The sequence below is a fragment of the Methylobacillus sp. MM3 genome (assembly GCF_001645185.1).
Taxonomy (GTDB): domain Bacteria; phylum Pseudomonadota; class Gammaproteobacteria; order Burkholderiales; family Methylophilaceae; genus MM2.
In genome coordinates, this window is the sequence record NZ_LXTQ01000001.1 from 516,457 (window position 1) to 574,127 (window position 57,671).

Genomic DNA, 57,671 nt, shown 5'->3' on the forward strand with positions numbered 1-57,671 from the left:
CGAGAAAACTGCATTTCAAAGCCTCGCCGGTTGAGCGCGCCGGTCAAGGGGTCGGTCAGCGCCTCGATGCGCGCATGCTCCAGCTCCCGCTTCAGGGTTTCGATTTCCTGCCGACTATGCGTCAGATTGCCTTGCAGATCGACCATTGCCGTGCGCATCTTTTGCGTATCCGCCTGCAAATTGGTCACGACACTGCGCAAAGCGTCGGCGCCGGAGGTATCGAGCAGCAGCACCGACTGCTCAAGATTATCGCCGTACTCGTGCGCACGGTGATCGGCTTCTTCGGTATGACGCAGAATGTCATTCAGTATGCGCTGTGCATTTTCGCCTATCAGACGCTGCGCATCGCCGCGCAATTCGGAAACATACTCTTCGAACAGGCGCTCGATCGCCGCATCGTCGAATGGCAGCAATTTCACCACCATTTCGTCCATTGCGAGCTTCAGTCGAAGGTTGATGCCTGCCAGGTATTCGTACCAGACGGCGTAGCAGCATGGCGTAAACGCTGCCGGGTGAGCGCTCATCCGCTGCAAGACCAGCCGGAATAGCTCAGCACTTGCATTACGGTCTTGATCGTACTTCACCTCTGCAGCCTCTCGGAATACCCATTATGAATAATCGAATTATAGCTGATCGAGCAACTCCCCAGCTACGGCCCAGTTCTCTTCCTTGACCTCATCAAAAGTAATGTAGGTATACGATTTTGGCTTGTGCGCGATACGTTCGAGGGTATCGGTGATTTCCTCGGCGATTTTTTGTTTCTGTTCGCGGGTCAGGCTGCCGGCAAGGCGGACATTGACGTAAGGCATGAGAGTGCTCCTTTCAGAGTCAGAAGAGATCAACATTCCGGACGACGCGGGCGCGTCAAGCTTGTTTGCGGACATTGTAGCGACTGCGCGGAACGATGCCTATGGGTGAACGTTCGCTGCCTGCCGGGTCAAAAGCTTCATCACCCTGCTGCATATTTGCGGATAACATTAGAGCCTATTTTCAGTCGGCTCTTATATCAAAAACCCTTCAAATCAGGAGATCATCATGAAACGCACCCTACTTTCCCTGGCGATTCTCAGCCTGGCTGCGACCTCCGCTTTCGCAGCAGAAGAAATAACCGTCGAAGTTCATGCCGTCAGTGAAAGCGGTGTTGGCGACGTCCTCGGTACCGTCGTGCTCAGCGATAGCGAAAACGGTCTGATGATCATGCCCAGCCTAAAGAAACTTGCGCCCGGCGCGCACGGCTTCCACATCCACCAGAATCCGAGTTGTGGAACGCAGGAAAAAGACGGCAAGAAAGTAGCCGGCGGCGCGGCTGGCGGCCACTACGACCCTGCCGCATCCAGCAAGCACGAAGGTCCTGAAGGCCACGGCCATCATGGCGACCTGCCGGTGCTGCTGGTCAATGACGCCGGCGTCGCCAGCCAACCCATGGTGGCCCCCCGTCTCAAACTGGCTGACGTCAAGGGCCGCGCATTGATGATCCACGAAGGGGGCGACAATTACAGCGACCAACCCAAACCGCTCGGCGGCGGCGGTGCGCGTATTGCTTGCGGCGTGATCGAATAACAATTTCGCACTCCATCCGGTTGGGTTTCAGGGTGTTGCTCAACCGGGTACGTTGGTTTATTCTGGGCGAAGTATACAGAACGGTATATATCCGTCGCCCTTGCCAACGCATTGAGGAGAAGCCAGATGAACACCCCTGTCGACAACATCACCACCTTCCATGGCGGCTGTCCGCAAGACTGCCCCGACACCTGTGCGATGACTTACACCGTCAAGGAAGGCAAGCTCATCGATGTGCAAGGCAAGCCTGAGCATCCGATGACGCGCGGCGGTCTGTGCGTCAAGCTCAAGGATTTCGCCAACCATCATCATCATCCCGACCGCGTGCTTTATCCGCTGAAACGCCGTGGCCCGAAGGGTAGCCGCCAGTTCGTGCGCATCAGCTGGGATGAGGCGCTCAATGAAATCAAGGCGCGCTGGACGGACATCATCCAGAAACACGGTGCGCAGTCGATCATGCCCTACAGCTATCTCGGCAACCAGGGCATCGTGCAAGGTCTCAACGTCGGCGATCCTTTTTTCAATAAACTGGGCGCGACTGTCTGCGAACGCACATTCTGCGGCTCGGGCTCTTCGACTGCATGGCTGATGACCATGGGACCGACCGGCGGGCTGGATCCGGAAAGCTTCGCCTACAGCAAATACATGGTGATCTGGGGCTGCAACTCGGTCAGCACCAACCTGCACCACTGGCACATCATCCACGAAGCGCAGAAAAAAGGCGTCAAGCTGGTCGTCATCGACACCTACAAATCATTGACCGCCAAGCAGGCCGACTGGCACATCATGCCCAGGCCGGGCACCGATGGCGCGCTGGCGATGGCGCTGATCAACACGCTGATCGAGCAAAATCTGCTGGACCATGACTACATTGCCAATTACACGTTGGGATTCGATGAACTGAAAGAGCGCGCCGCAAACTGCACGCCGGAATGGGCGGAGGGCATCACCGGCGTTCCGGCGGCCGATATCCGCAAGCTGGCAAAAGAATTCTTCGACGCCAAGGCTTCCGCGATCCGCATGGGAGTGGCGCTGGAGCGCCATCATGGCGGAGGTCAGACGATACGCGCGGTATGCTGCATTCCGGCGCTCACCGGGGCATGGCGTCATGTCGGCGGCGGCCTGATGCAAATGCCGCTGTGGGAATTCCCGCTCAAGTTCGACGTGATCTGCCGTCCGGATTACATCCCGCAAGGCACGCGCGTCATCAATAACCTGCGCCTCGGCCAGGCGTTGAATGGCGAGATGAAACTTGATCCGCCGCTGAAATCGCTGATGGTCTGGAACGCCAATCCGGTCAGCCAGACGCCGGAATCCAACAAGATTGTCGAAGGCCTGAAGCGCGAAGACCTGTTCACTGTGGTCGCCGAGCACTTCATCACCGACACCGCCGCGTATGCAGACATCATCCTGCCGGCGACGATGGCTGCCGAAATGGACGACATGATCCTTTCCTGGGGCCATTTCTACCTGACCTACAACCAGAAGTGCGTCGAACCGCCGGGTGAAACCGCGTCAAATGCCGAGATTTTCCGCCGTCTCGCAAAAACCTTCGGTTTCGACGAGCCGCAGTTCCAGCGCTCGGATGCCGAAATGGTGGAAGACACGCTGGACTGGACCTCGCCCGCGCTGGCCGGGGTGACAATGGAAGATTTCAAGCGCGACGGCTACGTGCATCTCAAGGTCGGCACGCCAAGTGATCGTTGCCCGCACAAGGAGGGCAATTTCCCGACCCCCTCCGGCAAGGTGGAATTCAAGAGCAGCGCAGCCGCCGGCGGCAACTTTGTGGCGACGCCATTCCGCCAGCTTTACGACGCCTTCCAGGGCGCCGAGCCGGTCGATCCGTTGCCGAGCTACGTGCCTTCACGCGAACGCCCGGAGACCAATCCCGCGCTGGCGCAGAAATACCCGCTGAATATCGTCACGCCCAAGAGCCACGGTTTCCTCAACTCGCAGTATGCGAATGAAGACCACAAGATACGCGGGCAGGGCGAGCAGTACGTGCTTATCCACCCTGCGGACGCCACCTCCCGCGGTATCAGCAACGGCGATTTCATCCGCGTATTCAACGACCGAGGCGAATTCCACGGCGACGCGCGGGTAACCGACGACACCCAGCCGGGCGTGGTGGTGGCGACGCTAGGCTACTGGCGCAGCCGCAACAAGGGCGGCGGTGCGGTCAATGTCATCAGCTCGGATCAGTTCGTCAACATGGGGCACGCGCCCAGCCTGTCGGACAATCTGGTGCAGGTGGAAGTTACACGCTAGGCGGCTGCCTGCCGTCCGGATCCGGATGGCAGGCTTTTCTATTTCCGAGAAGGTTCGTTGTTGCGAACGCCGCGAATATTCAGCAGCAACAGCCCTACCTGCAAGCCTATCAGGGCATAGGCATGAGCATGCCAGCCCCAGTACGCCCACAGGAAATTGCCGGCGGTAAACAACCAGAATCCCCAGTTGCGCTTGCGTTTGGTTTTTGAGGAAACCAGCCACGACGCCAGTAGCGTCACCGCCATCGCCAGCCATTGCGAGTAATCGACCCAGTCATCCATAGCTGAATGACAACGAGCAGCGGCTCAGGTTGCCGCCCGCAAGGGATTTTATCAAGAACCGTAAACCGTGCTCAGTGCGGCGATCATATAGCCATGATCCAGTGTGCCGGCGCTTTCGCGCAGGCTGTGCATCGCCCACATCGGCGACCCCACGTCGATGCTGCTCATCCCCAGGCGCGAAGAAACGATAGGGCCGATGGTGCTGCCGCAGCCGAGATCGGTGCGATGCGCGTATTGCTGCACCGGCACGTTCGCCTTTTCGCACAGCGCCATGAAGCGGGCGGCAGATTCGGCGCCGGTGCTATAGCGCTGGTTGGCGTTGCTTTTGATCACCGGCCCGGCATTGACCGCCACGCGATGATGCGGCTCGTATGCAGCCGGAAAGTTTGGATGCCACGCATGCGCCATGTCGGCGCTGACGAAAAAACTGCGGGCCTGGGCGCAACGGCGCCCTTCTTCGTCCAGTCCGGCGTGTGCTGCGATGCGGTCCAGCACGTCCGCGATGAAGCTACCGCCGGCGCCTACGGCGCTCTCGCTGCCGACTTCTTCATGATCGAACAAGGCCATCACGCTGGTCGCTTCGGGGCTCTGATTGGCCAGCAACGCCGTCAAGGCCGCGTGGCAGGACGCCAGATTATCCAGCTGGCTATCCGCGATGAATTCCTGTTCCATTCCCCAGAACGCGCCCTTCTGCGTGTCATAGACGTTGAATTCCGAGGTGAGAATATCCGCCGCGTCGACCTTGAGCGCGTCGGCGACCTGCCGCAGGAATCCTTGCTGCGGATCGGTTCCCTCCGCCATACCGAGAATCAGTGGCAGCTCATTCTGTTTGTGCAGCTTGAGTCCCTGCTCGTTCACTTCGCGGTTCATGTGGATCGCCAAGTTGGGCAGCCGAACCAGCGGTGCATCGAAACGCAGGAGATGTGTTTCGAATCCATCGCCGGAACGCACATTCACCCGCCCTGCCAGGCTCAGATCGCGGTCGGCGAAAGTCGCGAGTATCGGCCCGCCGTAGACCTCGACACCAAGGCGGACAATGCCCTCGCTCGCATGCGCCGCCTTGGGCTTGAGGCGCAAGCCCGGCGAATCGGTGTGCGCGCCGACGATACGGAAACCGGTATCCGCAAGCAATTGCTGCCCTGGCACAAAGGCAATCATCGAGGATCCGCCGCGCACGACGAAATACCGCCGTCCAGCCTGCAACTGCCAGCGCTCCGTTTCCAGAAGCCGCGTATAGCCTTGCGCCAGCAACTGCTGCTCGGTTGTTCGAACGGCATGCCAAGGGCTGGGGCTGGCGTCGATGAAGTCGAGGAGCGCCTGCGCATGGGCGCGGGTTTCGGGAGAGATGGTCATGCGTGTATCCGGGATGCGTCGATGAAGTATTGAAGGATACTAAAACGGCTGCCGCGCAGCCAGCACGTATATCGCACCGCCAGGGGTATTCAATGGCATGCGCCGCCGAGGGATTGCAAAGCAGCGATACGACGGACATATGGAGCTCCGTCAGCAAGCGCCACATGAAGGGCATGCATCAAGTCTCGACAACCACTTTGACGGCCCCCTCCTTATTGAGGACGTCGATCCCGACGCTATTGGGATAGCGTTGCAGCCGCAGGCCGACGCATCCTCCCTTTGTCCATAATCCATTGATTTCCAAGGATTCCATGAATTTTGGCAATTTGGGATGGCGGAATTGAATCTCCGAGCAATCAGGGCTGAACGAAAGCCCGAGGGAAGACTGCAGCAGGTAGAACACGCTCGCCGCGGCCCAGGCCTGGGGCGAACACGCGACAGGGTACAGGGTGGGACCCTCGCCCATGCGTTTATCGAAACCGCAGAAAAGTTCGGGCAGCCGATGCTGATCCACATGCAGGCTGACATCAAACATACCGGCGAAGATGGCCATGGCCGCTTCTTTAAGCCCGTAGCGCGCCATGCCCCCAGCGATCAATGCATTGTCGTGCGGCCAGACCGAGCCATTGTGATAAGCCATCGGGTTGTAGCGCGCCTCTCGGCTGGAGAGCGTGCGGATGCCCCAACCGCAGAAGAATTCCTCGCCCAGCAGTTGCCGGGAAATCCGTTCCGCATGCTCCTGGCTCGCGATTCCGGACCACAGCGTATGACCCGCGTTGGAAGAACGCACCATGCATGGTTGCTTGCGGCCATCCAGGGCCAGGGCATAAGTGCCGATCGCCTCGCACCAGAAATCCTGGTCGAATCGTTGCTTGAGCTGCTCGGCGGCATCGCGCAGGCGCTGCGCCTGCGCCTCGTCGCCAAGGCGCTCGGCGAGTTCCGCCGCGTAGCGCTTCGCCTGGTAGACATAACCCTGGACTTCGCACAATGCGATCGGAGCATCCGCCAGTTGTCCGTCGGCGTGAAACACGGAATCGTGAGAATCCTTCCAACCTTGCTGTATCAGGCCGGTCTTGCTGCGCCGCCGGTACTCCACGAAGCCGTCGCCATCGGCGTCGCCGTAGCGGTCGATCCACTCGAGGGCGAGCTGGATGTTGGGCCAGATCGACCTGATCAGCTCCAGGTCACCCGTGCGCTCGTAGTAGGCTCCCGCGAGGCCGATGAACAAAGGCGTGGCGTCGACCGTACCGTAGTAGCGTCGGAACGGGACCTCATCGAGAAGTGCAAGCTCGCTTTTGCGCGCCTCGTGGAGGATCTTGCCGGGCTCGGCGTCGCTTTTCGGGTTCTCCTCGGTGGCTTGGGACGCCGCCAGAAACCGCAGAACTCCGCGCGCGAGATGCGGATAGAGCCAGAGGCATTCCCAGGCCGTCAGAATGCCGTCGCGACCGAAGGTCGTCGAATACCAGGGCACGCCGGCGTAAGGGTAAAGGCCGTCGGGCAGGCGCGAAGTCAACATCACGAGATCTGAAGCCGAGCGGTCGATCCAGCGGTTGACGAGCTGGTTCGAGGTAGTGAGCTGGCAGCATTCATTGAGAAGATGACCGATCTTCTTCGTCGACAGCTCCAGCGCAGAGTAGTAATCACGAGGTTCAGACGCCATTTTGCCATCAAGCTCGCAGCATACAGTCACAAACAGGTGGGTCTCGTCCCTGGGCGGCAAGGAAAGCAGAAAATCCGCATGCGACGCGCTGAGACGGTCGGGTGCCGGACTGAACCCGATGTGGGTGCAGCGCACCGCATGGTCCAGCCCCTTGTAGGCAAACATCAGCTCATCGTCGCCGACCGTCGGGTCGAGATAATCCCCTTTACGCTGCCGCTGATAGCCGCGCACTTCGAAGATATCGGCATAATCGGCGCCGAGCTCCATGCTGAGCATGATCTCGATCGGCTCAAGCCCGAAGTTGACGATGCGGATGTGTTCATAGCAGGCGCCGTCCCACAAGAGCTTGGCCCGGAAAATGTGCATGAGGCCTTTTTCGATCAGCGGCTGATCGGCCCGCTCGATGTCGGGATTCATCAGTTCGATGACGAAGACGCCGCTGTCTTCCCTGACCGCCGAATTCAGGTACATGGGGCGATGCCCGTCGATCAGCAGCTCCTGATGCGAAAGATAGCGTGTGTCGTCATTGTAGAGGCCCTCATCTCCCAGGCCGATCGGCTGAATGTCGCCAAAGCGGTCGAACAGCGCGAACGTATCGTTGTGCTTCAGCACGCGGCGGCGGTCATCCGGCGGCGCGGCGGTCGCCAGGATGTACCATTGCTCGTCCAACTGGATTTTCTTGACCATAACTTACCTCCTGGTCGCCTCGATCCATGAAGGCTGTTGCAGGCGCCGATAAATGGTGAGGTAGTCATCGGCCATGCGCTTTGCGGAAAACCGCTGCTCGAAGACCCGTCGGCAACGTGTCCGACCGAGTTCGTCACAACGGTCCGCGGCGGCAAAAGCCTCATCCTGATTTGAGACGATAAAACCGGTTATTCCGTCATCGACAATCTCCGGCACCGATCCGTTCCGATAGGCAATCACCGGCGTGCCGCATGCGAAGGCCTCGATCACCACCAGCCCGAAGGGTTCGGGCCAGTCAATCAGGAAGAGCAGCGCCGCAGCGCCTTGCAGGAGGCTGTGCTTCTCCTTGTCGCCGAGCTCGCCGAGGTATTCGATGAGCGGATTCCTGAGCAAGGGTTTGATGCACTCATCAAAATACACCTCGTCGGCCTTATCCACCTTCGCTGCGATGTAAAGCCGCCTTCCTGCGTGCTGCGCAACCTTGATCGCGCGATCGACGCGCTTTTCAGGCGAGATGCGGCCCACAAAAACAAAATAATCGTCCGCATTCGGGGATAACGCATACAGATCGAGCGGCAATCCGTGATATACCGTTCCCTGCCATGTCAGCCAGGGCAGCGGGCTGCGCTGGCTGTTGGAAATGGAGATCAACGGCACATCGCAAAAATGCCGATACAAGGGCGCGAGCTGGGGCAAATCCAGCCGACCGTGCAAGGTCGTCACATGCGGTACGGGCAGTCTTTTCGCCAGCGGCAAGTGAAGATAATCGGTATGAAAATGAATAACGTCGAACTCTTCCGCCATCGCCCCCACCTGGTCGAGCAGTATCGTTTGGTACGCCAGCCAATCCTGCTGCAGGGAAGCCAATCGGAGACTGCATTCGACCGTGGCGATCAGGCGCGCTTCGGTCACCGAATCGCCGCTGGCAAACAGCGTGACCTCATGCCCTTGCCGCACCAGTTCTTCAGTCAGATAGGAAACAACGCGCTCGGTCCCACCGTAGGCAATGGGCGGAACCCGCTCGAATAGAGGAGCGACTTGCGCGATTTTCACAATTCTTCTCTTTTTGTGAAGAGGACTTATAGTTGACAGGAAATTTTTTCAAAAATTGCCTGGCAGGTGAAGCAAAAGCTTTTTCAGCAAGTTTCATACATCGCGCATTTCAGCCTCTCGTCATCAGGCGCGCGGCGATCCTTGCTGCAGCTTGTCGCAATTCGTGCAGACATTGTGCACGCTGGTCCTCGTTCAGCCAACCGGTGATGTAGGTCGTGCCGATGGCGGCCACGGGATAGCCAGACGCGTCGCAAATGGGAACACCGAGGCCGCTGGTGGTGCGGTCAAGCACGATGTTGTCATAGGTGCCGTAGCCGCTTTTCATTGCATCGTCGACCGCCCGGCGGAAGCCGCTTTCATCGAACCCCTCGATACGATGGTAGCGCGACAGGTTTGCCTGGATGATGGCTTCGACCTCATCGCGCGGCAACCGCGAGAACATCGCCACGCACGCCGGGCTCATGCCGAACGGGCCGCGCAGCCCGACCCGCCCCCTGCCGACCTGAATCTGCGATTCGCTCTCGTAACGGCCGATGCACACCATGTCCAGGCTGGAGCGTATGCCCAGATACACCAGCTGATCCAGCCGCTCGGCCAGCGCGCTCAACTCCGTTGCCGCGACTCGTTCGATGGGGTGCCGGCTGATCGCGGAATAACCCAGCGCGGCGAAGTCCGGCCCCAGGTTGAAACGCGTAGTCTGCGGATCGCGCTCTACCCAGCCCATTTCCATCAGCGCGTCCATCACGCGATGTATGGTCGGACGCGGCAATCCGGTGCGCGCCACCAGCTCGGTAAGCAGGCTGCCTTTGCTGGAGCCGCGCGCAATGGCGGTAAGCAGGATGGCCGCGCGGTTCAGGCTACCGGTGGGGGCCGAGGATTCATTTTTTGTTTGCGTCTTGATCGTCATTCGATATCCATAAAATCCGTTTATCGGACACATAAATACAGTCAAACCGTTGACCATCATACAAGCTAATTATTACTATTTTCCACACTAATCGTCTGATAAACAGGATTAAAAATCCGATATTCGGACATATGAAAAAGGAAAGCATCATGAGCAACTTGTACGGCGAGCAGCATCGGGCATTCCAGGAAGCCTTCGATACCAAAAAGATGGCCGACCGCGTCAGCGATATGATCGTGGTGCCGGAAATCGCGGACGAACACCGGGGCTTCATCGAGAGTCGCGATTTCTTTTTTCTGACGACCATCGACCATCGCGGCTACCCCACGTGCTCACATAAAGGCGGCAGCCCGGGCTTCGTCAAGGTAGTAGACAGCAGGACGCTGGCCTTCCCCAGTTTTGACGGCAACGGCATGTATCTGTCGATGGGCAATATCAACGCTAACCCCAAGATCGGCATGCTGTTCATCGATTTCGAGACACCGCACCGGGTGCGCGTCCACGGCGATGCCATCGTCAGCCGCGACGACCCGCTGCTCAAGGAATTCCACGGCGCCGAACTGGTGGTGCGCGTCACCATCGCGGAAATCTTCATCAATTGCCCGCGCTATATCCATCGCTATCAACGCGTCGCCTCATCCCACTACGTGCCGCAGCCCGAATGCACGACGCCGCTGCCGCAATGGAAGCGCATCGACGCGATCCAGGATGCCTTGCCCGAACGCGACAAGGCTATTGCGGACAAGCTGGGCGGCGTGATTACGCCGGAGGAATACGGCGCGCTGGTCATGAAGGGCGAGGCATGAGGCCGCTCGTCTCGTAGCGCAGGCGTCCTCGCCTGCAACAGCTCCAGCAAGGATGCAGGCGAGGACACCTGCGCTACGGATGGCGGCACGCTCAAAAGGAAGAGAATATGGACATGGAAGTGATCGAGCACCAGCTCACCGACTGGCGCACCCAGGCGCTCAGGCTGGAAAACGAAGTCGGCAAGATTATCGTCGGCCAGCAACGGGCCATCCGGCTGATCACCATTGCGATCTTCGCCCGCGGCCATGTGCTGCTGGAAGGCGACGTGGGCGTGGGCAAAACCACCTTGCTGCGCGCCTTTACCCGCGGCATCGGCGGCGGATACGAGCGTATCGAGGGCACGGTCGACCTGATGCCCAATGATCTCGTCTATCACACCTACCTGGGCGAAGACGGGCGCCCGCACGTCGATCCCGGCCCGCTGTTGCGCAGCGGCGAAAACCTGTCGGTATTCTTTTTCAATGAAATCAACCGCGCACGGCCGCAAGTGCATGCGCTGCTGCTGCGGGTGATGGCCGAGCGCAGCCTCGCCGCGTTCAAACGCGAGCATCGCCTGCCGCACATGCTGGTGTTTGCCGACCGTAATCAGCTGGAAAAGGAAGAAACCTTCGAGATTCCTTCCGCCGCGCGCGATCGCTTCATGATGGAAATTCCCATCGTGGCGCCTTCCGAGCGCGACATCCGCCGCTCGCTGGTATTCGATACGCGCTACCACGACACCGACCAATTGACCGAGCAGGTCGAGCCCGGCCTGCTCGCCTTCGATCAGCTCAATGTCTTCGGCGCGCGCTTGCAGCAGCATATTCAGGCCAGCCCCGTGCTGGAAAACTATGCGATGGACTTGTGGGAAGCGACGCAGACTCCGGCCAGATTCGGCATCAAAATCGACGGCGTCGATGCTTCCCGCCTCGTGCATGCCGGCGCCAGCCCGCGCGGCATGGGCATGCTGCTGCGCGCGGCGCGGGTGCATGCCTGGCTGATGAATCGGGATCACGTGCTGCCGGACGATATCCATGCGGTGTTCCATGAAACCGTGGCGCACCGGCTGGTGTTCAGCTCGATGTATGAAATGCGCCGCACCGCGCTGGCGCGGGAATTGATGAGCAGCATCCTCCGCACCGTCGCCGTGCCTTGAAACCATGATCCCGGCCTACGCCCAGGCGTTTACCTACCAGATACTCTGGCGCTCGCGCAGCTTGCGCTCCGGCCTGCATCGGGGCGCGCAGGGCGGGCTGGGCATGGAATTCCGCGGCAATGTGCCGCTGACCGACTACCCGGATGCGCGACGCATCGATTTGCCGCAGACGCTGCGCGACCCGATGGATCAGCTGCATGTACGCGTCTTCAACCAGAAAAACCCGACGCCGGTGTTCGCCGTCTGCGACCTTTCCGGCTCGATGCAATTCGCCGGCCGCCGCAACAAGCTCGCGCTGGCTGCCGAAATCGCGGCATCCATCGCCTGCTCGGCCGACCAGAACAGCGACACGTTCGGTTTTGTCGGCTTCGACGACATCGTGCGCGAAGACTGGCTCAGCCCACCCAGCCGGCGCATGCATGAAGCATTCGAACTGACCTCGCGGCTGATGGAGTATCGCCCCGCCGATGCCGGGGCGGAAGGCCTGCTCGACGTCAATCGCTATCTGGGATCGGCGCGCGCGCTGGTGTTCCTGATCTCGGATTTCCATATGCCGCCCGAGCGCCTGGAAGAAGCGATCAACACCTTGTCGCGGCATCACGTCGTGCCCATCGTGCTGTGGGATAGTGAGGAATACCGCCAGCTGCCGCGCCTGGGCTTGAGCGCCATCATCGATCCGGAAACCGGCGCCCAGCGCACGCTATTCTTCCGGCGCGAACTGCGCGAGCGTTTCGAGCAGGCATTCGCCGCACGTCGAACGTTGCTGGAGGCCCTGTTTTTGCGCTACGAAATCCCGCCCTGCTTCATCGATGACGAGTTCAAGGCCGAAGCGCTGACGGAATATTTCCATCAATTTTCAGCACTATGAAAACTCTCCTGTTCATTTTCTGCCTGCTGCTCGCTTTTTCCGCCCAATCTGCGAACGATGAACGCTATTCATTGCATGTTGACAACCCAGAGCGGGATATCGGCCATATCGTCGGCGACAGGATAACCCGCACGGTCGTGCTGGATGTGCAGCCGCCGTACGCGCTGGCTTCGGCCTCTCTGCCAGCCAAAGGCCTGAACCGGCAAGGCATCGAGCTGCACGATATTGAACTGCACACATCCTCGTCCTCCGGCGCGACGCGCTACACCGTGCGGCTCGATTACCAGGTATTCACCCGCGCAGTCACCCCCAGAAAGGTCGCCCTGCCGCAGGAAACATTGCAACTGAAGGGGAATAGCCGGACCATCAAGGTCATGATCCCGGCCTGGAGCTTTCGCGTATCACCGCTGGCGGCGCAGGGCGAGACGCACATCGAACAGGACATGAGCCCCTTCCGCGGCCCGATGCTGCGCGAAGCAAAGACGGCCCAACAACTACTGGCGGCGTGCATCGCGCTGATCGCTTTCGCGGCCGGAGGCTTGTTGTATTTCAACGGCAACCGCCGCTGGCTGCCAGGCATGGGCGGCCCTTTCGCCGCAGCTTCCCGGCAATTGCGCCGCCTGCCCGTCGGCGACACGCAGCAGGCCGTGGCGGCGATACACCAGGCCTTCAAGCGCACCTTCGGCGCCAACCTGTTCAAACCCGACCTGCCGAAATTTTTCGCAGCCCATCCGCGCTTTGTGCCGGTGCGCCAGGAAATCGAGGATTTCTTCCGCCTGTCGGATGGCGTGCTGTTCGGCGCGGCGGCCACGGACAGCTACACCCCGCACAAGCTCCGCCATTTCTGCAACCTCTGCCGCGACTGCGAGCGAGAGCCGTTCGCACTGCCGCCGCTGACGGCAGTGACCGTCAGCAGCATCGTGCTGACCTTGGCCATCGTGCTGCTGATGCAGAAAATCGAGGTACTGCCGATGTGGCCGCTGGTGATTGCCTGGGCCTGCTTCTTCCATCTGGGAGGCGGCGAAAAACCGCGCGCGGCGGTGGTTTCCGTGTTCGTCAGCACCGTGTTCGGCGTGCTGATGGGCTGGCTGTCGGCACTGGCGATCATGAGCAACCCAATACCGGAACTGATGCCCGGCACGATCTGGGCGGCACTGGTGATTGCGCTCGCGGTCGGCATCATCAGCGTTTGCGCCTACTGGAAAACGCTGTCGATCACGCCGGTGTGCATCTACGGCTATGCCGCCACCTGGGGCTATCTCGATGTGCCGGGGCGTTTCGACTGGGCCGTGCTGACCGCCTTGGACTGGCAGAACGTGGTGCTGGTATTGCCGGCGGCCATCGCAGTCGGCTGCGCCTTCGCCTATGTCAACGCGCGCATGGTGGGCATGCTGGTGCGGAGCGCGCCATGAGCTTCGATCAACCCTGGTTTCTGCTGCTGTTGCCGTTTGCCTTCGTGCCGTTATGGCTGGAGCGCCGCCATGGCCGCGTGTACTCCTGGGTGGCGCTGGCGCCCAAGGATGCACTGTCCGACCTTGCCGGACTATTGCTGCGCGCGCTTTCGGTTGGAATACTGGCCTGCCTCACCCTGGCGCTGGCCGGGCCGCGCGGGCCGGAGCAGGCTATCCAGCGCATCGGCAAGGGCGCGCAGATGGTGCTGGTGATCGACCGTAGCGCGAGCATGGACGACCCCTTCGCCGGCAGCGAAGCCAGTGGCCGCGCCGGCGAGAGCAAATCCGCCGCAGCCAGACGGCTGATCACGAAGTTTGTAAACCAGCGCCCGGATGACATGGTGGGCGTGGTGACCTTCAGCAATTCGGCGATGCACGCCATCCCCCTCACGCAGAGCCGCGAAGCGATCCATGCCGCCATCGATGCGGCGGGAGGCTCCGGGCTTCTGCAGACGAATATCGGCGCCGGGCTCACGACCGGCGTGACGATGTTCGAAAAGATGCCGGATTCCGGCTCGCGCGCCATCATGCTGCTATCGGACGGCGCCGGGCGCATCACGCCCAAAGCCAAGCAGAAAATCGCCGACTGGCTGGCACGCCAGCGCGTCAATCTCTATTGGATCGTGCTGCGCCAGCCGCATGGCATCAGCATTTTCAATCCCAACCTGCAAGTTGCGAACGACGGTCTGGAACCGGCGGAAATCGAGCTGCACAGGTTTTTCCAGACGCTGAAAACCCAGTATCGCGCTTATGAAGCGGACAATCCTGCCGCGCTGCAATCGGCGATGCAGGACATCAACCTGCGCGAAAAGAAACCGATCCGCTATGCCGAGCGCATTCCCGGCCGGGATTACACGGATTCCCTTGCCATCGCCGCCCTGTGCATGCTCGCACTGCTGCTCGCCGCCAAACATCTGGGAGTGAAATCGTGGCAACCCGCCTGAAAACGAAGAACCGCGTCCTGCTGGCCGCGCTCGCGATCGGCATTGCCGGCGCGGCTTACCAGGCGTTCGAATTGCGGGAAATCGCAACCTTCAATCGCGCTGTAGCGACCGGCAAATCGCCGGCCGGGGAAACACAGCGCTTTGAAGCCAGGTTTTCGGCCGCCTACTGGCTGGCGCGTGAAGGACGCTACCAGGATTCCACCCAATTACTCACGCAGCTGGTGGAAGCCGATTCCGACCCGCAACGTCAGGCCTCGGTGCAATACAACCTCGGCAATATCTTTTTCCTGCGCGGCCTGATGGTGAACCGCAACGGCGACGAAGTGCGGGACGAGGCCGAGTATTTGCTGACACAGGCGAAAATCGCCTACCAGCAATCCCTGCGGCTCGACAACATCCCGATGGATGCGCGCCACAACCTCGACCGCGTGCTGCGCATGCTGCCCGAGAATGCAGGCGCCCAGGACGAGCAGGACCAACTGGGCATCGTGATGGGCAATATCCCCACGGGTTTGCCATGAGATGGCAGCGCGATACCGTCCTGCATGCCGCCGCGGCGCTGCTGGTGCTGGCGGCCTTGCTGCACCCTGCGATCCCGCTGAAGCGCGATCTGCACAACTACCTGCTGGTCGCGGACGTGACGCAAAGCATGAACGTGGAGGATATGCCGCTGGGCTCCGGCAAGGTCAGCCGCCTCGCCTATACCCGGCACCTGATGAAAGAGACGGTCACCCGCCTGCCATGCGGCAGCCATGTCAGCCTGGGCGTGTTTACCGCAGAAAGCATCGCGCTGCTGTTTACGCCGATTGAGGTTTGCGCGAATTTCGACGTCATCCAGGACAGCATCGCCCATCTCGAATGGCGCATGGCCTGGCGCGGCAACAGCCGGCTCCGGTTCGGATTGAAGGCCGCCAGCGCGACGCTGGATGCGCTGCCCATTCCCGCACAGATGGTGTTTTTCACCGACGGCGATGAAGCGCCCAAGCTGAATGCCATTAACAAACTGGATCTGTCGCACTGGCAAGGCGGCGAAGGCTGGCTGATGGTGGGCGTCGGCGGCGACGAGCCCATGCCGATCCCCAAATTCGACAGCGAGAACCATATCCTCGGCTACTGGGCGACGACCAACATGATCCTTGCCCCGTCGCAGGTGCAATCGGAAGAATCCGTCGGCACGCGCGACGACACGATTGCCAGCGACGACTACAACCGCTACCTCTCGCGGCTGGATGAGCCTTATCTCAAGGAGCTGGCGCTTGAAATCGGCGCGCGCTACCTGCGCGGCGGCGATGCGGAATCGCTCACCGAAGCAATGCGCCGCCAGCCGGCGGCAGGCCACGCGACCATCGACGTGCCGCTGACTCGCCCCCTGCTTCTGCTTGCGTTGCTGCTGATACTCGCCAGTTACGCCCAGGCCGTCCCTGGCGTCTGGCGCGCTTTTGTCGACGCCAGACGCATGCAGCCTGCGCGTTTGCCCGATTAATCCCAGCTCAGCGCTCCGCCGGTCTGGTATTCCGTCACCCGGGTCTCGAAGAAGTTTTTCTCCTTTTTCAGGTCGATCATTTCGCTCATCCACGGGAAAGGATTGGTCGCTCCGGGATACAAGGCATCGAGGCCGATCTGCTGGCAGCGGCGGTTCGCGATGAAACGCAGGTATTCCTTGAAAATCGGCGCGTTGAGGCCCAGCACCCCGCGCGGCATGGTGTCCTCCGCGTAACGGTATTCGAGCTCCACCGCCTGCCGCATCAGGTCGGCAATTTCTTCGCGGAAAGCCGGTGTCCACAGATGGGGGTTCTCCTGCTTGATGGTGTTGATGAGGTCGATGCCGAAATTGCAGTGCATGGACTCGTCGCGCAGAATGTACTGGTATTGCTCGGCCGCGCCCGGCATCTTGTTCTGCCGCCCCAACGCCAGGATCTGCACGAAACCCACGTAGAAGAACAAGCCTTCCATCATGCAGGCAAACACGATCAGCGAGCGCAGCAATTGCTGGTCGGCAGTCGGCGTGCCGGTGCGGAATTCGGGGTCGGTGAGCGTGTCGATGAACGGAATCAGGAAGTCGTCCTTGGCGCGGATGCTGGGGATTTCATGGTAGGCGTTGAAAATCTCGCTCTCATCCAGCCCCAGGCTTTCGACGATGTACTGGTAGGCGTGAGTATGAATCGCCTCCTCGAACGCCTGCCGCAGCAGATATTGCCGGCACTCCGGAGCGGTGATGTGGCGATAGGTGCCGAGCACGATGTTGTTGGCCGCGAGCGAATCGGCGGTGGTGAAGAAACCAAGGTTGCGCTTGACGATCAGGCGCTCGTCCGCCGTCAGCGCGGCGGCGTCCTTCCACTGCGCGATATCGCGGCTCATGGAAATTTCCTGCGGCATCCAGTGGTTGGCGCAGCCCGCCAGGTACTTGTCCCAGGCCCAGTGGTATTTGAAAGGGACCAGCTGGTTGACGTCGGTCTTGCCGTTGATCGCGCGCTTGTCGGACGCGTTGACGCGGCCGGCCGCCGCGGCTTCCGTAGCCGGCGGCACATCGGTAGATGCAATGGCGAGGGTTTCTTCTTCAAAAGTCAGCATGTGGATTTTCCTTTTATATTCTGTTGAAGGCTTATTGGCAGGCTTCGCAAGTCGGATCGTCGATCAGGCATTGCTTGGGCTCCGGCTCCGCATGCGGCATCTGCGACGACACCGCATTGAGCTCGCCACCCTGGCCGGTGGATTTCTCGGCGGCGGTCGCTCCCAGCGAGCGCAGGTAATAGGTCGTCTTGAGCCCGCGCTGCCATGCAAGGAAATAGATGTCGTGCAGCTTCTTGCCGGACGGCGCCGCAAAGTACAGGTTGAGCGACTGCGCCTGGTCGATCCATTTCTGGCGACGCGCGGCCGCCTCGACCAGCCAGACCGGATCGACTTCGAACGCGGTGGCATACAGCGCCTTCAACTCGGCCGGAACGCGCTCGATGGCCGCGAGCGAGCCGTCGTAATACTTGATGTCCGCCACCATCACGTCGTCCCAGAGTCCGCGCCGCTTGAGCTCTTCCACCAGCGTTTCATTGACGATGGTGAATTCGCCCGACAGGTTGGATTTGACGTACATGTTCTGGTATTCCGGCTCGATGCTGGCCGACACGCCGACGATATTGGAAATCGTCGCCGTCGGCGCGATCGCCACGCAATTCGAATTGCGCATGCCCACCGCCTGGATACGACCGCGCAGCGCCGCCCAATCGAGGGTCGAGGACGCATCCACTTCCAGATGGCCGCCGCGCTCCTCGGCCAGCATGCGCAGGGTATCCGGCGGTAGCACGCCGCGTTCCCACAGGCTGCCGCGGAAAGTCGAATAAGCGCCCCGCTCTTCGGCCAGATCGGTAGAAGCCCAGTAGGCGTAATAGCACACCGCCTCCATGGTCCGGTCGGCAAACGTCACGGCCTCATCCGAAGCATAGGAAACGCGTAGCGCATGCAGGCAATCCTGGAAACCCATGATGCCCAGTCCGACCGGCCGGTGGCGCAGGTTGGAATTGCGCGCCTTGCCCACTGCGTAGTAGTTGATGTCGATGACGTTGTCCAGCATGCGCATGGCGACGCGGATGGTGGCCCGGAGCTTTTCGCGGTCGAGCACGGTTCCGCCGTTTTCCTGCTTCAAGTGCGCCAGCAAATTGACCGACCCCAGGTTGCACACCGCGATTTCGGTGTCGGATGTGTTCAGCGTGATCTCGGTGCACAGGTTGGAACTGTGCACCACGCCCACGTGCTGCTGCGGCGAGCGGATGTTGCATGCATCCTTGAACGTGATCCACGGATGGCCGGTTTCGAACAGCATGGAAAGCATCTTGCGCCACAGCTGCACTGCCGGAATCCGCTTGAACAGCTTGATCTCGCCGCAGTCGGCGCGGCGTTCGTATTCGGTATAAGCCGCCTCGAAAGCCTGGCCGTAAAGATCGTGCAAATCGGGCACGTCGGAGGGCGAAAACAGCGTCCACTCCGCGATTTCAGCCACGCGCTTCATGAACAGGTCGGGAATCCAGTTGGCCGTATTCATGTCGTGCGTGCGGCGGCGGTCGTCGCCGGTGTTCTTGCGCAGGTCGAGGAATTCCTCCAGGTCGAGGTGCCAGGTTTCCAGATAGCCGCACACAGCGCCCTTGCGCTTGCCGCCCTGGTTTACCGCGACGGCAGTGTCGTTGACGACCTTGAGGAATGGAATCACGCCCTGGCTCTTGCCGTTGGTGCCCTTGATGCGCGAACCGAGCGCACGCACCGGCGTCCAGTCGTTGCCGAGGCCGCCGGCGAATTTCTGCAGCAGCGCGTTTTCCTTGATGCCCTGGTAGATGCCGTCCAGGTCGTCGGACACGGTGGTCAGGTAGCACGACGACAACTGGGAATGCAATGTGCCGCTGTTGAACAGCGTGGGTGTGGAACTCATGAACTCGAACGCCGACAACACGCGATAGAACTCGATGGCGCGCGCTTCGCGGTCGATTTCGTTGATGGCAAGCCCCATCGCGACGCGCATGAAGAACACCTGCGGCAGTTCGATGCGGCGCTCTTCGATATGCAGGAAATAGCGGTCGTACAAAGTTTGCAGGCCGAGATAACCGAACTGCAGATCGCGCTCGGCCTCCAGCGCCGACGCCAGCCGCGCGAGGTCGAACTGCGCCAGGCGCGGATCGAGCAGCGACGCCTCGATGCCGGTTTTGACGTAATGCGGAAAATACTCGGCATAGGCCGTTGAAGCTTCCGTCGGCGATACCGGCCGCCCCAATACCTCGGCGCGAATCTGGTCGAGCAGCAGCCGGGCCGTAACGTAGTTGTAGGCGGGCTCGCGCTCAATCAGGCTGCGTGCGGAAAGCACCAGAGCACTGCGTACTTCCCGCGACGAAATTCCATCGTAAAGATCGCGCAACGCCTGCTCCACGACACGCCGTGCAGAAACCGACTCGCCCAAGCCGATGCAGGCCGCATCGACCGTCGCCTCAAGCGCCGACCGATCCAGCGCGAGCTTGCGCCCATCGTCGGCGATCACATGCAGCGCCGGCGCCTCGGGCGTGTGATGCGCCCGCTCCGTAGCGCGCTTTTCGCGGTACAGCACGTAGGCGCGGGCCACGTCGTGCTCGCCGGAGCGCATCAGTACAAGCTCCACCTGGTCCTGGATATCCTCGATATGCACCGTGCCGCCTGCGGGCCGCCGGCGCGACAAGGCGTGGATGACCGACTCGGTCATCTGCGTCACCTGCTCGCGCATGGCGGTAGAAAGGGATGAATGTTCGCCTTGCACGGCGAGAAACGCCTTGCTCATGGCGAGGGAGATTTTTTCCGGGTTGAAGTCGACCACCGCCCCGTTGCGTCGTATTACCTGGAAAGAATGAAAGGCCGGAGTGGCGTTGTCATACTGCCTGCTGCCGATAACCATGTCGTCCATGCTGTGCTCCTGTAGCTGGGCGGGGGAAATGGCATGACCAGACGGCGCCGTTCCACGGAACGATCCATGGGCCACGGAACGATCCGTGGAACGGCTAGCCGAAAACCGGAATGGCGCCGATGCGATTGTGCGCATCATGCACTTGCCGAGGACACCCCGCCTCAAACGTTGTAGAAGAGCCCATTCCTGTCGGAACAGACTCGAATCCACGGCAGGTCTCCTGGCTTCCGGGTCGTTGCGCGTCGCCGGCCTTCCCGGTGTGTCACCAGTGGCTTTGGATGAGCGGCGCGCTCGCCGGATACAGTTGCGGGGGCAGCTCCGGCTTTCAGGCGTTGCGCCTGTTACCGGATTCCCTATTATCCCGGCCTTCGCGATGAAGGGTCGGGAACCGTAGTGACGCTATTAGACACAACAGCCTGCGATCATGTCAACACAAAAACACAACATATTGTAATATTATTAAAATTCCTATTGTGTTTCATCAGCTTGCAGCGAATCCCGCAAGCCTTGCGCGGCCTCCACCATGTTATGCAAGGCCAGCCGCGTCTCCTCCCAGCGGCGGGTCTTGAGGCCGCAGTCCGGATTGACCCACAAGCGCGACGCAGGAATAACTTCCGCCGCGCGGCGCAGCAGCGTCTCGATGTCGTTAACGGACGGAATGCGCGGCGAGTGAATGTCGTAGACGCCCGGCCCGATCTCGTTGGGATAGCGGAATTCGCCGAACGCGTCGAGCAGCTCCATGTGCGAGCGCGAAGTCTCGATGGTAATGACATCGGCATCCAGCGCGGCGATGGACGGCAGGATATCGCCGAACTCCGCATAGCACATGTGCGTGTGGATCTGCGTCGTGCTGTCCGCCACGCCGGCCGTCACGCGGAAAGCACGCACTGCCCAGGCGAGGTAAGCCGGCCATTGCGCCTGCTGCAGCGGCAAGCCCTCGCGCAGCGCCGGCTCGTCGATCTGGATCGCCGCGATACCGGCCCCCTGCAAGTCGTCCACCTCGTCCCGGATCGCCAGGGCAATCTGCAACGCCGTCGTCTGCCGCGGCTGGTCGTCGCGCACGAATGACCATTGCAGCATGGTCACCGGCCCGGTCAGCATGCCCTTGACCGGCCTGTCGGTGAGCGATTGGGCATATCGCGCGGTCTCGACAGTCATCGGCTGCGGGCGGGAAACATCGCCGTAGATGATCGGCGGCTTCACGCAACGCGAGCCGTAGCTTTGCACCCAGCCGTTTTGCGTGAATGTGTAACCGGTCAGCTGTTCGCCGAAATATTCCACCATGTCATTGCGCTCGGCCTCGCCGTGTACCAGCATGTCCAACCCCAGCGCTTCCTGCTCGCGGATGGCATATTCGATCTGCCGGGCGATCTCTTTTTCGTATTCCGCCTTATCTATCCTGCCGCTACGCAATGCGGCGCGGACACCGCGTATCTCGCCGGTCTGCGGGAAAGAACCGATGGTGGTCGTCGGCAGCAAGGGCAATTGCAACCGCTCGCGCTGCACACGCTGCCTCTCGGCAAACGATGCGGAACGCTGCTCCGCGGTTGCACTCAGCGAGGCAATGCGATCCTTGACGGCAGCGTCATGCACACGCGTGGATTTCCGTCTGGACGCAATGGCCGCGCGCGCGGCGGCAAGCGCTTCGGCCATCGAATCGACGCCGTCATTCAATGCACACCGCAGGATGCCAAGCTCCGCCACCTTCTCATCCGCGAATGCCAGCCAGGAACGCAGTTCGGCATCCAGCGCGTGCTCGTGTGCCAGCGTGACCGGTACGTGCAGCAGCGAACAGCTCGGCGCAAGCCACAAGCGGTCGCTTAGCCGTGCCGCCCAGGGCTCCAGCAACGCCAATGCCTGGTCGAGATCGGTACGCCAGATATTGCGGCCGTCGATTACGCCCGCCGACAGCACCCAATGTCCCGGAATGGCATTGACCCAGGGGCCGAGTTGCTGCGGTGCCCGCACCAGGTCGAGATGAATGCCGTCTACCGGCAGGCTGGTAATGTAAGGTTGGTAGCGCGCCACGCTGGCGAAATACGTTGCCAGCAGGATTTTCGGCCGCGATTGCCGGAACCAGGCATAAGCCCGTTCGAACGCGCGCAGCCATGTTTCGTCGAGATCCAGCGCCAGTACGGGCTCGTCTATCTGCACCCATTCGATGTTGCGGTGCTTCAGTTCGGCAAGGAGATAGGCGTATTCGCGGCAAAGCGCATCCAGCAGGCTCAGCTTGTCGATGCCCTGCGCCTTGCTCAGGCGCAGAAAACTGACGGGACCCAGCAGCACCGGCTTCACCTGGACGCCGATACTTTGCGCCTCGTCGATCTGGGCCAGATAATCGTGGGCGTTGACCTTGAACGCGGTTTTACCGTCCAGCTCCGGCACGAGGTAGTGGTAGTTGGTATCGAACCACTTGGTCATCTCCAGCGCCGGCTGGCCTTCGTTTCCCCGCGCCAGCGCAAAATAAGCGCGCTCGTCGATTTCCTTGCCTTGCAGTTCGAAGCGGGAGGGAGTCGCGCCGAATAGTACGGCATGATCGAGCACGTGGTCATAGAGCGAAAAATCGCCGACAGCCACGAAATCCAGCCCTGCCGCGCGCTGTTTCTGCCAATTGGAGGTGCGTAGGTCTGTCGCGACCGCCTGCAACTCCTGCGCCGAACACTCGCCCTTCCAGAAGGCTTCCAGCGCAAACTTGAGCTCGCGTCTTTCGCCGATGCGCGGATAACCCAGAAGATGTGCAATTGCCATGAATATCATCCTTGTCTTCAATTGAAAGGCAGCCATTGTCCGGCGATGAAATCAATTAAAAAAGCGAAACTTTTTGTGATAAATTTGAATTAAATTCATATCACAGGTAAGCCATGCTCGAAATCCGCCATTTGCGTTCCCTGCTCGCCATTGCCGAAACCGGCAAGCTCGCGCATGCAGCGGAGCGCGTCCATCTCACGCAATCCGCGCTCTCGCACCAGATCCGCGCATTGGAGGAGCATTACGGCATCACCTTGTTCCAGCGCACCGCGCACGGCCTGCGCTTCACGCCTGCGGGAGAACGCCTGCTTGAATTGGGGCGCAGCGTCACCGCCCAGGTCGGCACCGCCGAACGCGATCTCGCCAGGCTCAAGAGCGACCAGTCGGGCGAGCTCAGAATCGTGCTGGAATGCCATACCTGTTTCGATTGGCTGATGCCGGTGATGAATGCTTTCCGCCAGGCATGGCCGGAAGTCGAGGTCGATCTGGTCGCGGGATTCCACAGCGAACCGTGGCAACTGATCAAGGAAGGCAAGGCGGACATCGTGATCGGCGGATTGCCTGAAGGGATAACCGGGCTGGCGCACGCGCCGCTGTTCGAGTTCGAGATCATGGCCGTGCTGCCGCCGGATCATGCGTTGCGTAGTCGCAAATATCTCAAGCCAGCGGATTTTGCGCAGCAGACCATCATCACCTACCCCGTACCGGAAGCGCGCATCGACCTGATCCAGCGCGTGCTCGCACCTGCGGGCATCGTTGTCGAAAGGCGCACGGCCGAGCTGACCATCGCCATCATGCAGCTCGTCGCCAGCCGGCGCGGCCTCGCCGCATTGCCGAGTTGGGGCATCGGCAGTTATCTGGAGCACGAGTACGTCATCGCCAAACCCATAGGCACAAAGGGCTTGTGGTCCGAGCTTCATGCCACGGGCAAGCCCGACCTGCTCTCCCGACCCTATGCCGTCGATCTCGTGAATATCATTCGCGAAACCTGCGCTGCCCACCTGGCCGGCATCCGGCTTCTGCCCTGAAGATGAGATTTTCGCATTGACGCCCAGGCTGATCGAGGGTATATTTTTTCATATATAACGAATTTACCTCTCCCTTGCGGGAGAATTTTTTGACTTTCGATATATATGGAAAAATATATTGAACCTCCGAACCGCAACTTTCCGGCGAGACCCATGAACCCGCACGAGAATTATCAGCAGGCAGTCGAAACGGCGATTGCCTTGAACAAATCCAAACCCGGGGCGCTGCTGCCTATCCTGCATGCGATCCAGGATCGTATCGGCCATATCCCGGCGGATGCCGTGCCCATCATTGCCAGCGAACTCAACCTGTCGCGCGCGGAAGTGCACGGCGTGATCAGTTTTTATCACTATTTCCGGGATACGCCCCCGGGCCGCCATACCGTGCAGATCTGCCAGGCCGAGTCGTGCCAGGCGATGGGTAGCCCGCAGTTGACAGTCTTCGCGAAAAAAACCCTGGGGATAGATTTTCATGAGACTACCGCGGACCAGGCGTTCTCGCTGGAACCCGTCTATTGCCTCGGCAATTGTGCCTGCTCTCCTTCCGTCATGATCGACGACGAAGTCCATGGTCGCGTTAGCCATGAGCGGCTGGCCGCCTTGCTCGAACAGGCGCGAAAGGAGCAGGCATGAGCATCAAGGTTTACGTTCCGCGCGACTCCAGCGCGCTGTCACTCGGCGCAAACAAGGTAGCGATGGCCATCGTCTTCGAAGCGGCCATGCGCGGCGCCAGCATTGAACTGGTGCGCAACGGCTCGCGTGGCATGTTCTGGCTGGAAACGCTGGTCGAGGTCGAGACACCTGAAGGCCGCATTGCTTACGGCCCGGTACGGCCGGAGGATGTACGCAGCCTGTTCGAAAATAATTTCCTGTATGGCGCTGAGCACCAGTTGCGTCTGGGACTGACGGAGGCAATCCCTTTCCTGAAAAACCAGGAGCGCCTGACCTTCGCGCGCGTCGGAATTACCGACCCGGTCTCGCTGCAGGATTATCTTGCGCATGACGGCTATCGCGGCCTGAAGAATGCCCTGGGCATGAGTGGTGCCGACATCGTCAAGCAGATCACCGATTCCGGCCTGCGCGGTCGCGGCGGCGCGGCATTCCCCACCGGTATCAAGTGGAACACCGTGCTGAACACGGCAGCCGACCAGAAGTACATCGTCTGCAACGCCGACGAAGGCGACTCCGGCACCTATTCCGACCGCATGATCATGGAAGGCGACCCCTTCGTGCTGATCGAAGGCATGACCATCGCCGGCATCGCGGTCGGCGCAACGCAGGGCTACATCTACCTGCGCTCGGAATATCCGCATGCCCTCGAGGCGCTGAACGAAGCGATAGCAGCCGCCGTGGCTGACGGCTATCTGGGTGAGAATGTCCTCGGCAGCGGCAAGGCCTTCCACCTGGAAGTCCGTCGCGGCGCCGGCGCCTACGTGTGCGGTGAAGAAACCTCGCTGCTGGAAAGTCTGGAAGGCAAGCGCGGCATCGTGCGCTTCAAACCGCCATTGCCGGCGATCGAGGGCCTGTTCGGCAAGCCCACCGTCATCAACAACGTGATTTCGCTGGCGTCCGTGCCCATCATCCTCGACAAGGGCGGCGAGTTCTACCGAGACTATGGCATGGGTCGTTCGCGCGGCACGCTGCCAATCCAGTTGGCGGGCAACCTCAAACAGTGCGGCCTGATTGAAAAAGCCTTCGGCGTCACGCTGCGCGAACTGCTGTATGACTATGGCGGCGGATCCGCCACCGGCCAGCCGATCCGCGCAGTGCAGGTCGGCGGTCCGTTGGGCTCCTTTCTGCCGGAATCGCAATTCGACACGCCGCTCGATTACGAAGCGTTCACCGCAATCTGGGCCGTGCTCGGTCACGGCGGCATCGTCGCCTTCGACGACAGCGTGGACATGGCGCACATGGCCCGCTACGCAATGGAATTCTGCGCGATCGAATCCTGCGGCAAGTGCACGCCCTGCCGCATCGGCTCCACGCGCGGCGTGGAAGTCGTCGACAAGATCATCGAAGGCCACGATCACGCGGCCAACGTGCAACTGCTGCGCGATCTGTCCGACACCATGCTCAATGGCTCGCTGTGCGCGCTGGGCGGCATGACGCCCTACCCGGTGCTGTCGGCGCTCAATCATTTCCCGGAAGATTTCGGCCTGCCGCACAAGCAGCAAGCCGCGTAAAGAAAGAGTAGGAGTCTGTTTCAGTAGTAAATGAAAGATGCGTTTGTACACGACAGGGATGGATGCAAGGCGCAGCGCGCAGCCAATGGTCGTCCATTGGCAAGCGGTGCAACGCCGCAGACGCCCTGTCGTGCGCAAACCCTACGGGCCGGCCATGCATTGCGCGCATGGCGTTGTTACTCACCGCTCATTTGGAATGACCAAACCACGCGGCTCTTGCCTAGCCCTGCGCGCAATGCATGGCCGGCGCACATTCATTTACTACTGAAATAGGCTCCCATCATGGCATGCAATTGCGGCAACGGCGGCTGTAGCACAGACTACGGCACCCCGGCACGAGTTTCCGAAAAACTGGTCACGCTGGATATCGACGGCATCGAGGTTTCCGTGCCCGAAGGCACGTCGCTGATGCGCGCGGCGGCCGAAGCCGGCGTGGAAATTCCCAAGCTTTGCGCGACAGACAGCCTGGAACCGTTCGGCTCCTGCCGCCTGTGCCTGGTCGAAGTGGAAGGTCGACGCGGCTATCCGGCCTCCTGCACCACGCTGGCCGACAACGGCATGAAGGTAAAGACGCAAACCCCTAAATTGGCCGACATTCGTCGCGGCGTGATGGAGCTTTACATCTCCGACCACCCGCTGGACTGTCTCACCTGCTCCGCCAACGGCAACTGCGAACTGCAGGACATGGCTGGCGCAGTCGGCCTGCGCGAAGTGCGCTACGGCTATGAGGGCGAGAACCACTTAAAGAGCACGAAGGATGAATCCAATCCCTACTTCAGCTACGACCCGTCCAAGTGCATCGTGTGCAACCGCTGCGTGCGTGCCTGCGAGGAAACGCAAGGCACTTTCGCGCTGACCATCGACGGCCGCGGCTTCGACTCGCGTGTATCGCCGGGCCAGATGGAAAGCTTCCTGGATTCCGAATGCGTCTCCTGCGGCGCCTGCGTACAGGCCTGTCCGACCGCAACGCTGATGGAAAAAACCATCACCATCCACGGCCAGCCCGAGCACAGCGTGATCACCACCTGCGCCTACTGCGGCGTCGGCTGCTCGTTCAAGGCGGAAATGAAGGGCAGCCAGGTGGTCAATATGGTGCCCAACAAGGACGGTCACGCCAACCACGGCCACAGCTGCGTCAAGGGCCGCTTTGCCTGGGGCTACGCGACACACGCAGATAGAATTACCACGCCGATGATCCGCGACAGCATCAACGATCCGTGGCAGGTCGTCAGCTGGGAAGAAGCCGTCGCCTACGCCGCTGGACGCTTCAAGGAAATCCAGGCCAGGTACGGCAAGGATTCCGTCGGCGGCATCACCTCCTCGCGCTGCACCAACGAAGAAACCTATCTGGTACAGAAGCTGGTGCGTGCCGCCTTCGGCAACAACAACGTCGACACCTGCGCCCGCGTCTGTCACTCGCCGACCGGTTACGGTCTGAAACAAACCCTGGGCGAATCCGCCGGCACACAGACCTTCGATTCCGTGATGTATTCCGACGTGATCATGGTCATCGGCGCCAATCCGACCGACGGCCACCCGGTATTCGGCTCGCAAATGAAGCGTCGTCTGCGCGCAGGGGCAAAGCTGATCGTCGTCGACCCGCGCGCGATCGATCTCGTCAAGTCGCCGCACGTCAAGGCGGACTATCACCTCAAGCTGCGTCCGGGCACCAATGTCGCCGTCGCCAATGCGCTGGCGCACGTCATTGTGACCGAAAGCCTCGTCAATGAGGAATTCGTCGCCGAGCGCTGCGAAGCCAAGGCCTTCAATGAGTGGAAGGAATTTGCCGCACGCCCGGAAAACTCGCCGGAGACACTGGAAGCCGCGAGCGGCGTGCCGGCACAACAAATCCGCGAAGCCGCACGGCTGTATGCAACCGGCCGCAACGCGGCGATCTATTACGGCCTCGGCGTCACCGAGCATAGCCAAGGCTCTACCATGGTGCTCGCCATCGCCAACCTGGCCATGGCCACCGGCAACATCGGTCGCGAGGGCGTGGGTGTCAACCCGCTACGCGGCCAGAATAACGTCCAGGGCTCGTGCGACATGGGTTCTTTCCCGCATGAATTACCCGGCTACCGCCATGTGTCGGACGATGCCGCGCGCGGTTTGTTCGAGCAGGCCTGGGGCGTCAAGCTGGACAATGAGCCCGGCCTGCGCATCCCCAACATGTTCGAAGCGGCGATGGACGGCAGCTACAAGGGGCTTTACGTTGAAGGCGAAGATATCGCTCAGTCCGACCCCGACACCCAGCACGTTATCTCCGCTCTGGAAGCAATGGAGTGCGTGGTGGTGCAGGATCTGTTCCTCAACGAAACCGCCAAGTTCGCGCATGTATTTTTCCCCGGCTCGTCCTTCCTCGAGAAGAACGGCACTTTCACCAACGCCGAGCGCCGCATTTCACCGGTACGCAAGGTGATGCCGCCGCTCGCTGGCAAGGAAGACTGGGAAGTCACGCAGATGCTATCCAACGCGCTGGGCTACCCGATGAACTACAGCCATCCGTCCGAGATCATGGACGAGATCGCCCGCCTCACCCCGACCTTCCACGGCGTCAGCTACAAGAAGATCGACGAATTGGGCAGCGTGCAATGGCCGTGCAACGAAGAGGCGCCGCAGGGCACGCCCATCATGCACATTGATGAGTTCGTGCGCGGCAAAGGCAAGTTCTTCGTCACGCGCTACGTGCCGACAGACGAAAAGGTAACGCAGAAATTCCCGCTGATCCTGACTACCGGCCGCATCCTGTCGCACTATAACGTCGGCGCGCAAACCCGCCGTACCGCCAACACCGCGTGGCACCCGGAAGACGTGCTGGAAATCCATCCGCACGACGCCGAGGAGCGCGGCATCCAGAGCGGCGACTGGGTCGGCATCCAGAGCCGTGCCGGCGAAACCGTACTGCACGCGAAGATCACCGAGCGCATGCAGCCCGGCGTAGTGTATACCACCTTCCACCACCCGTTCTCGGGCGCCAACGTCATCACCACGGACAACTCCGACTGGGCAACCAATTGCCCGGAATACAAGGTGACGGCAGTGCAGGTAATGAAGGTGACGCAGCCGTCCGAATGGCAGCAGCGCTACCGCAAGTTCAGCGAAGTGCAGCAGGAGTTGCTGCAAAAACGTGAAGCAGTGAAAGCGCAGTAATGGAACCGATGCCGCGTTTCTGCGGGCCTGCCGAGGAGTTTGCGCACGCCAGCCACCGCACGCGCGCTGTCGAGCGCTGGCAGCACGGCAGGGAGGTGCACGCGCTGGATCAGGTCGCGGAAGAAGTGCCGGTAGCCATGGTGTACAACGGCATTTCGCACGCGGTGATGCTGGCGACTCCGGCCGGACTGGAAGCGTTCGGCCTGGGTTTCAGCCTCGCGGAAGGCATTCTGAAGCACAAGCGCGAACTGTACGATACTGAAATCGTCCAGCGGCGCGATGGCATCGAGCTGCACATGACCATCGCACAGGAGCGCTTCGTCGAGTTGAAAAGCCGCCGGCGCAACCTGGCGGGGCGTACCGGCTGCGGATTGTGCGGCACGGAAAGCCTGCAGCAGGTGATGCGCCCGACTGCGCCGGTGGAATCCGGTTTAAGCCTGCATCCGCACGCCGTACATGCGGCGTTGGCCGGCTTGCCCGGCTACCAGTCGCTGCAAGCGCTTACCGGCGCAGCGCATGCGGCGGCCTGGGTTTCGCCGGCAGGTGTCATTCTGCACTGCGAGGAAGACATCGGACGCCATAACGCGCTGGACAAGCTGATCGGTACGCTTGCTCATCATGATGCGGATATCCGCGATGGCTTCGTTATCGTCACCAGCCGCGCCAGTTATGAAATGGTGCAGAAATGCGCCACGCGGGGCATCGCCGTATTAATCGCGGTGTCCGCGCCCACCAGCTTCGCCATCGACCTCGCACAGCAAAGCGGCATGACCCTCGCCGGCTTCGCACGCGGCGGCAGCCATGTCGTTTATACCCACTCGCACAGACTTATCGAACCGCAGGAAAAGCAATGAACACTCAGAATCTCGTCAAAATGGCGAACCAGATCGGCCAGTTTTTCGAAGCCGAGCCCGACCAGGCTCAGGCTGCCAGCGACGTGGCGACACATATGAAACGCTTCTGGGATCCGCGCATGCGCAAAGCCATCATCGAATATGCCGGCAAGGGTGGCGAAGGCTTACTCCCCATCGTGCTGCAAGCCGTCAGCGCGAACCCGCAATTGCTGGCTTGAATCCTCAGCCGGGCTGATGCCCCGATCAAGAAGCTTATCCTTCGCTTTTCTCCAGCGTATAGTTCGCGCCCTCGCCGCCCAGCGTGGCGACCAGCCAGGGCATCGCTTCCTGCAGCATCGCATGCAAAGTCCAGGGCGGATTGAGGATGAACAGTCCGCTGCCGTGCATGCCAAAGCCGTCCGGGCTGGGCATGTTGATGTCCAGCGCGACATGCAGCCACTCCTTCACCGGCAGTTTCTTCAGGTTTTCCAGCATCGCCGGGACTTCATGGCGCTGCAATTGCGGGTACCAGATCGCATAGGTACCAGTCGCGAAACGTTGCAGCGCATCTTTTAGTGCCGTGATCACGTGGCGGTAGTCTTCCTTGACCTCGTATGGCGGGTCGATCAGCACCAGCGCACGCCGCGACGGCGGCGGCAGCAGCGCCTTGAGCCCGGCGAAACCATCCGCCTGCTGGATTTGCACGCGACGGGCTGCGCCTTCGAAGGTCTGCTGCAACAATTTGATATCAGTCGGATGCAGTTCAAACAGACGCAGCCGGTCATCCGCGCGCAGAATATTCCAAGCGATCAGCGGCGAGCCGGGATAGAGCTTGCGACCGCCGTCCGGGTTGATGGCGCGCACCAGCTCGACATAGCGTTTCAGCAGCGCGGGCAGGTCGTCGCGATCCCATAGCCGTGCGATGCCCGACTCGTACTCCGCATTCTTCGCCGCAAAGCCGGTATCGAGCTGATAGCAGCCGGCCCCGGCATGCGTGTCGATCACCCAGTACGGCTTGTCCTTCTGATTGAAGTAATCGAGCATCGCCGCCAGCACGGCGTGCTTGAGCACATCGGCGTGATTTCCGGCATGGAAGGCGTGGCGATAACTCAGCATAGGGTTTCCGTAAGATAAAGAGTTGGGACGGCACGATGCATGTCGAGGGCCGTCAATACATTCATGAAATCATCCGCCAGAGGCGCAATCAGCGTCAATGGCTGCCCGGTCGCAGGATGCATCAGCGCAAGCGACGCGCTCGCCAGCAACATGCGCTGGCAACCGAACGCCTGCTGAAAGAAGCGGTTATGCCGTCCCTTGCCGTAGGTCGAATCACCGATGATGGGATGCGAAATATGCTTCAGATGCCGCCGTAACTGGTGGCGCCGCCCGGTCAGAGGATCAAGCTCCACCAAGGCATAACGGCTGGTCGGATATTTATCCACGCTGACATTGCATTCCGCCGTGGCGAGCCTGCGATAGCGCGTCACCGCAGCCTGCGCTTCGGATTCCATATCCTTGCCCGACCATTCGTAATCGTCGCGGATGCGCGTCAGCGGATGATCGATCACCCCGCTTTCCGGCGGATGTCCGCGCACGACGGCAAGGTAAATCTTGGAGACCATCTGCGCCTCGAACTGCGCCGTCAGCACCCGCCCCACCTCCGGCTGCAACGCAAACAGCAGCACGCCGGACGTACCCTTATCGAGACGATGAACAGAGTAAACCTTGCAACCCAGTTGGTCGCGCACGATTTGCAGCGCAAAGCGCGTCTCGTGTCGGTCAATATCGCTACGATGCACCAGCAGTCCGGAAGGCTTGTGTACCGCGACCAGGAATTCATCGCGGTACAGGATGGGGAGTGTTTCCAAGGTTAGGGCGTGTTCACAGTAATTTCGCGTCTGCGACGGGGGCGATTTGGGATGCTATCCGCGAAGCAAGACACGCAGTTATGTCGCTCACAACAAGTGGCTTGCGACAAAGGAGGGCGACCAAATCGCCCCGTCCCAAGTTGCTTCAAGAAAGCGCGTCTGCGGCGTTGCGCAGCTTGCGAATGGAATAACCATTCGCTGCACCGTGCGCCTTGCATCCATTGCTTTCTTGAAGCAACGCAGTCGTGAAATTACTGTGAACACGTCCTAAATCAGATGGCCGAGGATAAAACCGATGATGATCCCGACGATGAGCGCAATGGTCAGCCCGCGATAGGTTAGCACGTCCTTGGAATAACCGCGCTTGATGGCAATGAAAGACACCAGATAACCGAGCGCATTCAACAGCCAGATGATCGGAATCGCCAGCACCTTGACGATCAACGGGCCGACAAAAGGGATCAGCCCCAGCACCCCCACCATCCAGGCAAACAGGCTGGACAGCAGGCCGAACAGCACCGCGCCCCCGACGATGACGCGATCATCGACATTGAACCGAAAGCCCAGCCAGACCAGGCCAATCAGCAGCGCCAGCAAAGGCAGCATGACTTTCCAGCTTTTCAGCGCCACATGCGGGAAAAGCGAGGCTTCAGTGAAAGGCTGTTGGGGAGTTCCAGTTTTCTTGGGCCTACGAATTGCCATGGTTTTCTCCGGATATTGCATTTAAGTCTCTGGATCCGATTTTTGCCGGAATAACGAAGCCGAGGGGCACCCCCCGGCCAGCTTCCATAATTTCGGATTGCGCTCCCTTCACCTCGCAAAGGGAGTAGGCATCAGAACAGGAGACTTACGCCGGCTCCTCGACAATCGGGATAATCTTCTTCACATACGCCGGCATCCTGTCGAAATTGAGATAGCGATAAATACTTCCCGCATCCTTCGACAGCTTGTCGCCTATCACGGCCAGATACTCTTCCGGCGTCGGCATCTTGCCCATACGCGCGCACACCGCTGCCAACTCGGCCGAGCCAAGATAGACTCGGGCGTCCTTGCCCATGCGGTTATCGAAATTGCGCGTCGAAGTCGAGAACACCGTCGCACGGTCAGCCACGCGCGCCTGGTTGCCCATGCACAGCGAGCAACCCGGCACTTCGGTGCGTGCACCGGCGCGGCCGAACACCGAGTAGGCACCCTCTTCGCGCAGTTCGGCTTCGTCCATGCGCGTCGGCGGCGCGATCCACAACCGCGTCGGGATGATGCCGGCGTCTTCCAGCACCTTCGCCGCCGCACGGTAGTGGCCGATGTTGGTCATGCAGGAGCCAATGAATACTTCGTCGATCTTGTCGCCGACCACTGCCGACAACGGCTTGATATCGTCGGGATCGTTAGGGCAGGCCACCAGCGGCTCCTTGATCTCGTTGAGGTCGATCTCCAGCACGTAGGCATATTCTGCGTCGGCGTCAGGTTGCAGCAGCTCCGGCCTGGCCAGCCACGCCTGCATAGCTTCAATGCGGCGACGCAGGGTACGTGCATCCTCATAGCCGTTGGCTATCATGTTTTCCATCAACGCGATGTTGGAGTTGAGAAACTCGATCACCGGCTCCTTGTTGAGTCGCACCGAGCAGCCGTTGGCGGAGCGTTCGGCAGAAGCGTCTGCGAACTCGAAGGCCTGCTCCACCTTGAGGTCCGGCAGGCCTTCGATTTCAAGGATGCGGCCGTTGAAAACATTCTTCTTGCCCTGCTTGCCGACCGTCAGTTCGCCCTTCTGGATGGCGGCATAGGGAATTGCGTTGACCAGGTCGCGCAGCGTAATACCGGGCTGCATTTCGCCCTTGAAGCGCACCAGCACCGATTCCGGCATGTCGAGCGGCATCGCGCCCATGGCTGCGGCAAACGCCACCAGGCCGGAACCGGCCGGAAAGGAGATGCCGATGGGGAAACGGGTATGCGAATCGCCGCCGGTGCCGACTGTATCCGGCAGGATCATGCGGTTGAGCCAGGAGTGGATCACGCCGTCGCCCGGACGCAAGGACACGCCGCCGCGGCTGGACATGAACTCCGGCAGCGAGTGCTGCAGCTTGATATCCACCGGCTTGGGGTACGCGGCGGTGTGGCAGAAGCTCTGCATCACCAGGTCGGAGGAGAAGCCGAGGCAGGCCAGCTCTTTCAACTCATCGCGCGTCATCGCGCCGGTAGTATCCTGCGAGCCGACGGTGGTGATCTTGGGTTCGCAATAAGTGCCGGGACGGATGCCTTCCACGCCGCAGGCGCGGCCGACCATCTTCTGTGCCAGCGTGTAACCCTTGCCGGTGTCCTTGGGCGCAATCGGCTTGATGAACAGCTCGGACGGCGGCAAGCCCAGCGCTTCGCGTGCCTTGGTGGTGAGGCCGCGACCGATAATCAGCGGGATGCGGCCGCCGGCGCGCACTTCGTCCGGCATCGTCAGCGGCGCCAGCTCGAAAGTGCTGATGGTCTCGCCCGCTTCGTTGGTGATCTTGCCCGCAAACGGATGGATCACGATCACGTCGCCGGTGTTCATCTGCTCGACATTGCACTGGATCGGCAGCGCGCCGGAGTCTTCGGCGGTATTGAAGAAAATCGGCGCGATCTTGCCGCCCAGCACGATGCCGCCGGTACGCTTGTTCGGAATGCAGGGGATGTCTTCGCCCATGTGCCATTGCACGGAGTTGATCGCGGATTTGCGCGACGAGCCGGTGCCGACCACGTCACCGACATAAGCGAGCGGCAGACCCTTTTCTTTGAGTTTCTGAATGGTGTCGAGGCCGTCCGGCATCTTGGAAATCAGCATCGCCTTGGCATGCAGCGGGATGTCCGGGCGCGACCAGGCTTCCTGCGCCGGAGAAAGGTCATCGGTATTGGTTTCGCCCGGCACCTTGAACACCACGGCACGGATTTCCTGCGGCAAGACCTTGCGCGCGGTGAACCACTCGGCTTCGGCCCAGGATTCGATCAGGCGCTTGGCATGCGCGTTGCCGGCCTGCATTTTTTCCTGCACGTCGTGAAAGGCGTCGAACATCAATGTGGTGTATTTCAGCGCGTTGGCAGCCTCTTCGCCCAGCGGCGAATCCAGCAGCGCCACCAGCGCCTGCACGTTGTAACCGCCTAGCATCGTGCCAAGCAGCTGCACGGCCTTGACCGGCGAGACCAGCGAAGAAGTTGCAGTGCCTGACGCGATATCGGAAAGAAATGCCGCCTTGACGTATGCCGCCTGGTCCACGCCGGCCGGAACGCGATTTTCAAGCAGTTCCAGCAGTGTAGTTTCCTCGCCGACAGGCGGATGCTTGAGCAATTCAACCAGCAGCGCGGTCTGCTCTGCGGAAAGAGGAAGTGGCGGCAGACCAAGCGCGGCACGCTCGGCGACATGGTCCCGATAGGCATTCAGCATGATTTCAATTCCAGCATAGGCAAAAGCTGAATTATAGCGGAGAGCGGAGCAGTAACCTATTCACCCGGCCTGTTGCGCGCTATCCGGCAAAGCCTGCTTGCCCCGCCTTCCGTGCACGAAACGTTTTTTTCGTCCGACAATTGGACCTATTCCGGGCTAAAGGCAATTCCATAAGGATTCAATAAAGATTCTAATGATCTTGTTAAGGAGAATGATTCTCGGATATGCGGCGCGGGGTGGACTGTGCAGCCGCAAAATCCTTATGGGATACCATGATGAAAATAAAATTCCAGGCAAGCTTCAACGAATTCCATATTGATAACGATTTCGGCGTTTCCTATCGCGGGCAGGAACTGACCCTCTATCCCAAAGAATTGGCGGTTTTGTCCTACCTGGTGCAGCACGCCGGAGAGCTGGTATCCAAGGAAGAGTTGATCGAATCGGTATGGAATGGAGCGCCCACGTCCGACGAAAGCATTGCGCGCTGCATCTCCGTCATCAAATCCCGTCTGCGCAAAGCCAATCCGGGAGCAGATGCTCTCATCAAAACCGAGTATGGCCGGGGCTACCGGTTCGTGGGCGCGCTCTCCCATAAAAGCTCCTGCCTGTGCGAAGAAAGCTTCCAGGCGCTGATCGACGCATCGCCGGACTTCGTTGCGCTGAAAGACGGCGAAGGGCGCTGGCAAGTGGTTAATCAGGCCGGCATCGATCTCTACGACCTGGAAGGCAAGCCCTGGCAAAACAAGACCGATCTCGAGCTTGCGGCACTCTCGTCTCCCGATCATCTCGAGAGCTTTCAGGCTTGCATCGCTTCCGATGAGATAGCGTGGCATGCCGGCAAACCGACCAGGTCGACAGAAAAAGTACAAAGCGCTGCCCATGGCCCGCGCATTTTCGAAGTCATCAAATCCCCTCTCTTCCACGAAGATGGAAGCCGCCGGATGCTGATCATCCTGGGGCGCGACGTGACGGAAAAAACGCTGGCGGAGGAGCAGCTAAGACTCTCGGCCCAGGTGTTGCTAAATAGCCGCGAGGCAGTGGTGATCACCGATGCCGACAACAACATCCTGTCGGTCAACCGCGCCTTTACCGAAGTGACCGGCTATATCGCCGAAGAAGTCATCGGCAAGAATCCGCGCATTCTCTCGTCCGGACGCCAAAGCAAGGAGTTTTATCATGCGCTATGGCACCAGCTCGAGATAGAAGGGTCATGGCGCGGAGAAATCTGGAACCGCAACAAGAACGGCAGGATCTATCCGGAATGGCTGGATATCAGCATGGTGCGCGACCAGAACGGCCTGGTCACGCATCACATTGCGATCTTTTCCGATATCACCCAGCGCAAGGAAACCGAACAGCAGCTCGAATTCCTGGCCTACCACGACCCGCTGACCCGGCTGCCCAACCGGCTGCTGCTACGCGATCGCTTCGACAAGGCCGCTGCCGCTTCGGCGCGCAACGAAACCATGGCAGCCCTGCTGTTTCTCGACCTGGATCAGTTCAAGAACGTCAACGATACGCTCGGCCACGAAATCGGCGATCAGTTGCTGCTGGGGGTCGCCGAAAGGCTCAGCAACTGCGTGCGGGACACCGACACCATCAGTCGGCTGGGCGGCGACGAATTCGTTATCCTGCTGCCCGAGCTGCAGGAGATAAGCACCGCGTCAACGGTGGCACAGAAGATACTCGAACATCTGTCCAATCCTTTCGACATCGGCGGGCACATCCTCAATACCTCTTTCAGCATCGGCATTGGCCTGTATCCGGACGACGGCACCGACTTCGACACCCTGCTGAAACTGGCGGATGCCGCGATGTATTACGCCAAGGACTGCGGGCGCAATACCTACCGGTTTTATACCGAACAGATGAACATCCATGCCATGGAGCGGATGCAGTTGCAGAATAATCTGCATCAGGCGCTGAAACAGCAGGAGTTCGTGCTGCACTACCAGCCCCAATTCGATCTGGCAAGCGGGCAGATGATCGGGGTGGAGGCGCTGATACGCTGGAAAAGCCCTGAACTCGGCCTGGTCCCGCCGGCCAAGTTCATTCCGGCAGCGGAGGACTGCGGTCTGATCGTGCCGATCGGGGAATGGGTGCTGCGCGAAGCATGCCGCCAGAACCGGCTCTGGCAAGACGCCGGCCATGAGCCGTTCGCCGTCGCCGTCAATCTGTCCGCGCTGCAGTTCAGGCGTGGAGACATCGTTGAAACCATCATCGACGTACTCGCGGAAACGCGACTGGAACCCGCGTGGCTGGAACTGGAGCTGACCGAATCCATCCTCATCCAGAATGTCGATTACGTACTGGGAGTCATCAAGAAACTCAAGAAAATCGGCATCCGGCTATCGATCGACGATTTCGGCACCGGCTATTCCAGCCTGACCTACCTGAAGCGCTTCGCCGTGGACAAGCTCAAGGTAGATCAATCCTTCGTGCGCAACATGACGGTCGATCCGGATGACGCCGCCATCGTCCACTCCGTGATTCAGCTAGGGCACAGCCTGAAACTCAAGATCGTGGCCGAAGGCGTGGAAACCAGGGATCAGGCGGAATACCTGCTGCATGAAGGGTGCGATCAGGTACAAGGCTATTTATACAGCCATCCCGTACCGGCGGATGAAATCACAAAGTTTTTGAAAGAAACCGAACTGCTCAGTAAAACGACCGACTGAACGGCGAGGCGCAACTCCTGGCGTCCGCTTTCATTTCCATTTCGTCCAGCAATTCGCGCCGGTAGCCCTTGCCGTTCTGCGCTTCGAGGTAAGCGCGGATTTCGTGAATGGATACCATGCCATCATGATCGCGATCCATATTGCGGATATTGTCCTCGGTACTCGCGGCGGACGAGTACAGGTCTTCCGCGCAGCTTGTGGCGGGAAGCAAGACCATCAGCAAAAGCAAGGTTCTGGCAAACATGGCAGCCCTATTGTATGAGCAATTTCTTATATATGGTAGAGCCCGGGGCAAGTGGCAAGTTTCGCCGATGTCATGCTCGGCGAACCGGGCGGCTGAAGGCATTACCCCACAATGGCATCAATCTGTACGCCAAAAGTTCGCTCTAAAAGGTAAAATAATGAATTACTTCAAACACCCCAGATTTTTCTCATGGATCTCACCGCACTGAACGCCCTCTCCCCGCTCGACGGACGCTACCAATCCAAACTGGACGCTTTACGTCCTTTCTTCAGCGAATACGCGCTGATCCGCCACCGTGCACTGGTGGAAATCGAGTGGCTGAAAGCGCTGGCAGCAGATCCGGCACTTCCGGAAGTGGCCGCATTCTCGGAATCCACGATCAAGGAATTGAACGACGCAATTACCTCGTTCGGTGAAACCGAGGCCGCACAGGTCAAGGCCATCGAAGCGCGCACCAACCACGACGTGAAGGCGCTGGAATACTGGCTGAAGGAACGTTTCTACGGCAACTCGGAAATCCACAAGGCCAGCGAATTCATCCATTTCGCCTGCACCTCGGAAGACATCAATAATCTGTCGCACGCGCTGATGCTGAAATCCGCCCGCGACGCCGTGCTGCTGCCGATGCTGGACAAGCTGATCGACAACCTGACCGCACAGGCGCACGACCTGGCCGATGCCGCGATGCTGGCACACACGCACGGCCAGCCGGCCTCGCCCACCACCTTGGGCAAGGAGCTCGCCAATGTGATCTACCGCCTGCGCCGCCAGAAGCAGCAGATTGCAGGCTGCGAAATCCTCGGCAAGATCAATGGCGCGGTCGGCAACTTCAACGCCCACTTGTCCGCCTATCCGGAATTCGACTGGGAAGCCTTTGCGCAGAAGTTCGTCACCGGCCTGGGGATCACTTACAACCCCTACACCATCCAGATCGAGCCGCACGACTACATGGCCGAGTTGTATGACGCCATCGCGCGCGCCAACACCATCCTGATCGACCTCGACCGTGACGTATGGGGCTACATTTCGATGGGCTACTTCAAGCAGAAGGTCAAGGAAGGCGAAATCGGCTCTTCCACGATGCCGCACAAGGTGAACCCGATCGACTTCGAGAACTCCGAAGGCAATCTCGGCATGGCTAACGCAGTACTCGGCCATCTCGCCGAAAAGCTGCCGATTTCCCGCTGGCAGCGCGACCTGACCGACTCCACCGTACTGCGCAACATGGGTGTTGCCTTCGGCTATACCCTGCTGGGCTACGACTCCTGCCTCAAGGGCCTGGGCAAGCTGGAAGCCAACCGCGCGAAGCTGGCCGAAGGCCTGGATAACGCCTGGGAAGTGCTGGCCGAACCGATCCAGACCGTGATGCGCCGCTACGGTATCGAAAACCCGTATGAGCAACTGAAGGCGCTCACGCGCGGCAAGGGCGGAATCACCAGGGAAGCCCTGCACGACTTTATCGGCGGGCTGGCAATTCCGGAAAATGCGAAAAAAGCATTGCTGGAAATGACTCCGGCAAGCTATACCGGCAAGGCTACGGAACTGGCGAAGCGTATCTGATCGAGGCTGCCGCGGGGTGGATGCCTAAACGGCGAGCATCCCGCTAGCTTCGATCCTGTTCCGTCCGGCCGCTTTTGCGCGGTAAAGTGCATCGTCTGCGCGGACGAAGAACCCACCGGCAGTTTCTTCCGGCACATATTCGGCTACGCCTGCGCTCACGGTAACGTGGACGGTCTCTTTCGGCAGGGTAATCGCCAATTCCGCAACGGACTGGCGTATTTCCTCGGCAAGGCGAACCGCCTCATTCAGCGGGCAATCACGCAGCAAAAGCAGAAACTCTTCCCCGCCCCATCGCGCGACGATATCGTTCTTGCGCAGCTTTTCCTTCAACAATCCGGCCACGACGGCGATGACGATATCGCCGGACGCGTGCCCGTATCTGTCGTTCACGCTCTTGAAATGATCGATATCCAGCACGACAGTGGAAAGTCTCGTTTCACGTCCTTGAGTGTCTGCGTCAACAAGGCATCGAGCGCCTGGCGATTGAACAACCCGGTCAGCTTGTCGATAGAGGCCATCTGCTCCAGCCTGCGCTGGTAATAGCGGATGGCGTACCAGGTGAGCCCCAGCACCAGCAAAGTCACAATGACGCTGATGGTTGCATTGAAAATCGCCATCTGGCGCAGGGGTGAAAGCGATTCGCGCTCGTCCTGTTCGACGAGCAGATACCAGCCGAGCTCCGGGATGAAGCGCGAATTGACGTGTGTTGTAGAGTCCCGGTATTGATACTGAAGCTGTACTTGGGTTTTGCCTGCAGCGAGTATGCGGTCGGCGATGGTACTCAACCCGGGCATCGTGTGGATATTGGTGTGATTTTCCATGTGACTGCGCGTGCCGCGCAACATGACTTCGCCCTGGGAGGAAACAAAAAAGATGCGGCGCTTAAAGCGCTGCTGATAACTGTTGATCAGGTGCGACACCTTCTCCAGCGTCAGTCCGACGCCCGTCACTCCGATGAAATTATTGCGATAATCCAGCACCCGATGATTGATGAAGACCGTCATGGTATCGCGATTGGCCATGTCGGGATCAACATTGGTTTCATACGGCTGCGCCATCTTGCGCACGCGGAAATACCAGCGGTCCCGGCCGTCATCCTCATGCACCTGCTTGAGATGACCTTGGTAGTAATAGTAGGTACGGGTTTGCTCTGAAACGAAAAAACTGGCGATGGTGCCGTATTGCGTGCGGATTTCGTTGAGATAGCGCACCAGCGCGTCGGAATCCTGCTCACCCGCGATCACCCAGTCGCGCAAAAAGGTATCGCGTGCCATCAGCGACGAAATGAAAACCGGGCGCAGCAGATCCTTCTGCAACTCGGAATAGATATTGTCGCCGGTCAGCGGCAATTCCTGCGCCAGTATGCTTTCGCGGATCTTGTCGCGGGAAACGAGATAATTCACGACAGCCGTGGTCAGGAAGCCGGCGGCCAGGATAATGGCGAGCCAGGCCAGCAGGCGCGTCCTGTGGGGTTGTTGCGGTTTCATGTGGATAAGGTGGCTTTTACTTGCCTATCATCGAGCCGCGATTGAAATCCTTGTCGCCGGGAGGAACGCAGCGCCCGAAACCCAGCAAGCTGCCCCGCCAGCCGGGCGGGCAACCCTGGTTTTCGGGGTACTGCCGGGCCACCTCTTTCGCAGCTTCGGCCTTTTGCGTATCCACGAACTCCCAGCGACCGTTGGGATGCAGGATGACCTTGTCCCCGGCCGCAGTCGTCGCCTCGACCTTTTCGCCCGGCGCATCGTCGGCAAATACCGGCGATGCGAACATCGTCGTGACGAACACGCAAAGGAGCATTCTGGCAAAAGGCATGACGGATTCCCGATAAAATGAAAAGATTCGAAATTCTATCGTCAATCCCGGCGGATGCGTATGCGCAATTCCAAGTAAAATACGGCCATGATCGACATTCTCGTACTCTATTACTCGCACGGCGGCTCGGTGCGCGACATGGCTCAGCTGATTGCGCGCGGCATCGAAAGCGTCCCCGGCGCGCAAGCGCGCATCCGCACCGTCCCGCGCGTCTCGACAGTCTGCGAAGCCACTGACGCCGAGATTCCCGAGAGCGGCGCGCCCTATGCCGAATTAAAGGATCTGGAGGAATGCGCCGGCTTGGCGCTGGGCAGCCCCACACGCTTCGGCAACATGGCAGCACCGCTCAAATACTTTCTCGACGGCACGTCCGGCCTGTGGGTGAACGGCGCGCTTATCGGCAAGCCGGCAGCGCTCTTCACCGCGACCGCTTCTATGCACGGCGGACAGGAGTCGACGCTGATTTCCATGATGCTGCCATTGATGCATCACGGAATGATGATTCTCGGCCTGCCTTACTCCGAGACCGAGCTGACAACTACCACCGCCGGCGGAACCCCTTACGGCGCCAGCCATCTGTCGGGCACGTTGGACGACAAGCCGATCACCGACGCCGAGCGCAAGTTGTGCATCGTGCTGGGCAAGCGACTGGCGGAAACGGCGTTGAAGCTGAATGCCGAATGAGATTATCTCTTTTCGCCCGCACTCGCTCCTTATTCCGGCCCTCTCTCGCAAGCCCGGAGGAAGTTTCGATGCGTAACAGCGCCTATATCACGGATGACGCATGAACCAAATAGCCGCAGACGCCCGCAAATTTCTTTACGCCACGCATAGCGGCGTGCTTTCAACGATTTCGGCGCGGCTGGAAGGCTATCCGTTCGGCTCGATTGCGCCCTTTGTGCTGGATCACGGCGGGAATCCGTTGATCCTGATTTCGACCATCGCCGAACACACCAAGAATATTCAGGCCGACCCGCGCGTCTCGCTGATTGCATTTGACCCGGCAAGCCCGGACATGCAGGCAGGTGCAAGGCTGACGCTGGTAGGCGATGCTGCAATTGCACCCAAGGACGACAGTCTGCGTGCCCGCTATCTGCGGTATTTTCCACAGGCCGAAGGTTATTTCGATATGCACGATTTCCAGTTTTACCGCATCGTGGTGAAACAGGCGCGCTACATCGGCGGCTTCGGCAAGATTCACTGGATTCCCGGCCCGGATTTGCATCCGCCGGCCAACCAGTTGGCAGAACAGGAAACGGCGATACTCGACCACATGAATGCCGATCACGCCGAGAACCTGCGCGCCTACTGCCATCACGTACATGGCAGGGTTGCGGAGACGGTCGCGATGACCGGCATGGACACCGATGGATTCGACGTGACGGCGGACGGGCGTTTGCTGCGCTTTTCGTTCGACACCCCAGTGACCGATGCGCAAGAAGCCCGTGTTGCACTGGTGTCGTTGGCAAAGGCATGCCGCGCATGATCGCCGGCTTGCGTCTATCTGCAAGCGCCAGTCTGATCGCCCTCATTTTGCTGTGTCTGGCATGGGAAGGCTGGCTGGCACCGTTGCGCCCCGGCGGCACGCTACTCATCCTGAAAGCGGCTCCGTTATTGTTGCCATTGTTCGGTATCCTGCGCGGCAAGCGCTACACTTATCAATGGTCTTCGATGTTCATCCTGCTCTGGTTCACGGAAGGGACGGTACGCGCCTATTCCGACTCCGGACTGTCTGCCGGGCTGGCCGGAATCGAAATCCTGCTGTCGCTCGTTTTCTTTGTCAGCGCCATTTTTTACGCCCGCTTCTCTGCAAAATCCTCGTAATTTTTCACATTGCAAAATTATTACAATTCGCTTTACCCATTACGCATAACTGCATGTTTAAAAATGTAAATTTTTTATAAAAAATGCTATTCTGATACGTGGCTGCTGCGGACAAGAGTGGCGCCACTGCTTGATAGGCGCGTTAAGTTCATCTTGTTAAAAAAGAAAAAATCAACAAGAACCTTAAATGAGCATGTATGGCACGTTCATAGGCGGAAAATCGCACGCTCGCAAGTTTAGGGCGAATCCAACCAGGCAAATCCCTGGGTTGAGGATCGCTGTACACCTCGATTTGGCCATTCCTTCCTGTTTTTCTCCTTTCACTCACGCATTCAACCCCGTTTCGTCCAGCCGCTTGGCGGAGCTTGACCCATGACTTCATTACTGGCGTTCAGGCTGGACGAATGGCGATGCGCGCTTCCGCTCATGACAGTGGAACGCAGTTATCGCGCCGTGGCAATCACGCCGCTACCGGGAGCGCCGGCAAAAATCATGGGCATCGTCAACGTGCACGGCGTTGTGCATCCCGTCATCGACTTGCGGCACTGCTTCGGCTTGCCGACGCGTCCGCTGTCGCCCGCCGATCACCTTATCATCGGGCGCACCTGGCGGAGGAGCGTGGCGCTGGTAGTCAACAGCGTGGAAGGCGTCTTCGATTGCGCCCAAGCAGATATCGCCGCTGCGGAGACTATTCTGCCGGATATGGAATATGTCTCCGGCATCCTCCGACTGAAGGACGGCATGGTGTTGATCCATGACCTGGACCGTTTTCTTTCGTTGGATGAGGAAACCTTGCTGGACCAGGCACTGGAGACATGACGGAATCCCACTACCATTCTTTGCTTCCTGCACTGAGCGACTTTCTCGCCCGGCAGATCGGCCTCCATTTTCCGCGAGAGCGCTGGCCGGATCTGCTGCGCGGACTGCATGGCACGGCGCGCGAGTTGCATTTCAAGAACGTGCCGGACTACATCGACCGGCTGTTGTCTCAGCCATTAAACAAACAACAAATCGAAATACTCGCCCGCCATTTGACCATAGGCGAAACCTATTTCTTCCGCGAACCGCAGGTATTCGAAGCGCTTCAGCATCATGTGCTGCCCGCCCTCATCGAGGCACGGCAACAATCCACACGGCAGTTGAGGGTCTGGAGCGCCGGCTGCTCGACGGGCGAAGAAGCCTACTCGCTCGCCATCCTGCTGCACCGCATGATTCCCGATATCGCCGAGTGGAACATCACCGTACTGGGCACGGACATCAACCCGCAGGCATTGGAGAAAGCCGCTGCCGGGATTTATGGCGAATGGTCTTTCCGCGGCGCGCCGCCGTGGCTGCGCGAGAAGTACTTCATGAATGCCGGCAAAAACCTTCATGAAATCATTCCCTCTATCCGCAAGATGGTCACGTTCGCCTATCTCAATCTGGCGGACGACACCTATCCGTCATTAGCCAGCAACACCAGCGCGATGGATATCGTATTTTGCCGCAACGTGATGATGTACTTCGAACCAGGCCTGGCGAGACAAGTCGTCGACAGGCTTTACCAGGCACTGTTGGAAAACGGCTGGCTGGTAGTCAGCCCATCGGAAATTTCACAGTCTTCTTTCGAGCGCTTCGTTCCGATCTATCTTCCGGGCGCCATCCTGCACCGGAAATCGCTCATTCCGCAAAAAACGAGGCAATCCGCAACTTCAACACCCACTGAGACTGTCGCGGCAATCCGGCCTGCAGCACCCAAGGCAATGGCCAAACCCAAGACTGCCGATACCGTGGAAAAGATCGACGTGCATGCCATGTTGCTGAAGGCAAGAGCCCAGGCCAATCGCGGCGAATTGCCGACCGCGCGGGAACTGTGCGAGCGTGCGGTGGAAACGGACAGGCTCAACCCGGTAGGCCACTTTCTGCTGGGAGCGATACTGCAGGAAATGGGGCGCAATTCGGAGGCCGCGATTTCGCACAAGCGCGCGCTCTATCTCGACCCTGGATTCGTACTCGCCCACTTCGCCCTCGGCAACATTTACCGCGACCAGCGCAAACCGCACGTCGCAGCAAAGCACTTCGAAAACGCACTTCTGATTCTGGAAAAACACCGTGAAGATGACCTGCTGCCGGAGTCCGAAGGACTGACCGCCGGCCGATTGATGGAAATCATCCGCAGTGGAATGCGCAAAGAGGATAAAGCGGCATGAAACCCGTTATGCCCCCGGAAAAACCGAAACGCGCACGCCCAGGAAAACCTGCTGCCAAGAGCATGGCAACGGATGCCGGCAACGCGATCCTGCTGGAGCGCGCACGCCTGCTGGCGCAACCGACGGAAGAAGCCGCCGCGGCTCCTGCCATCGAGGTAGTGGCGCTGGTACTGGCTTACGAAACCTATGCCATCGAAACGGCTTATGTGCGTGAAGTCTACCCGCTGAAGGACCTGACACCGCTGCCTTGCACTCCGGATTTCGTGGCCGGCATCGTCAACGTGCGCGGGCAGGTGATGTCGGTGATCGACCTCAAGCAACTGTTCGAGTTGCCGGCAAAAGGCCTGACCGACCTCAACAAGATCGTCATTCTCTCGGATGGAACCATGGAGTTCGGCATTCTGGCCGACTCGATACTGGGCGTGCGGAACATTCCGCTGCACGAAATCGAGTCGGGATTGCCCACGCTGTCCGGCGTACGCCAGGACTATCTCAAGGGCATCACCGCCGAAGGGGTGGTGGTGTTGGATGCGGCACAGCTTTTGCATAATGAAAACATCGTGGTACACGAGGAAGTGACATGAAGCGATAAGACGCAGCATTGCTGCAATTGCAACTACAGGGCAGGACGCCAGCGGGATACAGTGGACAGCCCAGGGAGGCAACGCGTGAAGAGTTCGGCACACCATTTTGCCGGTATTTCGTTAGTCACGGCCGCACGGTATCTGGCGGGGGGCATGCTGTTGGCTCCTTGCCTGGCATTCGGCATCACGAATGAAGAGACTGTTGACCTTTCTCACATGAGCATCGATGACCTCGCCAACATCGAGATTTCCTCGGTCTCCAAGAAAAAGGAATCCTTGAGCGCCGCGGCCGCGGCAGTATTCGTGATCACCCAGGAAGACATCCGCCGCTCCGGCTACACCAGCGTGCCGGAAGTGCTGCGACTGGCGCCCAATCTACAGGTGGCGCGTATCGATGCCAGCCAATATGCGATTACCGCGCGCGGATTCAACGAGAACACCACCAACAAGCTGTTGGTACTCATCGACGGCCGCACGGTGTACACGCCACTGTTCTCCGGCGTGTTCTGGGACGTACAGGATGTGATGCTGCAGGACATCGAGCGCATTGAAGTGATCAGTGGTCCCGGCGGTACGCTGTGGGGCTCGAATGCGGTCAACGGCGTCATCAACATCATTACCCGCTCGGCTCATGCCACGCAGGGAACGCTGCTCAATGCCGGCGTCGGCACCCAGGAACACGGCGGTGCGGCACGCCATGGCGGCAAGCTGAATGACAACACCGCATTCCGCGTCTATGCCAAGGGCTTCGAACGCGACGGCACCGAGCGCGCCAACGGCACGGACGCGCACGACCGCTGGCATAAGCAGCAAGCGGGGTTCCGGCTGGACTCCGACGACGCGGGCGATAAGTTCACGCTGCAAGGCGACCTTTACGACGGCGAATCCGACCAGCGCGTCGGCAGCGACAAGACTTTTTCCGGCGTCAATCTGCTCGGCCGCTGGAACCATGCACTGGGCGGTGACGACAGCCTGCAGGTGCAGACATACTTCGACCGCACGCGTCGCGACTACCCCGGCCTGTTCCGCGAACAGCTCGACACTTACGACCTCGACATCCAGCACCGCTTCCGCTGGCGCCAAGGCCACGATATCGTCTGGGGCGGCGGCTATCGCGTGATGGAGGATAGCGTCGAGAACTCGGCGTCGCTGGCTTTTCTACCCACCCAGCGCAGCCTCAAGCTGGCCAACCTCTTCGGGCAAGACAGTATCGCGCTCGCCGACGCGCTCAAGCTCACGCTAGGCATCAAGCTTGAACACAACAGCTACACCGGCACGGAAACGCAGCCGAGCGCGCGGCTGGCATGGAAACTGGACGAAAAATCGCTGTTCTGGTCATCGGTATCGCGAGCGGTGCGCACCCCCTCGCGCATCGACGCAGAATTCTTCGTCCCCGCCAACGCGCCGTTCCGGCTGATCGGCAACGAGGATTTCGAATCGGAAGAGCTGATCGCCTACGAAGTCGGCTACCGCGCCGACCCGACAGCCAAGCTATCGTTCTCGATCTCCGCCTTCTACAACGACTATGACAAGCTGCGCAGCGTCGAACTGTCACCTGGCGGCTTGCCCTTCGTGCTCGGCAACAAGATGCGCGGCAACACCTACGGCGTGGAAATGTGGGGCAATTACCGCGTAAACGACTGGTGGCGGCTGAGCGCGGGCTACAACTACCTCAAGAAAGACCTGGAATTGGCTTCCGATAGCAGTGACACCTCCAGTCTGGATAATTCGGAAACCGATCCGCGCTACCAGTTCTCACTACGCTCGTCGATGAATCTGCCGCGCAACGTGGAGCTCGACTTGACGCTGCGCTCCGTCGGCGGGCTGTCGTCATCCGAGGTGCCTTCCTATACCGAGCTCGACGCCCGCCTCGGCTGGATGATCACCAAGGGCGTCAGCCTGTCCGTCAGCGGATTCAACCTGCTGGATCGCGAGCATCCGGAATTCGGCTCACTCCCCGCGCGCAGCGAATTCCGGCGCAGCGTTTACATGGAGGTGTCATGGCAATTCTGACCCCCATGATGCGCTTCATCCGCGCGCGATGCCGGCTGCCGCTGGCCATCGCACTGGCAGCGTCTTTTGCGGTATCGGCAGCGGAACCTCTGGAGCTTGCGGTCAAGGCGGCGTACCTGACCAAGTTCGGCATTTACGTCGAATGGCCGGATACGGCGCCGGGCAGCACGATCAATTTGTGCGTGGTTGGCGAAGACCCTTTCGGGAAAACGCTGGATTCCGCCGCCGCGAGCCAGCAACCCGGCAACCGGCCGATCAGCGTGCAGCGGCTGAAGATCGTGACGCCGGAATCCGACTGCGATATCGCGTATTTCGGCAATGCCGACCCGACCACGCCGCAGGCCATCGAAAGCCTGCACGGCAGTCCGGTGCTGACCGTCAGCGACAGCGGCGGCAAGGGGGCCATCATCAATTTCGTGCTCAAGGACAACCGCGTCCGCTTCGAGATCGACGAAGCCGCAGCCGCGCAGAACAAACTGGTACTCAGTGCCAAGCTGCTGAGCCTCGCTCTCAATGTCAAGCCGAGGCAACAACCATGATGGACAAGATCAACAGGGAGATTGCTCCATGAACTGGCTGCTCAACATCCCCATCGGACGCAAGCTCAGGCTGATTACCGTGCTGGCGAGCGCCATTGCCCTGCTGTTGGCCGGCACCATCATCGTCGCTTATGACAGCGTGGCATACCGCACCCAGCAGAAGCAGGACATCGCAGTGCGCGCCAATATCGTGGCGTCGAATGTCTCGGCAGCGCTGGTATTCGGCGACCCCAAGGCGGCACAGGAGTATTTGCAGGCGCTGCGCTCCAATCCAGACGTCCGGGCCGCGGCGGTGTACGACGACAAAGGCAAGCTCTTTACCCAATACCTGAGTGCGGAGACCTCCGTGCCTTCACCGCCGCTGGCGCAGCCGCAAGGCACGCTGTTCGATGGCAGCGAGCTGACGACTTTCTGGCCCATCATGGAAAAATCGCATCAGGTGGGCACGGTTTACATGCGCGTGCAAACCGAACCACTGGTTAACCGCATCGTGCGCTACGGCAGCATCATCCTGCTGGTGATGCTGAGTTCGCTGGCGATCACCCTCCCCGTTTCACGACGGCTGCACGCCGTCATCGTCGAGCCTCTGCGCGACATGACCGAGGACGCCCGGCAGATTGCTGCCGGCGAGATCGTGGTCAGGCCGATCAAGCAGTCGCGTCATGACGAAATCGGCTTTCTGGAAGACAAGTTCCGCGAAATGGCCGCATCACTCCAGGAAAAAGCCGCCATCGGTCGGCAAATTGCGCAGGGAGACCTGAATCTTAAAGTTTCGCCGCAATCGGACAGGGATGCGCTGGGTAACTCCTTTGTGGCCATGGTGAACAGCTTGCGCGCCAAGGCGGAAGTCGCGGAAAGAATCGCTTCCGGCGATCTGACCGTGCAGATTGCCACGCCCAGCGAGCACGATGTGCTGGGGCGGGCATTCGCCTCCATGGTGGAAAACCTGCGGTCGATCAACCGCGAGCTGGCCGAGGGCGTCGGCGTGCTGGCGGCCTCCACCAGCGCCATCATGACCGGCACTTCGCAGATCGCCGCGGGCGCGACCGAAACCGCGACCATCGTGGCGCAGACCGTGTCCACGGTCGATGAAATGAAGCAGACCGTGCAGCTTTCCAGCCAGAAAGCCAGGCATGTCTCGGATACCGCGCAGAAAGCCGTGGCCGTGTCTCAGACCGGCCGCAAATCGGTCGAGGACGTGATCGAAGGCATGAATCTCATCCAGCAGCAGATGGAGTCCATCGCCCAGAGCATCGTGCGCCTGAGCGAACAAAGCCAGGCCATCGGCGAGATCGTCGCCACGGTAAAGGATCTCGCCGAGCAATCCAACCTGCTCGCTGTCAACGCCGCCATCGAGGCCAACAAGGCAGGAGAACACGGGCGAGGCTTTTCTGTGGTGGCGCAGGAGGTCAGAAACCTCGCCGAACAATCGAAGCGAGCCACTACCCAGATCCGTAGCCTGCTGGGCGACATCCAGAAAGGCACCAACATCGCGGTGCTGGCGACGGAACAAGGGGCGAAAGCGGTGGAAAGCGGCGTGCGGCAATCGCGCGAAGCCGGCGAAGCCATCCTGCAACTGGCGGAAAGCATCGGCGAAAACGCCTCGGCAGCCAACCAGATCGCGGTTTCGGCGCAGCAGCAGATGGTCGGCATGGATCAGCTGGCGATGGCGACGGCCAACATCCGGGAAACCACCTCGCAGAACATGGAAAGCACACGCCAGGCGGAAGTCGCGGCCCACAGCCTGCACGAATTGGGCATCCGGCTGAAGCAACTGGTGGAGCGCTACAAAGTATGAAGCACACCCTCAAGAACAGGCGGAGTAAATGATGACGATAGGCACAAAAATCATTGGCGGTTATGTGGTGGTGCTATCGCTGTTCCTGCTGGTTGCGGCGGGTGCGTTTTACGCACGCGAGCTGGAGCAGAAGCAATACGAGCACTACATTAATACGCGGGAAGCGCTGGCCGATGGTGCCAGCGAGCTCAGAATCGCCGTCAGTTCGCAAATCCAGCATTACCGGGGAATGTTTCTTTTCTCGGAACAACAGCAATACTACGTTCGCGAGCTGGAGCACGATGCGCAGCGATTTGCAGCAGCATTCGAAAAAATTCGCACCACCGCTTCCAGACAGGAGTTCGCCGAGCTGCATGAAATCTCTGCCCTCCAATCGGAACTCGAACAGCAGGTCCAGTTGGCAATCGGCCTGGTACAACGCGGAAAAATCGCCGAAGCCATCGCGATGAGCGAGCAAGAGATGCTGCCGCGAGCGCGCGTGCTGACGGACAAGGTCGAGCAGTTCCGCAATTCGCAACTGACATTGTTGACCAGCCAGCGCGAGCATCTGTCGGAGACAGTGGATCGCATCGCCTTCTTCATTCTCCTGGGATCGGCTACCGGCTTCGTGCTATGCGTGATGCTGAGTTTATACCTGACGCGCTCGATCAATCGCCAGCTGCGCGAAACCATTACGCAGCTCACCGCATCGTCCGCCGAAATCCTTGCGATGACCTCGCAAGTCGCCGGTGCCGCCGCCGAGACCGCTACGGCGGTCAGCCAGACCACGGCAACGGTGGAGGAAGTGAAACAGACCGTGCAGGTCAGCAGCCAGAAAGCGAAGCAGGTCTCCGACATCGCCCAGGAAACCGCCCAGGTTTCCGTATCCGGTCAGCAGGCGGTGGATGCGCTGATCGACGGCATCAACCGCATCCGCTCGCAGACGATTTCAACCGCGGATAGCATTTCACGGCTGGGCGAACAGAGCCAGGCCATTGGCGAAATCATTGCCACCGTCAACGACCTCGCCGAGCAATCCAACCTGCTGGCGGTAAATGCCGCCATCGAAGCGGCCAAGGCCGGCGATCAAGGCAGGGGCTTCGCCGTAGTGGCGCAAGAGGTGAGAACCCTGGCGGAACAATCCCGTCAGGCAACGGCGCAGGTACGGGCGATTCTCACCGACATACAGAAGGCAACCGGGCTTGCCGTCATGGCGACGGACCTCAACGGCAAGGCGGTGGAAGACGGTGCCAGGCAATCCGGCACCGCGGGCACCACCATCCAGACGCTTTCGGAAAACATCGTAAACGCGGCGCAGGCAGCATTGCAGATTGCGGCATCCAGCCAGCAACAACTGGTGGGCATGGATCAGGTGGCCATGGCGATGGAAAACATCAAGCAGGCCAGCGTACAAAACATGGCGGGCACGAAACAGACCGAGATCGCCGCACAAAATCTGCATGCGATAGGCGCGCAACTGAAGCGGCTGGTCGAGCGGTAAGGAGGCTTTAAACGCATGGTTGAAAAAAACCTCAGTATCAGCCAGGTCAGAAAATTCGAATCGCTGTCGAAAAGCGCCGGAACGCTGGTCATGGCCGTCGGCATCATCGTGCTGATAGGTTGGGCGCTGGATAGTTCGACGCTTAAAAGCATACATCCCAGCCTGGTTTCGATGAAGGCGAATACGGCATTTTCGTTCGTACTGATCGGCCTGGCACTGCGGCTGTCACCGCAAAATCAATCCAGCCTGCATAAGTTGCGCATCGCTCACTGGAGTGCGACTACCGTCGCGCTAATCGGGCTGCTGACCCTGGGCGAGTACATGCTGGGCATGGATTTCGGTATTGACCAGCTGCTATTCACGGAAGTGCGGGATGCGGTGGCGACTTCGATGCCGGGAAGAATGTCCCCCAATGCAGCATTCAATTTCCTGCTGGCGGGGCTGGCGCTGCGGTTTCTGGATACCGAGACATGGGGCGGTCATCGGCCGGCACAGTACCTGGCGCTGGCCATGTTGATTGTGGCTTTGCTGGCACTGCTCGGCTACACCTATGACATCCGGCTGCTTTATGGCTTCGCAGCCCATACGAAAATGGCTTTACATACGGCGGCCACATTTGTGGTGCTGTCTCTGGGCATACTCGGCGCGCGCGCCGGACACGGGCTGATGGCAACCGTCAGCGGCGCAGGTGCTGGTGGCGAAATGGCGCGCCAACTGCTCCCGGCAGCCGTTGTCCTCCCTGTACTGATCGGTTGGCTGTGCTGGGCCGGATCGCACAGCGAGTTCTATGACAGCGAGTTTCGCCTGTCGCTGGTCGTCATGCTGAACATTTTTGTCTTCGCCGGTTTGATCTGGCGCTACTGCCGCTCACTCGAAGAAACGGACATCGACCGGCAGCACGCCGAAGCAGCCGTGCGGGAAGCGCGCGACGATCTTGAAAAGCGCGTGCAAGAACGAACGATAGAGTTGGTGAAAAGCACCGAAGCCGCGCAAAGGGAAATCGTCGAACGCACGCGCGCCGAGGCCAAACTGCACCAGCTCATGCAGGAGATGCTGGAAACGGTCAATGTGCTTAATGCGTCGGCGACGGAAATTCTGGAGGCCGCCATGCGGCTGGGTTCCAGTTCCGCCGAAACGGCGGCGGCGGTGATACAGGCCACCGCGACCGTGGAGGAAGTGAAGCAAACGGCAAAGCTTGCGACCGAGAAAGCGCGGTACGTCGCGGAGACGGCGCAAAACACCGCACAGGTCTCGCAACACGGCAGAAAGTCGGTGCAGGAATCGGCCGATGCCATGCACCACATCCAGCGGCAAATGGAATCGTCTGCCGAAAGTATCGTGCTTCTGTCCGAACAAAACCAGGCGATAGGCGAAATCATGGCCTCGGTGATCGATTTGGCGGAGCAATCCAAGTTGCTGGCCGTCAACGCGGCCATCGAGGCGGCAAAAGCCGGCGAACAGGGCAAGGGATTCGCGGTCGTGGCGCAGGAAATCAAGCGGCTGGCAGAACAGTCCAAACAGGCTTCCGCACAGGTCAGGACGATACTGAACGACATCCGCAAGGCAACCGGCACCGCCACATTCACCGCCGAACAGGGCAGCAAAGCGGTGGCATCGGGCATGGAGCGCTCCGCGCAGGCAGACGAAGCCATCCGCATGCTGACGGATAGCATCGAAGGCGCGGCAGAGGCAACGACGCAGATTGCCGTATCGGCGCAACAGCAATGGGCGGGGATGGATCAGGTGGCGCTGGCGATGCATAACATCGGGCAGGCAAGCGCAGAAAACGTGATCAGCACTCAACAGGCCGAGGAGACAGCCAGGAAACTGCACGAACTGGGCCTGAAACTGAAACAACTGGCAGCGGCCTATCAGCCGGAATTTGCCGAACCACAGGGAGTGGAGACCGTATGCTGAATCTGGGAAAAATATCTTGGGGTTTTGGTTTTATCGGGACGGGTGCAGGCTCGGGCATCTTTCGCCATATCGTCGAGGCGGCACCCAACGCCATCGTGCTGGTAGGAGCCAACGGCAAAATCGTGCTGGTCAATGCCCAGACTGAAAAACTCTTCGGCTATTCGCGCAGCGAACTGATCGGGCAGCCGATTGAAATGCTCGTCCCCAGGCGTTTTCGCGCCGCGCACCCCGGTTACCGCGACAGTTTCTTTTTCCATCCCAGCGTCCGCTCCATGGGCGCCGGGCGCGATTTGTACGGGCTGCGTAAAGACGGCCGGGAAATCCCCGTGGAAATCGGCCTCAACCCTATCCATGGCGGCGGGCGCGACCTGGTGCTCGCCAGCATTATCGACATCACCGAGCGCAAACGTGCCGAAGAGCGCTTCAAGCGCGTGGTTGAATCCGCACCTAACGCCATCATCCTGGTGGGAGAAGACGGAGACATTACGCTGGTCAACGCGCAGGCAGAAAAACTGTTCGGCTACACGCGCGAAGAGCTGATCGGCATGTCGGTCGACAAACTGGTGCCGGAGCGCTTTCGCGGCATGCACGGCGGCTATCGCTCGTCATTTTTCGCCAACCCCAGCGTGCGGGCCATGGGCGCGGGACGCGATCTCTTCGGGCTGCGCAAGGACGGCCGAGAATTTCCGGTGGAAATCGGCCTCAACCCGATCCAGAGCGAAGAAGGCAACCTTGTGCTGACCAGCGTGATCGACATCTCCGAGCGCAAGCGCATCGAGGCCGGGATGAGCCACCTGCTGCAGGAAATGCAGGCAACCGTGACCATTCTCACCGCCTCCACCAGCGACATTCTCGATGCCGCCAGCCAGGTGGCCTCGGGATCAACCAACACGGCCACGGCCGTCAGCGAGACCACCTCCACGGTGGAAGAGGTCAAGCAGACGGCGCTGATGGCTGCGGACAAGGCGCGTCATGTCTCGGAAACCGCTCAGAGAACCGCCGAAATCTCGCAGCACGGCAAGAAATCGGTCGAGGAATCCGTCAACGCCATGCGGCATATTCAGGGGCAGATGGAATCGGTGGCAGAAAGCATCATCCGCCTGTCCGAGCAAAGTCAGGCCATCGGCGAAATCATCGCTACCGTCAACGATCTGGCAGAACAATCCAACCTGCTGGCGGTGAATGCCGCCATCGAGGCGGCCAAGGCTGGCGAACAAGGCAAGGGCTTCGCCGTGGTAGCGCAGGAGGTGAAAAGCCTGGCGGGCCAATCCAAACAGGCGACCACCCAGGTGCGCGCGATTCTGGGCGAAATTCAGAAAGCTACCAATGCCGCCGTGATGGCGACCGATCAAGGAAGCAAGGCGGTGGAATCCGGCGTGCGGCTTTCCGGCGAAGTCGGGCAATCGATCAATGCACTGGCGGAAAGCATAGAAGAAGCCGCGCGTGCGGCGACCCAGATCGCGGTATCGGCGCAGCAACAACTGGTCGGCATGGATCAGGCGGTGCTGGCGATCAAGGGCATCAGTCAGGCTGCGCGCCAGAATGTGGATAGCGCCGGGCAGGCCAAGGCGGCGGCGGAGAACCTTCACACGGTCGGGCAGAAACTGAAACAATTGATGGAGCGGAGCTAGAAATCGCCATGGTGACGCCGGACAACAACGACGAACTCCTCAAGCGCCTGCTGACAACCTTCCGGCTGGAAGCGAGGGAGCATATCGACGCGTTGTATGCCGGCATCGCCGAGATGGAGAGCCAGCCGGAAGCAGCCAGGGTCGCTGCGCTGGTAGAGCAGGTTTTCCGCGAAGCGCACAGCCTGAAGGGCGCGGCGCGCTCGGTCAACCAGAGCGTCATCGAAAGCATCTGCCAGACGCTGGAGAGCACGTTCTCGGCGCTGAAGCGGGGCGAACTCGCCACCTCGCCCGCTTTATTCGACAGCCTGCAACAGACGCTGAACCAGTTGAGCGCGCTGCTGAACGAGGTGAATGCGGCGGCGCCCTCCCCGGCTGTCGAGTCGCAGGCGGCCAATCTCGAAACGTCACCGGATTTCACGCACGTGCCTGCGCCCAAGCCGGCTGGCAGCGAGAGAACCGGCCTGGGCAATACGGTGCGCATCGCCACCGAAAAGCTGGATTCCATTTTTTTGCAGGTAGAAGAATTGCTCGCGGCCAAGCTGCTGATACAGCAGCGCCGGCAGGAGCTCTCCTCCATGCAGACCCTGACCGCTGCAATGAACAAGGAATGGTCGAATTTCAGCAGCCAATACCCCGAGTTTCAGCACACGCTGGCGCAGCCGCCGCAATTGCAGGAGCTGCTGGAGCAGAACGCCGCCTTTATCAAGAACCTTAACCATCAACTCAATGCCATCGCCAAATCTACCGAACAGGACCAGCGCATGGTCGGCCGCATGGTGGACGAACTGCTGGAGGACATGAAAAAAGCCTTGATGCTGCCGTTCTCGACGGTGCTGGAAGCCCTTCCGCGCCTGGTGCGCGATCTGGCAAAACAGCATGGCAAGGAGATCGAACTGACGATGCGGGGCGAAGACCTCGAAGCCGACCGGCGGATACTGGAAGCGATCAAGGATCCGATGATCCACCTGATGAGAAACGCCATCGATCACGGCATCGAATTGCCCAGGGAGCGTGTGCGGCAAAACAAGCAGGAGTGCGGAAAAATCGTCATCACCATTCAGCCGCATAGCGGAAACCGCGTGGAGATCACCGTTTCCGACGACGGCGGCGGCATCGATACGGAGAAGGTAAAGACGCATGCCGCAAGGCTCGGCCTGTTAAGCCGGGAAGAAGCTTCGAACATGGACCAGACCGGGGCAATGGAGCTGATTTATCACTCCGGCGTTTCCACCAGCCCCATCATCACCGAAATTTCCGGCCGCGGACTGGGTCTCGCCATCGTGCGCGAAAAAGTCGACAAGCTGGGCGGCTCGGTCAATGTGACGACCCATTCCGGCGTCGGCACCAGTTTCCGCATCCTGCTGCCGCTGACTCTCGCAACTTACCGCGGCATCACGATACGCGTTGGCGAGCAGACTTTCGTGCTGCCCACCAGCCATGTCGAACAGACATCGCGCGTACTGAAGACCGATATCCGCACTGTGGAGAACCGTGCCACGGTGCGCCTCAACGGCGCAACTTTTGCCCTGGTGCGCATGGGCGACGTGCTGGAGATCGCGCACACCGAGGACGCGGCGGACCCGTTTATCCAGGTTGCCTTGCTGACGGCGAGCGGAAAGCATATCGCGTTCGTCGTGGATGAAGTGCTCAACGAGCAGGAAGTGCTGGTCAAGCGCCTGGGCCGGCAGCTTTCGCGCGTCCGCAATATTGCCGCGGCTACCATCCTCGGCAACGGCAAGGCGGTACCCATCCTCAACGTATCCGACCTGATGAGGTCGGCGCTGCAGGTGCCGGCCGCCAGG

The 57,671-nt window shown here is 60.0% G+C and carries 48 protein-coding genes and 1 riboswitch (2 of these 49 only partly in view); of the genes, 30 read left to right on the forward strand and 18 right to left on the reverse strand.

The window, feature by feature from the left end:
• Both A7976_RS02445 and A7976_RS02450 read right to left on the reverse strand, forming a co-directional pair.
• Positions 1-584, reverse strand: the 5' portion of a protein-coding gene (locus A7976_RS02445) for a GGDEF domain-containing protein (protein WP_131800985.1). The gene continues 439 nt to the left of window position 1, outside the view; only the first 584 of its 1,023 coding nucleotides appear in the window; its start codon is at positions 582-584; the stop codon falls past the left edge of the window.
• 39 nt (positions 585-623) lie between these two features.
• Positions 624-809: a 4-oxalocrotonate tautomerase family protein gene (locus A7976_RS02450; protein WP_067106380.1), complete on the reverse strand. Its 186-nt coding sequence runs from the start codon at positions 807-809 to the stop codon at positions 624-626.
• A gap of 226 nt (positions 810-1,035) precedes the next feature.
• Here A7976_RS02450 and sodC point away from each other — a divergent pair, with 226 nt between their 5' ends.
• Both sodC and A7976_RS02460 read left to right on the forward strand, forming a co-directional pair.
• Complete coding sequence (sodC, locus tag A7976_RS02455; protein ID WP_067106382.1) at positions 1,036-1,560, forward strand: superoxide dismutase family protein; 525 nt, start codon at positions 1,036-1,038, stop codon at positions 1,558-1,560.
• Positions 1,561-1,686: 126 nt separating this feature from the next.
• A complete protein-coding gene (locus A7976_RS02460; protein WP_067106384.1) occupies positions 1,687-3,828 on the forward strand; it encodes a molybdopterin-dependent oxidoreductase in 2,142 nt (713 codons plus the stop codon).
• A gap of 38 nt (positions 3,829-3,866) precedes the next feature.
• On the opposite strand, the gene A7976_RS02465 is transcribed toward A7976_RS02460, so the two are convergent.
• The 5 genes from A7976_RS02465 to A7976_RS02485 form a co-directional block, all read right to left on the reverse strand.
• Positions 3,867-4,109, reverse strand: a complete 243-nt coding sequence (locus A7976_RS02465; protein ID WP_067106388.1) for a hypothetical protein — start codon at positions 4,107-4,109, stop codon at positions 3,867-3,869.
• A gap of 51 nt (positions 4,110-4,160) precedes the next feature.
• Positions 4,161-5,462 (reverse strand): M18 family aminopeptidase, encoded by a 1,302-nt coding sequence (locus A7976_RS02470; protein WP_067106390.1) that lies wholly within the window; start codon positions 5,460-5,462, stop codon positions 4,161-4,163.
• Positions 5,463-5,640: 178 nt separating this feature from the next.
• A complete protein-coding gene (locus tag A7976_RS02475) occupies positions 5,641-7,809 on the reverse strand; it encodes an amylo-alpha-1,6-glucosidase (protein WP_067106392.1) in 2,169 nt (722 codons plus the stop codon).
• Positions 7,810-7,812: 3 nt separating this feature from the next.
• A complete protein-coding gene (locus A7976_RS02480; protein WP_067106394.1) occupies positions 7,813-8,862 on the reverse strand; it encodes a glycosyltransferase family 4 protein in 1,050 nt (349 codons plus the stop codon).
• 109 nt (positions 8,863-8,971) lie between these two features.
• Positions 8,972-9,769, reverse strand: a complete 798-nt coding sequence (locus A7976_RS02485) for an IclR family transcriptional regulator (protein ID WP_067106396.1) — start codon at positions 9,767-9,769, stop codon at positions 8,972-8,974.
• A 149-nt stretch (positions 9,770-9,918) separates the two neighbouring features.
• On the opposite strand from A7976_RS02485, the gene A7976_RS02490 reads away from it, so the two are divergent.
• The 7 genes from A7976_RS02490 (at position 9,919) to A7976_RS02520 (ending at position 16,457) form a co-directional block, all read left to right on the forward strand.
• Positions 9,919-10,575 (forward strand): pyridoxamine 5'-phosphate oxidase family protein, encoded by a 657-nt coding sequence (locus A7976_RS02490; RefSeq protein WP_067107327.1) that lies wholly within the window; start codon positions 9,919-9,921, stop codon positions 10,573-10,575.
• A 107-nt stretch (positions 10,576-10,682) separates the two neighbouring features.
• Positions 10,683-11,711 carry a MoxR family ATPase gene (locus A7976_RS02495; protein ID WP_067106398.1) on the forward strand — a complete coding sequence of 343 codons (1,029 nt, stop codon included), beginning with the start codon at positions 10,683-10,685 and terminating at the stop codon, positions 11,709-11,711.
• A gap of 4 nt (positions 11,712-11,715) precedes the next feature.
• Entirely contained in the window at positions 11,716-12,579 is an 864-nt protein-coding gene (locus A7976_RS02500; RefSeq protein WP_067106400.1) for a DUF58 domain-containing protein, read from the forward strand.
• Positions 12,576-13,991, forward strand: coding sequence for a DUF1097 domain-containing protein (locus A7976_RS15320; RefSeq protein WP_240483770.1), 1,416 nt, complete (start codon positions 12,576-12,578; stop codon positions 13,989-13,991). Before A7976_RS02500 ends, A7976_RS15320 begins: the two co-directional genes overlap by 4 nt.
• The gene (locus A7976_RS02510; RefSeq protein WP_067106402.1) at positions 13,988-14,974 is read left to right on the forward strand and encodes a VWA domain-containing protein; all 987 of its coding nucleotides are present in this window, start codon (positions 13,988-13,990) and stop codon (positions 14,972-14,974) included. Before A7976_RS15320 ends, A7976_RS02510 begins: the two co-directional genes overlap by 4 nt.
• Entirely contained in the window at positions 14,959-15,495 is a 537-nt protein-coding gene (locus A7976_RS02515) for a hypothetical protein (protein WP_067106404.1), read from the forward strand. Before A7976_RS02510 ends, A7976_RS02515 begins: the two co-directional genes overlap by 16 nt.
• Entirely contained in the window at positions 15,492-16,457 is a 966-nt protein-coding gene (locus tag A7976_RS02520; RefSeq protein WP_067106406.1) for a VWA domain-containing protein, read from the forward strand. Before A7976_RS02515 ends, A7976_RS02520 begins: the two co-directional genes overlap by 4 nt.
• On the opposite strand, the gene A7976_RS02525 is transcribed toward A7976_RS02520, so the two are convergent.
• The 3 genes from A7976_RS02525 to metE all read right to left on the reverse strand — a co-directional run bounded on the left by A7976_RS02525 (position 16,454) and on the right by metE (position 23,132).
• Positions 16,454-17,545, reverse strand: a complete 1,092-nt coding sequence (locus tag A7976_RS02525; RefSeq protein WP_067106407.1) for a ribonucleotide-diphosphate reductase subunit beta — start codon at positions 17,543-17,545, stop codon at positions 16,454-16,456. The genes A7976_RS02520 and A7976_RS02525 overlap by 4 nt on opposite strands.
• 31 nt (positions 17,546-17,576) lie before the next feature.
• Entirely contained in the window at positions 17,577-20,375 is a 2,799-nt protein-coding gene (locus tag A7976_RS02530) for a ribonucleoside-diphosphate reductase subunit alpha (RefSeq protein WP_371440602.1), read from the reverse strand.
• A gap of 201 nt (positions 20,376-20,576) precedes the next feature.
• Positions 20,577-20,792, reverse strand: a riboswitch (cobalamin riboswitch).
• Positions 20,793-20,852: 60 nt separating this feature from the next.
• On the reverse strand, positions 20,853-23,132 hold the full coding sequence (metE, locus tag A7976_RS02535; RefSeq protein ID WP_067107333.1) for a 5-methyltetrahydropteroyltriglutamate--homocysteine S-methyltransferase: 2,280 nt from the start codon (positions 23,130-23,132) through the stop codon (positions 20,853-20,855).
• A gap of 113 nt (positions 23,133-23,245) precedes the next feature.
• Here metE and A7976_RS02540 point away from each other — a divergent pair, with 113 nt between their 5' ends.
• The 6 genes from A7976_RS02540 to A7976_RS02565 all read left to right on the forward strand — a co-directional run bounded on the left by A7976_RS02540 (position 23,246) and on the right by A7976_RS02565 (position 30,565).
• Positions 23,246-24,160, forward strand: a complete 915-nt coding sequence (locus A7976_RS02540) for a LysR family transcriptional regulator (RefSeq protein ID WP_067106411.1) — start codon at positions 23,246-23,248, stop codon at positions 24,158-24,160.
• Between the two features lie 153 nt (positions 24,161-24,313).
• Entirely contained in the window at positions 24,314-24,793 is a 480-nt protein-coding gene (locus tag A7976_RS02545) for a formate dehydrogenase subunit gamma (protein WP_067106413.1), read from the forward strand.
• On the forward strand, positions 24,790-26,343 hold the full coding sequence (locus tag A7976_RS02550) for an NADH-quinone oxidoreductase subunit NuoF (RefSeq protein ID WP_067106415.1): 1,554 nt from the start codon (positions 24,790-24,792) through the stop codon (positions 26,341-26,343). The genes A7976_RS02545 and A7976_RS02550 overlap by 4 nt, the downstream gene beginning before the upstream one ends.
• 282 nt (positions 26,344-26,625) lie before the next feature.
• The gene (fdhF, locus tag A7976_RS02555) at positions 26,626-29,493 is read left to right on the forward strand and encodes a formate dehydrogenase subunit alpha (RefSeq protein ID WP_067106417.1); all 2,868 of its coding nucleotides are present in this window, start codon (positions 26,626-26,628) and stop codon (positions 29,491-29,493) included.
• Entirely contained in the window at positions 29,493-30,347 is an 855-nt protein-coding gene (gene fdhD, locus A7976_RS02560; RefSeq protein ID WP_082877939.1) for a formate dehydrogenase accessory sulfurtransferase FdhD, read from the forward strand. The genes fdhF and fdhD overlap by 1 nt, the downstream gene beginning before the upstream one ends.
• On the forward strand, positions 30,344-30,565 hold the full coding sequence (locus A7976_RS02565) for a formate dehydrogenase subunit delta (RefSeq protein ID WP_067106419.1): 222 nt from the start codon (positions 30,344-30,346) through the stop codon (positions 30,563-30,565). Before fdhD ends, A7976_RS02565 begins: the two co-directional genes overlap by 4 nt.
• A 34-nt stretch (positions 30,566-30,599) precedes the next feature.
• Here A7976_RS02565 and A7976_RS02570 read toward each other — a convergent pair whose 3' ends face one another.
• The 4 genes from A7976_RS02570 to acnB all read right to left on the reverse strand — a co-directional run bounded on the left by A7976_RS02570 (position 30,600) and on the right by acnB (position 35,600).
• Entirely contained in the window at positions 30,600-31,442 is an 843-nt protein-coding gene (locus A7976_RS02570; protein ID WP_067106421.1) for a 23S rRNA (adenine(2030)-N(6))-methyltransferase RlmJ, read from the reverse strand.
• Positions 31,436-32,194 (reverse strand): tRNA pseudouridine(65) synthase TruC, encoded by a 759-nt coding sequence (locus tag A7976_RS02575; RefSeq protein WP_067106423.1) that lies wholly within the window; start codon positions 32,192-32,194, stop codon positions 31,436-31,438. The genes A7976_RS02570 and A7976_RS02575 overlap by 7 nt, the downstream gene beginning before the upstream one ends.
• Positions 32,195-32,461: 267 nt before the next feature.
• Positions 32,462-32,896 (reverse strand): FUSC family protein, encoded by a 435-nt coding sequence (locus A7976_RS02580; protein ID WP_240483771.1) that lies wholly within the window; start codon positions 32,894-32,896, stop codon positions 32,462-32,464.
• Positions 32,897-33,041: 145 nt separating this feature from the next.
• Complete coding sequence (acnB, locus tag A7976_RS02585) at positions 33,042-35,600, reverse strand: bifunctional aconitate hydratase 2/2-methylisocitrate dehydratase (RefSeq protein WP_067106424.1); 2,559 nt, start codon at positions 35,598-35,600, stop codon at positions 33,042-33,044.
• A 272-nt stretch (positions 35,601-35,872) separates the two neighbouring features.
• On the opposite strand from acnB, the gene A7976_RS02590 reads away from it, so the two are divergent.
• Positions 35,873-38,278: an EAL domain-containing protein gene (locus A7976_RS02590; RefSeq protein WP_165601711.1), complete on the forward strand. Its 2,406-nt coding sequence runs from the start codon at positions 35,873-35,875 to the stop codon at positions 38,276-38,278.
• Here the strand turns inward: A7976_RS02590 and A7976_RS02595 are convergent.
• Positions 38,259-38,522 (reverse strand): hypothetical protein, encoded by a 264-nt coding sequence (locus tag A7976_RS02595; protein WP_067106431.1) that lies wholly within the window; start codon positions 38,520-38,522, stop codon positions 38,259-38,261. The two genes, A7976_RS02590 and A7976_RS02595, sit on opposite strands and share 20 nt — an antisense overlap.
• A 189-nt stretch (positions 38,523-38,711) precedes the next feature.
• Between A7976_RS02595 and purB the strand changes: the two genes are divergently transcribed.
• Positions 38,712-40,082, forward strand: a complete 1,371-nt coding sequence (gene purB / locus A7976_RS02600; protein ID WP_067106432.1) for an adenylosuccinate lyase — start codon at positions 38,712-38,714, stop codon at positions 40,080-40,082.
• Positions 40,083-40,106: 24 nt separating this feature from the next.
• Here the strand turns inward: purB and A7976_RS15255 are convergent, their stop codons facing one another.
• The 3 genes from A7976_RS15255 to A7976_RS02610 are packed head-to-tail and all read right to left on the reverse strand — an operon-like array spanning position 40,107 to position 41,894.
• Positions 40,107-40,499, reverse strand: coding sequence for a GGDEF domain-containing protein (locus tag A7976_RS15255; RefSeq protein WP_205633426.1), 393 nt, complete (start codon positions 40,497-40,499; stop codon positions 40,107-40,109).
• Positions 40,469-41,569 (reverse strand): cache domain-containing protein, encoded by a 1,101-nt coding sequence (locus A7976_RS02605; protein ID WP_205633427.1) that lies wholly within the window; start codon positions 41,567-41,569, stop codon positions 40,469-40,471. The genes A7976_RS15255 and A7976_RS02605 overlap by 31 nt, the downstream gene beginning before the upstream one ends.
• 16 nt (positions 41,570-41,585) lie before the next feature.
• A complete protein-coding gene (locus tag A7976_RS02610; RefSeq protein ID WP_067106434.1) occupies positions 41,586-41,894 on the reverse strand; it encodes a hypothetical protein in 309 nt (102 codons plus the stop codon).
• Between the two features lie 87 nt (positions 41,895-41,981).
• On the opposite strand from A7976_RS02610, the gene wrbA reads away from it, so the two are divergent.
• The 13 genes from wrbA to A7976_RS02675 all read left to right on the forward strand — a co-directional run.
• Positions 41,982-42,578: an NAD(P)H:quinone oxidoreductase gene (gene wrbA, locus A7976_RS02615; protein ID WP_067106435.1), complete on the forward strand. Its 597-nt coding sequence runs from the start codon at positions 41,982-41,984 to the stop codon at positions 42,576-42,578.
• A gap of 100 nt (positions 42,579-42,678) precedes the next feature.
• Positions 42,679-43,380, forward strand: coding sequence for a HugZ family protein (locus A7976_RS02620; RefSeq protein ID WP_067106436.1), 702 nt, complete (start codon positions 42,679-42,681; stop codon positions 43,378-43,380).
• Positions 43,377-43,718, forward strand: a complete 342-nt coding sequence (locus tag A7976_RS02625) for a DUF2069 domain-containing protein (protein ID WP_067106438.1) — start codon at positions 43,377-43,379, stop codon at positions 43,716-43,718. The genes A7976_RS02620 and A7976_RS02625 overlap by 4 nt, the downstream gene beginning before the upstream one ends.
• Before the next feature lie 372 nt (positions 43,719-44,090).
• Positions 44,091-44,537, forward strand: coding sequence for a chemotaxis protein CheW (locus A7976_RS02630; RefSeq protein ID WP_067106440.1), 447 nt, complete (start codon positions 44,091-44,093; stop codon positions 44,535-44,537).
• Positions 44,534-45,907: a protein-glutamate O-methyltransferase CheR gene (locus tag A7976_RS02635; protein ID WP_067106442.1), complete on the forward strand. Its 1,374-nt coding sequence runs from the start codon at positions 44,534-44,536 to the stop codon at positions 45,905-45,907. Before A7976_RS02630 ends, A7976_RS02635 begins: the two co-directional genes overlap by 4 nt.
• Positions 45,904-46,491, forward strand: a complete 588-nt coding sequence (locus tag A7976_RS02640; protein WP_205633428.1) for a chemotaxis protein CheW — start codon at positions 45,904-45,906, stop codon at positions 46,489-46,491. Before A7976_RS02635 ends, A7976_RS02640 begins: the two co-directional genes overlap by 4 nt.
• Before the next feature lie 84 nt (positions 46,492-46,575).
• A complete protein-coding gene (locus A7976_RS02645; protein ID WP_131800986.1) occupies positions 46,576-48,504 on the forward strand; it encodes a TonB-dependent siderophore receptor in 1,929 nt (642 codons plus the stop codon).
• Positions 48,492-49,043 carry a YfiR family protein gene (locus A7976_RS02650; RefSeq protein ID WP_067106445.1) on the forward strand — a complete coding sequence of 184 codons (552 nt, stop codon included), beginning with the start codon at positions 48,492-48,494 and terminating at the stop codon, positions 49,041-49,043. Before A7976_RS02645 ends, A7976_RS02650 begins: the two co-directional genes overlap by 13 nt.
• 28 nt (positions 49,044-49,071) lie before the next feature.
• Positions 49,072-50,841, forward strand: a complete 1,770-nt coding sequence (locus tag A7976_RS02655) for a methyl-accepting chemotaxis protein (protein WP_067106447.1) — start codon at positions 49,072-49,074, stop codon at positions 50,839-50,841.
• 28 nt (positions 50,842-50,869) lie between these two features.
• The gene (locus A7976_RS02660) at positions 50,870-52,321 is read left to right on the forward strand and encodes a methyl-accepting chemotaxis protein (protein WP_240483772.1); all 1,452 of its coding nucleotides are present in this window, start codon (positions 50,870-50,872) and stop codon (positions 52,319-52,321) included.
• Between the two features lie 15 nt (positions 52,322-52,336).
• A complete protein-coding gene (locus tag A7976_RS02665; RefSeq protein ID WP_067106449.1) occupies positions 52,337-54,238 on the forward strand; it encodes a methyl-accepting chemotaxis protein in 1,902 nt (633 codons plus the stop codon).
• Entirely contained in the window at positions 54,232-55,869 is a 1,638-nt protein-coding gene (locus A7976_RS02670) for a PAS domain S-box protein (protein ID WP_067106450.1), read from the forward strand. The genes A7976_RS02665 and A7976_RS02670 overlap by 7 nt, the downstream gene beginning before the upstream one ends.
• A gap of 8 nt (positions 55,870-55,877) precedes the next feature.
• A protein-coding gene (locus A7976_RS02675; RefSeq protein ID WP_067106452.1) for a response regulator crosses the window boundary here: on the forward strand, positions 55,878-57,671 show its 5' portion. It continues 405 nt past the right edge of the window; 1,794 of the gene's 2,199 nt are visible here — the first part of the coding sequence; it begins with the start codon at positions 55,878-55,880; its stop codon lies off the right edge, out of view.

Excerpts from the sequence above, each read along its gene's own strand:
- sodC (WP_067106382.1), top strand. The coding sequence starts at position 1,036 with ATGAAACGCACCCTACTTTCCCTGGCGATTCTCAGCCTGGCTGCGACC.
- A7976_RS02650 (WP_067106445.1), top strand. The coding sequence starts at position 48,492 with ATGGCAATTCTGACCCCCATGATGCGCTTCATCCGCGCGCGATGCCGG.
- A7976_RS02450 (WP_067106380.1), bottom strand. The coding sequence starts at position 809 with ATGCCTTACGTCAATGTCCGCCTTGCCGGCAGCCTGACCCGCGAACAG.
- A7976_RS02610 (WP_067106434.1), bottom strand. The coding sequence starts at position 41,894 with ATGCCTTTTGCCAGAATGCTCCTTTGCGTGTTCGTCACGACGATGTTC.
- A7976_RS02495 (WP_067106398.1), top strand. The coding sequence starts at position 10,683 with ATGGACATGGAAGTGATCGAGCACCAGCTCACCGACTGGCGCACCCAG.
- A7976_RS02545 (WP_067106413.1), top strand. The coding sequence starts at position 24,314 with ATGAACCCGCACGAGAATTATCAGCAGGCAGTCGAAACGGCGATTGCC.
- A7976_RS02485 (WP_067106396.1), bottom strand. The coding sequence starts at position 9,769 with ATGACGATCAAGACGCAAACAAAAAATGAATCCTCGGCCCCCACCGGT.
- A7976_RS02540 (WP_067106411.1), top strand. The coding sequence starts at position 23,246 with ATGCTCGAAATCCGCCATTTGCGTTCCCTGCTCGCCATTGCCGAAACC.
- A7976_RS02525 (WP_067106407.1), bottom strand. The coding sequence starts at position 17,545 with ATGCTGACTTTTGAAGAAGAAACCCTCGCCATTGCATCTACCGATGTG.
- A7976_RS02530 (WP_371440602.1), bottom strand. The coding sequence starts at position 20,375 with ATGGTTATCGGCAGCAGGCAGTATGACAACGCCACTCCGGCCTTTCAT.
- fdhF (WP_067106417.1), top strand. The coding sequence starts at position 26,626 with ATGGCATGCAATTGCGGCAACGGCGGCTGTAGCACAGACTACGGCACC.
- A7976_RS02665 (WP_067106449.1), top strand. The coding sequence starts at position 52,337 with ATGGTTGAAAAAAACCTCAGTATCAGCCAGGTCAGAAAATTCGAATCG.
- acnB (WP_067106424.1), bottom strand. The coding sequence starts at position 35,600 with ATGCTGAATGCCTATCGGGACCATGTCGCCGAGCGTGCCGCGCTTGGT.
- A7976_RS15320 (WP_240483770.1), top strand. The coding sequence starts at position 12,576 with ATGAAAACTCTCCTGTTCATTTTCTGCCTGCTGCTCGCTTTTTCCGCC.
- fdhD (WP_082877939.1), top strand. The coding sequence starts at position 29,493 with ATGGAACCGATGCCGCGTTTCTGCGGGCCTGCCGAGGAGTTTGCGCAC.
- A7976_RS02625 (WP_067106438.1), top strand. The coding sequence starts at position 43,377 with ATGATCGCCGGCTTGCGTCTATCTGCAAGCGCCAGTCTGATCGCCCTC.
- A7976_RS02605 (WP_205633427.1), bottom strand. The coding sequence starts at position 41,569 with ATGAAACCGCAACAACCCCACAGGACGCGCCTGCTGGCCTGGCTCGCC.
- A7976_RS02520 (WP_067106406.1), top strand. The coding sequence starts at position 15,492 with ATGAGATGGCAGCGCGATACCGTCCTGCATGCCGCCGCGGCGCTGCTG.
- A7976_RS02570 (WP_067106421.1), bottom strand. The coding sequence starts at position 31,442 with ATGCTGAGTTATCGCCACGCCTTCCATGCCGGAAATCACGCCGATGTG.
- A7976_RS02500 (WP_067106400.1), top strand. The coding sequence starts at position 11,716 with ATGATCCCGGCCTACGCCCAGGCGTTTACCTACCAGATACTCTGGCGC.
- A7976_RS02580 (WP_240483771.1), bottom strand. The coding sequence starts at position 32,896 with ATGGCAATTCGTAGGCCCAAGAAAACTGGAACTCCCCAACAGCCTTTC.
- A7976_RS02595 (WP_067106431.1), bottom strand. The coding sequence starts at position 38,522 with ATGTTTGCCAGAACCTTGCTTTTGCTGATGGTCTTGCTTCCCGCCACA.
- A7976_RS02640 (WP_205633428.1), top strand. The coding sequence starts at position 45,904 with ATGAAACCCGTTATGCCCCCGGAAAAACCGAAACGCGCACGCCCAGGA.
- A7976_RS02630 (WP_067106440.1), top strand. The coding sequence starts at position 44,091 with ATGACTTCATTACTGGCGTTCAGGCTGGACGAATGGCGATGCGCGCTT.
- A7976_RS02490 (WP_067107327.1), top strand. The coding sequence starts at position 9,919 with ATGAGCAACTTGTACGGCGAGCAGCATCGGGCATTCCAGGAAGCCTTC.
- A7976_RS02510 (WP_067106402.1), top strand. The coding sequence starts at position 13,988 with ATGAGCTTCGATCAACCCTGGTTTCTGCTGCTGTTGCCGTTTGCCTTC.
- A7976_RS02635 (WP_067106442.1), top strand. The coding sequence starts at position 44,534 with ATGACGGAATCCCACTACCATTCTTTGCTTCCTGCACTGAGCGACTTT.
- A7976_RS02590 (WP_165601711.1), top strand. The coding sequence starts at position 35,873 with ATGATGAAAATAAAATTCCAGGCAAGCTTCAACGAATTCCATATTGAT.
- A7976_RS02660 (WP_240483772.1), top strand. The coding sequence starts at position 50,870 with ATGATGACGATAGGCACAAAAATCATTGGCGGTTATGTGGTGGTGCTA.
- metE (WP_067107333.1), bottom strand. The coding sequence starts at position 23,132 with ATGGCAATTGCACATCTTCTGGGTTATCCGCGCATCGGCGAAAGACGC.
- A7976_RS02460 (WP_067106384.1), top strand. The coding sequence starts at position 1,687 with ATGAACACCCCTGTCGACAACATCACCACCTTCCATGGCGGCTGTCCG.
- purB (WP_067106432.1), top strand. The coding sequence starts at position 38,712 with ATGGATCTCACCGCACTGAACGCCCTCTCCCCGCTCGACGGACGCTAC.
- A7976_RS02620 (WP_067106436.1), top strand. The coding sequence starts at position 42,679 with ATGAACCAAATAGCCGCAGACGCCCGCAAATTTCTTTACGCCACGCAT.
- A7976_RS02670 (WP_067106450.1), top strand. The coding sequence starts at position 54,232 with ATGCTGAATCTGGGAAAAATATCTTGGGGTTTTGGTTTTATCGGGACG.
- wrbA (WP_067106435.1), top strand. The coding sequence starts at position 41,982 with ATGATCGACATTCTCGTACTCTATTACTCGCACGGCGGCTCGGTGCGC.
- A7976_RS02465 (WP_067106388.1), bottom strand. The coding sequence starts at position 4,109 with ATGGATGACTGGGTCGATTACTCGCAATGGCTGGCGATGGCGGTGACG.
- A7976_RS02475 (WP_067106392.1), bottom strand. The coding sequence starts at position 7,809 with ATGGTCAAGAAAATCCAGTTGGACGAGCAATGGTACATCCTGGCGACC.
- A7976_RS02550 (WP_067106415.1), top strand. The coding sequence starts at position 24,790 with ATGAGCATCAAGGTTTACGTTCCGCGCGACTCCAGCGCGCTGTCACTC.
- A7976_RS02565 (WP_067106419.1), top strand. The coding sequence starts at position 30,344 with ATGAACACTCAGAATCTCGTCAAAATGGCGAACCAGATCGGCCAGTTT.
- A7976_RS02655 (WP_067106447.1), top strand. The coding sequence starts at position 49,072 with ATGAACTGGCTGCTCAACATCCCCATCGGACGCAAGCTCAGGCTGATT.
- A7976_RS02470 (WP_067106390.1), bottom strand. The coding sequence starts at position 5,462 with ATGACCATCTCTCCCGAAACCCGCGCCCATGCGCAGGCGCTCCTCGAC.